The 57,671-nt window shown below is 56.1% G+C and carries 39 protein-coding genes (1 of these 39 running past the window's edge); 18 read left to right on the top strand and 21 right to left on the bottom strand.

The genetic code is table 11. The annotated features are described in order from the left end of the window. The 7 genes from Q1Q75_RS06770 to Q1Q75_RS06800 form a co-directional block, all read right to left on the bottom strand. A partial coding sequence (locus Q1Q75_RS06770) for a S1 RNA-binding domain-containing protein (RefSeq protein ID WP_300668554.1) occupies positions 1-944 on the bottom strand: 944 nt, incomplete at its 3' end. Positions 945-1,289: 345 nt separating this feature from the next. Continuing rightward, on the bottom strand, positions 1,290-3,434 hold the full coding sequence (locus tag Q1Q75_RS06775) for an SUMF1/EgtB/PvdO family nonheme iron enzyme (RefSeq protein WP_300668555.1): 2,145 nt from the start codon (positions 3,432-3,434) through the stop codon (positions 1,290-1,292). 14 nt (positions 3,435-3,448) lie between these two features. Further along, entirely contained in the window at positions 3,449-4,633 is a 1,185-nt protein-coding gene (locus tag Q1Q75_RS06780) for a hypothetical protein (protein WP_300668556.1), read from the bottom strand. Positions 4,634-4,764: 131 nt separating this feature from the next. Further along, the gene (locus Q1Q75_RS06785) at positions 4,765-6,042 is read right to left on the bottom strand and encodes a hypothetical protein (protein ID WP_300668557.1); all 1,278 of its coding nucleotides are present in this window, start codon (positions 6,040-6,042) and stop codon (positions 4,765-4,767) included. Between the two features lie 52 nt (positions 6,043-6,094). Further along, entirely contained in the window at positions 6,095-6,529 is a 435-nt protein-coding gene (locus Q1Q75_RS06790) for a substrate-binding domain-containing protein (RefSeq protein ID WP_300668559.1), read from the bottom strand. A 149-nt stretch (positions 6,530-6,678) separates the two neighbouring features. Further along, the gene (locus tag Q1Q75_RS06795; protein WP_300668560.1) at positions 6,679-7,194 is read right to left on the bottom strand and encodes a hypothetical protein; all 516 of its coding nucleotides are present in this window, start codon (positions 7,192-7,194) and stop codon (positions 6,679-6,681) included. Next, entirely contained in the window at positions 7,172-8,860 is a 1,689-nt protein-coding gene (locus Q1Q75_RS06800) for a PAS domain-containing sensor histidine kinase (protein ID WP_300668561.1), read from the bottom strand. Before Q1Q75_RS06800 ends, Q1Q75_RS06795 begins: the two co-directional genes overlap by 23 nt. A 783-nt stretch (positions 8,861-9,643) precedes the next feature. Here Q1Q75_RS06800 and Q1Q75_RS06805 point away from each other — a divergent pair. The 4 genes from Q1Q75_RS06805 to ahbD all read left to right on the top strand — a co-directional run bounded on the left by Q1Q75_RS06805 (position 9,644) and on the right by ahbD (position 14,999). Then, the gene (locus Q1Q75_RS06805; protein WP_300668563.1) at positions 9,644-11,431 is read left to right on the top strand and encodes an AAA family ATPase; all 1,788 of its coding nucleotides are present in this window, start codon (positions 9,644-9,646) and stop codon (positions 11,429-11,431) included. A 111-nt stretch (positions 11,432-11,542) separates the two neighbouring features. Further along, on the top strand, positions 11,543-12,730 hold the full coding sequence (gene ahbC / locus Q1Q75_RS06810; protein WP_300668564.1) for a 12,18-didecarboxysiroheme deacetylase: 1,188 nt from the start codon (positions 11,543-11,545) through the stop codon (positions 12,728-12,730). A 116-nt stretch (positions 12,731-12,846) separates the two neighbouring features. Next, positions 12,847-13,824: a porphobilinogen synthase gene (gene hemB, locus Q1Q75_RS06815; protein WP_300668566.1), complete on the top strand. Its 978-nt coding sequence runs from the start codon at positions 12,847-12,849 to the stop codon at positions 13,822-13,824. An 80-nt stretch (positions 13,825-13,904) separates the two neighbouring features. After that, positions 13,905-14,999: a heme b synthase gene (gene ahbD, locus Q1Q75_RS06820; protein ID WP_300668644.1), complete on the top strand. Its 1,095-nt coding sequence runs from the start codon at positions 13,905-13,907 to the stop codon at positions 14,997-14,999. A 607-nt stretch (positions 15,000-15,606) separates the two neighbouring features. On the opposite strand, the gene Q1Q75_RS06825 is transcribed toward ahbD, so the two are convergent. After that, entirely contained in the window at positions 15,607-17,688 is a 2,082-nt protein-coding gene (locus Q1Q75_RS06825) for a 6-phosphofructokinase (RefSeq protein ID WP_300668567.1), read from the bottom strand. A 590-nt stretch (positions 17,689-18,278) separates the two neighbouring features. Here Q1Q75_RS06825 and smc point away from each other — a divergent pair. Beyond that, on the top strand, positions 18,279-21,881 hold the full coding sequence (smc, locus tag Q1Q75_RS06830) for a chromosome segregation protein SMC (protein WP_300668569.1): 3,603 nt from the start codon (positions 18,279-18,281) through the stop codon (positions 21,879-21,881). 152 nt (positions 21,882-22,033) lie between these two features. Further along, positions 22,034-23,278 (top strand): signal recognition particle-docking protein FtsY, encoded by a 1,245-nt coding sequence (ftsY, locus tag Q1Q75_RS06835; protein WP_300668570.1) that lies wholly within the window; start codon positions 22,034-22,036, stop codon positions 23,276-23,278. A 558-nt stretch (positions 23,279-23,836) separates the two neighbouring features. Here the strand turns inward: ftsY and lipA are convergent. The 7 genes from lipA to Q1Q75_RS06870 all read right to left on the bottom strand — a co-directional run bounded on the left by lipA (position 23,837) and on the right by Q1Q75_RS06870 (position 31,505). Beyond that, positions 23,837-24,736 (bottom strand): lipoyl synthase, encoded by a 900-nt coding sequence (lipA, locus tag Q1Q75_RS06840; RefSeq protein ID WP_300668571.1) that lies wholly within the window; start codon positions 24,734-24,736, stop codon positions 23,837-23,839. Between the two features lie 222 nt (positions 24,737-24,958). Next, on the bottom strand, positions 24,959-25,642 hold the full coding sequence (gene lipB, locus Q1Q75_RS06845) for a lipoyl(octanoyl) transferase LipB (RefSeq protein WP_300668572.1): 684 nt from the start codon (positions 25,640-25,642) through the stop codon (positions 24,959-24,961). A 195-nt stretch (positions 25,643-25,837) separates the two neighbouring features. Then, a complete protein-coding gene (gcvPB, locus tag Q1Q75_RS06850; RefSeq protein WP_300668574.1) occupies positions 25,838-27,298 on the bottom strand; it encodes an aminomethyl-transferring glycine dehydrogenase subunit GcvPB in 1,461 nt (486 codons plus the stop codon). Further along, on the bottom strand, positions 27,295-28,626 hold the full coding sequence (gene gcvPA, locus Q1Q75_RS06855) for an aminomethyl-transferring glycine dehydrogenase subunit GcvPA (RefSeq protein WP_300668575.1): 1,332 nt from the start codon (positions 28,624-28,626) through the stop codon (positions 27,295-27,297). Before gcvPA ends, gcvPB begins: the two co-directional genes overlap by 4 nt. A gap of 154 nt (positions 28,627-28,780) precedes the next feature. Continuing rightward, positions 28,781-29,179: a glycine cleavage system protein GcvH gene (gene gcvH, locus Q1Q75_RS06860; protein WP_300668577.1), complete on the bottom strand. Its 399-nt coding sequence runs from the start codon at positions 29,177-29,179 to the stop codon at positions 28,781-28,783. A 444-nt stretch (positions 29,180-29,623) separates the two neighbouring features. Further along, positions 29,624-30,898, bottom strand: a complete 1,275-nt coding sequence (locus tag Q1Q75_RS06865; RefSeq protein WP_300668578.1) for an aminomethyltransferase family protein — start codon at positions 30,896-30,898, stop codon at positions 29,624-29,626. A gap of 163 nt (positions 30,899-31,061) precedes the next feature. After that, positions 31,062-31,505, bottom strand: coding sequence for an Lrp/AsnC family transcriptional regulator (locus Q1Q75_RS06870; RefSeq protein WP_300668580.1), 444 nt, complete (start codon positions 31,503-31,505; stop codon positions 31,062-31,064). A gap of 251 nt (positions 31,506-31,756) precedes the next feature. Between Q1Q75_RS06870 and lpdA the strand changes: the two genes are divergently transcribed. Together lpdA and ald are read left to right on the top strand one after the other, a co-directional pair. Next, complete coding sequence (gene lpdA / locus Q1Q75_RS06875; protein WP_300668582.1) at positions 31,757-33,199, top strand: dihydrolipoyl dehydrogenase; 1,443 nt, start codon at positions 31,757-31,759, stop codon at positions 33,197-33,199. A 146-nt stretch (positions 33,200-33,345) separates the two neighbouring features. Continuing rightward, positions 33,346-34,464, top strand: a complete 1,119-nt coding sequence (ald, locus tag Q1Q75_RS06880; RefSeq protein ID WP_300668584.1) for an alanine dehydrogenase — start codon at positions 33,346-33,348, stop codon at positions 34,462-34,464. Between the two features lie 254 nt (positions 34,465-34,718). Here the strand turns inward: ald and Q1Q75_RS06885 are convergent, their stop codons facing one another. From Q1Q75_RS06885 to Q1Q75_RS06905, 5 genes are all read right to left on the bottom strand, one after another. Continuing rightward, positions 34,719-35,951: a DUF4857 domain-containing protein gene (locus tag Q1Q75_RS06885; RefSeq protein WP_300668585.1), complete on the bottom strand. Its 1,233-nt coding sequence runs from the start codon at positions 35,949-35,951 to the stop codon at positions 34,719-34,721. Next, on the bottom strand, positions 35,951-36,616 hold the full coding sequence (locus Q1Q75_RS06890; protein WP_300668587.1) for a hypothetical protein: 666 nt from the start codon (positions 36,614-36,616) through the stop codon (positions 35,951-35,953). The genes Q1Q75_RS06885 and Q1Q75_RS06890 overlap by 1 nt, the downstream gene beginning before the upstream one ends. Positions 36,617-36,832: 216 nt before the next feature. Beyond that, positions 36,833-37,720 (bottom strand): ABC transporter ATP-binding protein, encoded by an 888-nt coding sequence (locus Q1Q75_RS06895; protein ID WP_300668588.1) that lies wholly within the window; start codon positions 37,718-37,720, stop codon positions 36,833-36,835. 20 nt (positions 37,721-37,740) lie between these two features. After that, positions 37,741-40,365, bottom strand: a complete 2,625-nt coding sequence (locus Q1Q75_RS06900) for a hypothetical protein (protein ID WP_300668589.1) — start codon at positions 40,363-40,365, stop codon at positions 37,741-37,743. A gap of 123 nt (positions 40,366-40,488) precedes the next feature. Then, positions 40,489-43,689, bottom strand: a complete 3,201-nt coding sequence (locus Q1Q75_RS06905) for a hypothetical protein (RefSeq protein ID WP_300668590.1) — start codon at positions 43,687-43,689, stop codon at positions 40,489-40,491. Positions 43,690-44,318: 629 nt separating this feature from the next. Between Q1Q75_RS06905 and Q1Q75_RS06910 the strand changes: the two genes are divergently transcribed. The 10 genes from Q1Q75_RS06910 (at position 44,319) to Q1Q75_RS06955 (ending at position 57,423) form a co-directional block, all read left to right on the top strand. Beyond that, complete coding sequence (locus Q1Q75_RS06910; protein WP_300668591.1) at positions 44,319-47,219, top strand: pitrilysin family protein; 2,901 nt, start codon at positions 44,319-44,321, stop codon at positions 47,217-47,219. Beyond that, a complete protein-coding gene (locus tag Q1Q75_RS06915; RefSeq protein WP_300668592.1) occupies positions 47,216-49,066 on the top strand; it encodes an extracellular solute-binding protein in 1,851 nt (616 codons plus the stop codon). The genes Q1Q75_RS06910 and Q1Q75_RS06915 overlap by 4 nt, the downstream gene beginning before the upstream one ends. A gap of 367 nt (positions 49,067-49,433) precedes the next feature. Then, the gene (locus Q1Q75_RS06920) at positions 49,434-50,543 is read left to right on the top strand and encodes a microcin C ABC transporter permease YejB (RefSeq protein WP_300668593.1); all 1,110 of its coding nucleotides are present in this window, start codon (positions 49,434-49,436) and stop codon (positions 50,541-50,543) included. A 259-nt stretch (positions 50,544-50,802) separates the two neighbouring features. Further along, entirely contained in the window at positions 50,803-51,837 is a 1,035-nt protein-coding gene (locus tag Q1Q75_RS06925) for an ABC transporter permease (protein WP_300668594.1), read from the top strand. Between the two features lie 494 nt (positions 51,838-52,331). Continuing rightward, positions 52,332-53,912 (top strand): dipeptide ABC transporter ATP-binding protein, encoded by a 1,581-nt coding sequence (locus Q1Q75_RS06930; RefSeq protein ID WP_300668596.1) that lies wholly within the window; start codon positions 52,332-52,334, stop codon positions 53,910-53,912. Positions 53,913-54,158: 246 nt separating this feature from the next. Further along, on the top strand, positions 54,159-54,566 hold the full coding sequence (locus tag Q1Q75_RS06935; protein ID WP_300668598.1) for a hypothetical protein: 408 nt from the start codon (positions 54,159-54,161) through the stop codon (positions 54,564-54,566). Positions 54,567-55,295: 729 nt separating this feature from the next. Beyond that, complete coding sequence (locus Q1Q75_RS06940; protein ID WP_300668599.1) at positions 55,296-56,135, top strand: ATP-binding cassette domain-containing protein; 840 nt, start codon at positions 55,296-55,298, stop codon at positions 56,133-56,135. After that, a complete protein-coding gene (locus Q1Q75_RS06945) occupies positions 56,132-56,890 on the top strand; it encodes a hypothetical protein (RefSeq protein ID WP_300668601.1) in 759 nt (252 codons plus the stop codon). The genes Q1Q75_RS06940 and Q1Q75_RS06945 overlap by 4 nt, the downstream gene beginning before the upstream one ends. Beyond that, on the top strand, positions 56,891-57,265 hold the full coding sequence (locus Q1Q75_RS06950) for a GntR family transcriptional regulator (RefSeq protein ID WP_300668602.1): 375 nt from the start codon (positions 56,891-56,893) through the stop codon (positions 57,263-57,265). It begins immediately after the preceding gene. Beyond that, positions 57,262-57,423: a hypothetical protein gene (locus tag Q1Q75_RS06955; RefSeq protein ID WP_300668604.1), complete on the top strand. Its 162-nt coding sequence runs from the start codon at positions 57,262-57,264 to the stop codon at positions 57,421-57,423. The genes Q1Q75_RS06950 and Q1Q75_RS06955 overlap by 4 nt, the downstream gene beginning before the upstream one ends. Here the strand turns inward: Q1Q75_RS06955 and Q1Q75_RS06960 are convergent. Further along, positions 57,420-57,671, bottom strand: the 3' portion of a protein-coding gene (locus Q1Q75_RS06960; RefSeq protein ID WP_300668606.1) for a hypothetical protein. Its footprint extends 132 nt past the window's final position; the window shows 252 of its 384 coding nt (coding positions 133-384); its start codon lies beyond the right edge, outside the window; its stop codon occupies positions 57,420-57,422. The genes Q1Q75_RS06955 and Q1Q75_RS06960 overlap by 4 nt on opposite strands.

Genomic DNA, 57,671 nt, shown 5'->3' on the forward strand with positions numbered 1-57,671 from the left:
GTGCCAGGTGCCACTTCCACAAAAGCGCCAAAGGGAGCCAGGCGAACGACCTTGCCGCTGAACTGTTCCCCCTCACGAATGGTCTCGCCCACAAGTTCCCAGGGATCCTGAGAGGCCTGCTTGACGGAGAGAGCAATACGGGGAGCGTTTTTCCCTTCCACGGTATCGATCTTCAACACTTTTACGGGGAGAGTGTCCCCCACCTTCACCGCTTCTTCACACGTCTTCACACGGCTCCAGGAGAGCTCGGAGATGTGCACCATCCCCTCCACGCCAGCGTGTAGTTCCATGAAGGCACCGTAAGGCATCAGCTTGATGACCTTCGCCTCCAGGGTATCCCCCAGGGAAAGACCCTCAAGGAATGCGGCACGAACTTCTTGAAGTTCCGCCTCCAGAAGCTTGCGCCTGGAGATGACAATGTTCTTTCCATTGCCCTCAATCCGAGTCACAAGAAACGAAAAGCTCTTGCCTATAAATTCGTCTCCCTTTTCCACAAACGCGGTGTCGATCTGACTTACCGGACAAAAAGCCCGCATGCCCATCAGGGCAACGGAAAAACCGCCCTTGACCTGTTCATTGACCTTCCCTTCCACCGGTGTTCCGCTGGAAAAGACGTCAAAGAGCAAATCCAGATTCCCAGCCCCAGACATCTTTCTGGAGAGGACCACTTCGCTTTCGGTAGCGCTGACCACATAAAGGGTCAGGCTGTCGCCCACGTCAACGGTCAGTTCGCCTTCCTCATTGGTGAGTTCCATGCGGTCTACAACACCGTCACTTTTTGTTCCGGTGCTGACGTAAACACTGCTCTCTCCAATGGAGATCACTTGTGCGTCTACTTTGTCACCACTTTTCAACTCCTCACCCAACCCGTCGCCGTAAGCTTCCAGCAACTTCTCAAAGCTCTCCTCTTCAGGAATGCCCATGTCACCCTTGTCGTTCATCATACTCTCCGACATGCCCCCAAGGGGGGATCTGGTTCACCCGGTATCTGACTGTCGATTACCTGCTTCGCACCGACGCCGTCCTCATCCGCAAAACATCTCTGCTTAATTCAGAGATACAGAATCAGAAGCGCGGTACATGACAACACCGCAACACCCGGTAAAAAACATCTAACTGTGAGATCTTAACCCAGCGCCACCCACGGCGGGGAGGACGATGTCTTATAGTGAATCCGCAATGCCGTCAACAGCCCATCTATAAACTGTATTCATGAAATACGCCACCCTTTTCACGCCCTCTGAACACAGAAAACCCGCGGTATTCTGGCCCTATCCCATGCAAAATCTTTATTGAGGGACCTCAACCACAAGGCGCATTCCCACTTCGGCGCTGGCACGCGTCGGATCCGTCGCCTCACGATTCGCGCTGCGGGCGTTGTAGGCATACGTCGCCCAGCCCCCTCCGCGAACCACCCGGTTAGACCCAGAAGACGGCCCCAGGGGATCTCTTGTCGATACCCGCGGGTAACGTCCGTACCAGTCCCGACACCACTCGCCTACATTGCCATGCATATCATAAAGGCCCCAGGCATTGGGCTTGAAGGATCCCGACGCGACCGTCCCACTGGAGGCCTCCCCGGCCGGGCAATCTCCCCAGCTGGCGTTTGCGTCTACGTTGGCATCCCCACTTCCCAGGCAGGCCCCGGTCGAAAAGGCCGTAAGTTCACCGGCTCGAGCGGCATACTCCCACTCGGCTTCGGTGGGCAACCGATAGGTGATCGCCCCATGATCATTGAGCCACCGGATAAAAGCCAGGGCATCGGCGTAGGTGATTCCCGTGACAGGGTGTTCCCCTTTCTGGGCAAACCCCGGATTCTTCCAGGAATACTCGCGACTCCGGGTCCAGCTGTAGTCTTCCATCGCATAAGCACCCCCGGATGTTTCCGCTTCACTTTTGTATCCCGACGAAGCAACAAAGGCCTTCCACTGAGCCACCGTCACCTCCCTGTCCAGCATAAAAAACCCTCGGGACAAGGTCACGGCATGGGGGGTCTCGTTCTCCTTTCGACGTGTTTCAGAGACGGGGCTCCCCATCCTGAAAGAACCCGCCTTAATGTAAACGAAGCGGCCCCAATCCCCGCTAAACGCAGGAAGAGGCGTTAAGAACACCTCCACCCAGGCATCTTTGCCCGGAGAAACCACCACCTTTACCTCACCGGGCTCGAAAAGGGGCGCAACCACCTTGACCCTGTGGGTCCCGGCGTGAACAAAGGTCCCGCTTTTAAACGAGGACCCATCGAGTTTCACCGCGGCCGAGGCCGGCTTCACCGAGACAAAAAGCTTTCCTTTTTTCGGTGGTTCTTTTGTCAGCGTGGCGTTGACACGGCTCTCTTTTCCCCGTTCAATCTTAACGGTTTCGTTCCAGGCCAGATACCCCTGCTTGGTCAAGGTGATTTTATGCGTACCGGCCTTAAGAGTCATCCCGCTTACCGGTGTTTTCCCCAAGGCCCTGCCGTTAACCGTCAACTCAGCCCCCCGGATATTGGCCAGCACATCAAGCCGCCCGTTCACAGACTGAGGCTTGGGCTTCGGGGGCACCAGCTTCACCGCAGGGACCGGCGCGGCTTTAGCCGGGGGAGCCTTCACAGCCACCGGCTGGGAGGTGCCTGCAAGTAAAAAGACAAATTCACCGCCCTGGTCGCCGGTATTACGCAAAGAGCGACATCGAGGCGGCATGCCCCCCGCCTTCCTGAGCTCTTTTTTCATGGAGCTGAACATCTCCATGGTGGTGAGACATCGGGCTTTTCTATCCGAAAGGGCCTTTACGACACCTTCGGCGAAAACGCTCATCTTTGCCCCTTGAGACACAGGCAGGCTGTTCCCGGAGATCATGGCCCAGCGGCTTCGTTTGTTAAAAAGATCGACATAATAATCGCCGTCCCGACGCTTCGCAAGCCGGTGAGTCGCTCCGAACATATTGTCTCCCAGCGCCGCATCGGAAAGAATCAATACATCTCGAACCCTCATGGAGTTCACGGCCACCTGGATCTCGCTGTCGGCAATCCAGGTGGTCTCATCACCTGTGGCTGCATCACTGGGATACCACCACGCTTTGCGGGTTGCCTTGTCAACCCGTGATGAGCCGGAAAAGTAAATCACCACACTGTCATTGATGCCCATGCCCCGTGCCAACCCGCGAAGTTCGCGCAACACGGCGGCCCGGTTTGCCTTGGCATTGACCAGGAGCTTCACATCAAAACCGGCCCGAGTCCTCAGCACCTCGGCGACACGGGTCGCCCCTTTCACCGCAACGGACGATCTCTCAATACCCGGGTCGACATAGGTATCAATCCCAATCACCAGGGCTTTATAACTTCCCACCGCCCCCTGGTGCCGCTCCAACTCCTCGAAGGAGGTGACATCTGCCGAGGCGGCCACCGTCCAGGCGGCCATCAAAAGAAAAATGATAACGGATCTGATCTCTCTCGCCATGCTCTCTCTCCACCTTACTCGCTGGTCTTTTCACTTGTAAAATGAGGATTCTTACCGCCCTTGGTCCGTCCGCGCTGGCCGTTGATGCTCGTGTACTCGCCCTTAGCGGTATTTTCCGAACCACCCAAAATGGAGACATAACCCCCCGGTGCCTTGTTATCTTTTCCACCTGCAACCACGGAATAATCACCCGACACCTTGTTTTTCTCCCCCCCCAGAATGGCCCCACAATTTCCACTTAACGCGTTGCCACGCCCGGAGACCACGCCTCCGAAGCCCTCGTAGCGGTTCGCCGTCCCCACCACAAGGTTATGGGAGCCTTTCCCCAAGGATCCGTACCCGATGATCACGTTGCCTTTGCCGTTGACTTTATCGGCCTGGCCGGTGCCATTGGTCACGTAGAGATTCACCCCGTTAAAATAAATATTGCCCCCTTTACGGGTAATATTCGTCAGAAGATTCTCCAGCTCCTTCACCCGGGTCTCTAAGGCCGCCACACGCATCTGAAGCTCCGGAGAACCGGCGCTGGCTTTCATAGCGGGCAAGGCTTTGGGAATATCCGACTTTTTCGCATACCCGGAGAGCATCTGCTGCAGCTCGCTGTCCCGGGTAATGGAGGCATCAATATAATGCTCGCCGACCACGCCATCCTTAATATCACTGCCTGACACCCTGAACGCCTGAACAGGCTGGGTGGCTTTGGGTTTCGCGACAGCGGTCACCTTCACGTTCACCCCGGCGTTATGAAAGAGGCTGGCGAGCTTCGCATCGGTCATGGCCCCGTAGGAGGCCACCGAAGCCGGGTCGCTCAAGATCATCAATGCCTGCATCTCATGGTCCAACCCGCCTTCCGTCTTCTTGGAAAAAAGCAAAACATAGATGGCCGACTGCCCCTTGGCGCGGGCACTCCCCGCTTTTTTCACAGTGGCAGCAAAGGCGACGGTGGCATAACGCGCACTCAGCACACGAAAATCAATGGGTTTTTCAAAGGACACCACCCGCTTGTAGCGGCTGAGCTGGTGTTTGGTCACACTGCGAAGGGAATGATCGAGCAACCCCGACTGCTCTTTTTCACCAAAAGCCTGGACAAGGCGGTTGGCGGAAGCCATACCACTGACTTTCTGCGCCGCGGCAAAACACGGCATCAAAAAAATCACGGCAAAAACACACGCGATACATTGAAATCTTCGTCTGGTCATCACATCCCCTCCGAAAAGACCCTTCACGCTAAAATGCTTTGTTTAAAATCCACCCATGAAAAATGCCGGCATCGCCATGGGACATGACCGATGCCGGCATCGCTTTTATGCTGAAAGATTTCCCACCAAGATTAGAAGCTGTAGGAGACCTTAGCTGTATAGAGTTCCCAGTTTTTGGTGTAGTCAGGCCCGATATTTGGGGCAAGCGAAGTTCCATAATTTTTGGTATTGCCATCGGAATTGAGCATGATGGCGCCCCCCTTCATCTTGTGGCCCTCCACCTTGAGAATCCAGTTTTCCGTGATGTCAAAGCGCAGGGAAAGAGCCAAATCCTTGAGGTAACCGCGGTGTTCTTGGCCATCTGGATACCTGCCATCATCACCATCCTTATTCGTTCGGTCAGCATAATACTCAGAGTAATAGGTTCCCAGCTCAAACCAATCGCAGAAACGATAGGTCCCCATGCCGTAATACCCTTCACTGTCGAAATCCGATTCAAAGTTTTGATTCATAGGAAGGAATTTAGGCGCCGAAAGCTCATAGTTGATGCGGTTGTATTCTGTGGACAGCACCAAGTCACCGATGGCGTACTCTAAGGAGGTGGTCCACCCTGTCTGGGTCACATCGATAAGACAGCTAACAGGATTCTCCTCACTCAAAGCCTTGACAGGATTCCTTGTGATATCCCCATCAAAACTCATCTGCCATCCACTCGCCCCGATACGAAACCCTTCCAGGGGGGTCTCCCAGACCAGGCTGCCGACATAGGTCGCATCCACCTGGTTGTTTGTCACATCGACCCCCAAAGCAACGGGGAACTGATCTTCCAGAAGCCGCATCTCCGCGCCATCGTCTTTAAACTGGTTCACCCCGCCCTGGGCGTGGTACTCAAAACTCCCCACAGCCCCTGCGGGCACGTACCCGTAGAGTTCAAACCCGTTCATGGCGTTGATAGAATCTCGCCAGCCTTCGTTATAGACACTCTGGGGAAGAAGGATCGAGGTCCGGAGCATGTCCACGTCACGACTGGTGTTGTAAAGACCCTGAGGTAACTTGATTTTGCCGGCCTTGAAGTTGGCCCACTCGGTAAAGGTATAATCGGCATAGGCCCAGTCGATGGTCACCTCGTTGTCGCCCAAGGTGCCAAAGTCCCGGGAAAAGACCTGAAGGCCGATGCGAAGCCGATCGCTTACGTCGGACGAGAAGTTAAGCCCGCGTTCGTTGAACTGATAAGAACCTCCATCATCCGTGTCTCCGAAAAATTTGTTATCGGTGGTCATGATATATCCCTGGGAGATAAACCCATGGATATTGACGTTTCCGAGCGCTCCCAATTCATAGGCGCCCACATTTTGTGCCAACAGGAAAACCAAAAGCCCTGCGAACAGACTGGCCGTTCTTTTCATCATCGTCTCAAACCTCCGCATCAAGATAGGAATTTGGATATATTCAAAAAACCGTTTAGATGGACATTTCGCTTAGGATCTTTACCTGATCCGTGGCGGCGCCGGAGGTCACAAACCCGATGGCCCCTTTGGTTTTTTCTACGAACTCAACGAGATCGCGCTCTTTTTCAAAACTCAAGGGCATCTGCCCTTCTCCCGTGAACACCTTCTTCTTCCAATGCCGGTTAAAGGTGCTGCGATTTTTTTTGACGTATTTCTTCAAAAATGCGTCCTGGGTGTCCCCCTTGGTCAGGGTCACAAACACAACCTTCATGCCGTTATTCCACATCGTCACCTTGCCAAGGTAAATGTCCTTGATTGCCTTCTGCTCAAGAGATGCGACGGGGACACTCCGATTGCCGATAACTCTCAGCTGCTCTGCAAATGCACTGCTCGAAAACAGGCAAAGGATCGCAGCAACCCACATGCCCCTTAAAACCATTTTCATCATTCCTTGCACTCCTTAACATTTGGTGGTGAAAATCAGCTGCCAACTATACCAAACAAAACGTATACATATTAAATAATAGAGCCTTTAAATTAACTTTGTTACCTTATGTGAACTACTAATTCCTTTACGAGGTGTCAACACCATTCGCGCTACAAATTTCTCATGGCTTCTCTCAACGCATCCCGACGCCGCCGAGCCTGCACTTTTAACGGGATCTCATCTGCCCCTTCAGAGACGACATCAATCACTGCCTGACCTTTCTTTGGAAGGAAAAGGCGAACGGTCCGATCGGGAGATTCCCACACCCTGACCATCCCCTCTGATGCCGCCACTTGCCTTAGGGCCCCATATCGAAGAGAGACAAGAGCCTCAAGCCTTTCAAGGGTGTCCGACCTCTTGAGGGGCAAAACATAACGTGCCCCCACAAGACGGTCCTCAGCCAATCGATACATAAGGTACGCAGGCCGCTTAAACAGAGGAACCCGGTAAAGTATGTCACCGTTTCTCATTCGTTTCGGCGCCCGGTCTTCCGAAGCCATCACCTCAAACCGATTCATCCCCCAACGCACATTCCGAAAGTCAAACCCTTCGGCAAACGCACGGCCAGAGGCCATAAAAAGGCAGAAAAGACAGACGGTGCTCCTAATGCGGCGACATCTCTTCATCGATTCCCCTGCCGTCCAGAGCATTGCGTATGGATAGGGAGAGCTCCCTGATCTCCAGGGGCTTCATCAGCAAATAGTTAATCCCTGCCGCCGAGACCTCTCCCGCTGAGACACTGTCGCTGTAGCCGGTGCAGATAATCACCGGCACGTTGGCGCGCAGGGCTTTCACCTTGCGCGCCAGAGCCAGACCGGTCATCTTCGGCATGGTCAGATCGGTCACAAGGAGGTCGTAAGCCTCAGGCGACGATGAAAAGAGATCCAGCGCCTCCTGACTGCTCGTCACGGCCGTAACGGTGTAGCCCAGACGTTCCAGCATGGTCCCCACCATTTCAGCCAAATCGGATTCATCATCGACAAAAAGAATTCGCTCACGGCCTTGAACAAGACCCGCCACAGCCACCGGTTCCTCTCCGGCGCGTGCGTTGGAGATAGGGAAATAGAGATGAAACACACTGCCCTGTCCCTCCTCGCTTTCCACACGAATCGCCCCCCCATGCACCTTAAGGATGCCATGAACCACTGAAAGCCCCATGCCTGTCCCCTGGCCTTTGCCCTTGGTGGTAAAATAGGGGTCAAAAATCCGTTTCTTGACGTCGAGATTCATGCCGCAGCCGGTATCGGTGACTGAAAGCTTCATGTAGGGGCCCGGCTCCAACTCAATGAACCCATGGACATCCAGCTCGTTGACCGTGACCACGTCGAGCAAAAGCGAGAGCGTTCCGCCCTCCGGCATGGCATGGGCCGCGTTGGTACATAAATTCATAATGATCTGATGAATCTGCGTGGAATCGGCTTCAATCGGGAAAATCTTGGAGGTCATAGACCGCTTGATCTCAATGGTACTGGGCAGGCTGGCTCTTAGCAGCTCCAGGGATTCATCGATAATCTGCTGCATAAAGACCGGTTTTTTTTCATGCACGGACTGCCGGCTGAAGGAGAGAATATGGCCCACCAGGTTGCGGGCGCGCTGAGACGCTTTGTAGATCTGGTCTATACTTTTTCGGGCGGGGCTTGCCTCATCCACGTCAAAACGAGCCAGCTCAATGTACCCGAGAATGGCGGCAAGGACATTGTTAAAATCGTGGGCGATGCCCCCGGCAAGGGTCCCCAACGCCTCCATCTTCTGAGCCTGACGAAGTTGTTCTTCAAGGGACTTCTGCGCGGAGTTATCCCGAATAAGAGTCAGCTTTCGGAAAGGCTCTCCCCGGCTGTTACGCAAAAGCCAGCTTCTCACCTGGGCGGGAACCCGGCTGCCGCCTTTTCGGATAAACTCTTTTTCGTACTCCCCGGTCTCGCCGTTGGCCAAGAGGGCAGGAGTTACGACACGGGATTCAAGCAGGCGCCATTTTTCAGGGGTCATCTGCTGCTCAAATTTGTCACACACCTCCCCGTGAGGATATCCGACCATCTCAAGAAAGGCAGGGTTGGCATCCTCAATACGCCCATTGAGATCTGAAAATAAAATCCCGTCGCGACTTGTCTTGAAAAGCTCTTTGTATCGTTCAGAGTCCACTAAGGGTTCGTGACCGTCACGGTCCAACGCTTCCGCTGGGCACACTCGCGCTTGCGTGGTTATCCCGGCTGATTCCAGGAGTTGCCGGGCACGGGCCAGGGTCTTATCATCACCATCTACCACGAGAACCACTCGATTACTGTCCTGGTTCAATGCTATCCCCTTCCCTCTTTTATGAAAAAGCTCATTAAGCACAGCACGCGCATACATCTATAAGTATATCGGCAACTGACTCAATTATCTTTAACTCACAGCGGTAGAATCATCAGCAAACGGACCGTTCCACCGAAGCATTATAGCCAGCAAAAGCCTACCTATCCCGGATATTTCATGAGAAAACAATCAGGACTAAAGAATAATTTGTAATGACAGTTCTTTGCAGTCATATTTTCAGTCGTTTCAAAAATGCAAAATGTAATCCACGGTATTCTGTTTGATTTTCTCACCCTTCGGGCGAGCCGAGTGCACTCATCTGCTGCGTTATCAGAGTCTTGAGGTAAACCACTACATCTTCAGCTCTGATGCCTTGCATATGAGCGCACCCAACTCGTGAAATATCCGGGCTATATTCAAATCAGGTATTTATGATGAAGGTCGGCCCGCACTCTGAGACAACAACGCAAAATGACACAAACGATTATCCCTCACAAAATGTCACCTGATCATCACTCAATTTTCATGAGTTCATAAACACCTGTCTCTAACATACCTGTTTCATGGGTGCCACCTTTCCCTCTCCATGGCCCTCTCGCTTTCTTAATTTAGGAAGTCCCCCTCCCACCGGTGGTGACCCTCCGCGGGCGATATGCCGTCAAAAAAATAAACAGGAGGCCTATCCCCTGACTGTTCCTTGAAAAAGCAAAAGAAGAGCCCGGAGGCCCGGAGGCCAGGAAAACCCCTTGCAATTGGCCAACCCATGTTTATCTTTGTGACACCATGAGCCCATATAATGAAAATATACCCGACCCCAAGGAGCTCGAAAAGGAGATCGGTCATTTCCTCAATCAAAAGTTTGGTGGAAACGTAAAGATCGTCTCTCCCTTCTCGACACCCGAGCGGGACAAAAATGAAGACAAGAGCGTCAGAGCAGAGAAGAAGAGCTTCAGCCTCGACTTCCACATGAAGCCCGAAGAACTGGTTGCGTATCTGGACCGGTTCATCATCCGTCAGGAGAGGGCCAAAGCCGTTCTGGCAACCAAAATCTGCACTCACTTCAACCGCATCCGTCACCTCGAACAAGAGGGCCGAAAAGCCTCTGGAATTGTGGGGGGGATCAAAAATAACGTCCTGATGATCGGTCCCACCGGGGTCGGCAAGACGTACATGATCAAGCTCATTGCCGACAAAATAGGGGTCCCCTTTGTGAAAGGGGACGCCACCAAATTCACGGAAGCCGGCTATGTGGGCGGCAACGTCGAAGACCTGATCCGTGACCTGGTACACGAAGCCGATGACCACATAGAACGGGCCGAATACGGCATTGTCTATATTGATGAAGTCGACAAAATTGCCGCGTCCCCCCATGCCATGGGATCCGATATTTCCCGAACTGGCGTCCAGCGAGCCCTTCTCAAGCCCATGGAAGAGACCGACATCGAGTTGAAGGTCCCCCATGACCCCGTCTCCATGCTCAAAGAGATGGAGCGCTACCAGAAGACCGGGGCCCTTGAAAAGCAGGTGGTCAACACAAGAAACATCCTCTTCATCATGAGTGGCGCCTTCAGTGGCCTCTCAGAGATCGTCGAAAAGCGAAACCGAAAAAAAAGCATCGGTTTCGGCGCCTCGCTCCACGACGGCAACAACACCGACTCCATTTTAAAAGAACTGCGCACCGAAGACCTCGTAGAATACGGCTTTGAAACGGAATTTATCGGCCGCCTCCCCGTTCGCACCACCCTGGAGACCCTTTCCGAAGACGACCTGTACGAGATCCTCAAAAATCCTAACAATCCGGTCATCCTGAGCAAGAAGCTGGACTTTTCCGCCTACGGAATCGCCATCCGCTTCTCAGATGAAATCCTCCGGGAGATTGCACGGCGAGCACACCTGGAAAACACGGGTGCGCGCGGACTGGTCAGTGCCGTAGAAGAGGTGCTGCTCCCCTTCGAGACCCGCCTCCCGTCTCTGAGCATCCGAGAATTCCCCGTCACCCTTGAGGCCGCAACCGACGCCAGCGAAACGCTGAACTCCCTGATCGACCCGAACCGAAAAGAGATCTGGCAACAGCATTTCAAACGCCTCGAGGAAGAAGAAACAGCCTACCTCTCCTCGTACATTGAAAACCACTGGGAACAGCTCACTATAGAGCACCTCCTGCCCCATACCCCTTGGCGTTCCGGGCTTACCGCAACGCTCTGTATCAGCAGGGGAATTGCCACAGACGCTGCCATAGAGACGATTCATTCACACTATGAAGAGATTAAAAAACTTGAGGTGAATTTTTTCTCGAAATTTGGTATGCATATTCTGTTTGATGAAGAGGCAGTGGATTTTCTCATGGAGCAGATCCTGACAGCCGGTGCCACCGGAGATGAGATGTTCACCAAACTGACCGGTGACTTTGAGCTGGGGCTGGCCCTTGTGCGAGAAAAAACCGAAAAAACACATTTCTTCATCACCCGAGAGGCCCTTTTATCGCCCGAACGTTTTTTAGAAGACCTTATTAAAGAGGCTCTCATTAAAAAAGACGGCGCCATAAGGCTCCCTGACAACACGAACACATAACGACCCATGCGGCGCACTTTTTGCGCCTGTGGATTCGACACCATCAAACGAGATAACAACAAAGGCCCCTGTTTGTGGGCCTTCGCTGTCACAACCGGAGAGTATACGTAGATGATCGGAATATCCAAACTCTACTGCGGAACCGTGGAACCCTCGGACGCCCTGCGTTACGGACGCCATTCCGGGAGCCTCCCTTCTCACCTGCTTCAGTTTTCCAAGGACAAGAAGCCGGTGGTGGTCTGGAACTGCACCCGTGCCTGTAACCTTAAGTGCATTCATTGTTACGCCCAGGCCAAAGCCACGTGTGAAAACAACGAGATGAACACCGAAGAGGGCAAGGCCCTCATCGACGACCTGGCCGCCTTTGGTGCCCCCGTCATCCTCTTCTCCGGTGGTGAGCCCCTCATGCGCAAAGACATGCCTGAGCTGGCGGAATATGCCGTATCCAAAGGGATGCGAGCTGTTATCTCCACCAATGGCACCCTGATCACCCCGGAGGTCGCCCAGAACCTGAAGCGCATCGGCCTCTCCTATGTGGGCATCAGCATGGACGGCATGGAAGAGACCCATGACCATTTCCGTGGAGAAAAAGGAGCCTTTAAAGCCAGCATCGAAGGAATCAAAAACTGCCAGGCCGCAGGGATCAAGGTGGGCCTTCGCTTCACCATGAACCGCCTGAACGTTAAAGATATCCCAGCCGTTTTCAAGCTTCTCGAAGAGATGGACATCCCCCGTATCTGTTTTTACCACCTCGTCTACGCAGGACGCGGCGTCAAGATCGGAGATGAGGTGCTCTCCCACGAAGAGACACGAAAGGCCGTGGATCTCATCGCCGATGAGGCCAAGCGCCTCCACGACGCGGGCAAGCCCAAAGAGGTGCTCACCGTAGACAACCACGCCGACGGGCCCCACATCTACCTGCGCATGCTCAAAGAAGACCCGAAACGCGCCGAAGAGATTCTTGAACTGCTCCAGATGAACGAAGGCAACAGCTCCGGCCACGGCATCGGCTGCGTCAGCTGGGACGGCGAGGTGTACGCGGACCAGTTCTGGCGTCACCACAGCTTCGGCAACGTGCGTCAGCGGCCCTTCTCAAAAATCTGGACCCAGCCTGAGGACGACCTCCTTCTCAAACTCAAAGAGAAGAAGAATCACGTCACAGGCCGGTGCGCCAAGTGCAAATGGCTCAGTATCTGTGCCGGCAACTTCCGCGTGCGTGCAGAAGCTGCCACCGGCGATGTCTGGGCCCCCGACCCCGAATGCTATCTCACCGACGAAGAGATCGGTTTAACTGAATAACCCGCAAGTCGAAGGTGACTGAACGTATACCCGGGTGCGACGGATTAATCCCCAAAAGCCGTCGCACCCTGTTCAGCCTCACACCCCACCGACCCTCACCTTCAAAGGAGTTCCTGATGCTGTTTCCCCAATACCGAGGCCGACGCATGAGAGCGTCTTCCGCCCTGCGCCGCATGGTCCGCGAGACCTCCCTCTCCGTTAACGACCTGATCCTTCCACTCTTTGCCATTGGCGGGAAGGGAGTCAAAAATCCTATTGAGTCCATGCCAGGCCATTTTCAGTACTCCGTGGACAACATCGTCAGAGCAGCCAAGGAAGCCTATGACTTAGGTATTCCGTCCATCATGCTCTTCGGCATCCCCGACAGAAAAGACCCCTTGGGGACCTCCGCCTACGACAAAAACGGCATCGTCCAAAAGGCGGTACGCGAAGTCAAAAACAAGGTGCCCGAGTTGGCCGTCATCACCGATGTCTGCCTCTGCCAGTACACCGACCACGGCCATTGTGGTGTGGTGGAAAAGGGAAAAATTGACAACGACATGAGCCTCGATCTTCTTGCCCGTATCGCGGTGTCCCATGCCAAGGCGGGTGCCGACATGGTGGCACCTTCCGACATGATGGATGGCCGGGTGGGCGAAATCCGCGAAGCCCTTGACGAAGAAGATTTAGGCGAAATTCCCATCATGAGTTACGCCGTGAAGTACTGCTCGGCGTATTACGGCCCCTTCCGAGCCGCCGCGAACTCTGCCCCCACCTTCGGGGACCGACGCACCTACCAGATGGATCCGGCCAACGTCCTGGAAGCCATCCGGGAAGCCACCATGGATGTACAGGAAGGTGCCGATATCATCATGGTCAAGCCCGCCCTCTCTTACCTGGATATCATCTCCAAGGTACGGGATGAAGTGGATCTGCCCATGGCCGCCTACAACGTCAGCGGGGAATACGCCATGATCAAGGCGGCGGATCAACTCGGCTGGATCGACGGCACCAAGGTGATGATGGAAACCCTCACCTCCATCAAACGGGCCGGGGCCGACATCATCCTCACTTACCACGCCCTGGAAGCCGCCCGGGAGCTTGGCGGAAAATAAACGACGCATGAGACGGGGCTGCCTCCGGCTGACCGGCCGGGGGCAACCAAAAAATAAAGGACACGACGATGCACGACCCTATGAAGCACGGTGCCCCCCACGGCCACGGCGGCGGGCACGAAAAAAAAGAGGCAGACCTGAGGCTGGTGGCCTGGGAGACAACCCGGAGCTGCAACTTGAGCTGCGCTCACTGCCGTGCCGCAGCCGAAAAAGGCCCCTATCCCGGCGAACTGGACACCCAGGCCGCGTTCAAGCTTCTGGATCAGATTGCCGAAGTCAGCAAGCCCATCATCATCCTCACCGGGGGTGAACCACTCCTGCGAGAAGACATCTTCGAGATTGCGGCCTACGGACACAAACTCGGGATGCGCATGACCATGGCCCCCAACGGCACCCTCATGACCGAGGAAAACACCCGAAAAATGGTGGAATCGGGCATCGTCCGCATCAGCCTGAGCCTGGATGGGGCCAGCAAAGAGTTTCACGACGGTTTCAGGGGAGTCCCAGGAGCCTACGAGGGTGTCATGCGTGCGGTGGAATTGGCCAAAGCCGCGGGCCTTCCCTTCCAGATCAACACCACCATCACCAAAAACAATTTAAGCCAGATTCCCGATATCCTCGCCACGGCTGAGAAGATCGGGGCCGTGGCCCACCACCTTTTTCTTCTCGTCCCCACGGGAAGGGGAAAGTACATCGCCGACAGCGAGATCAACGCCAAAGAGTACGAAGAGACCCTCAACTGGTTCTACGATCAGCGGGATAAGACAACGCTTCAGCTCAAAGCCACCTGCGCCCCCCACTACTACCGGATTCTTCGCCAACGGGCCAAAGAGGAAGGCAAAAAAGTCACCTTTGAGACCCATGGCCTGGACGCAGTCACCCGCGGATGCCTGGGCGGCATTGGCTTTTGCTTTGTCTCCCATACCGGCAGAGTCCAGCCCTGCGGGTTCCTCGACGCCGACTGCGGAGACGTCACCAAAGATTCCTTCGCCGACATCTGGAGGGATTCCAAAACCTTCAATGAGCTGAGAGACTACGATCTTCTGGAAGGGAAATGCGGCCCCTGCGAATACAAACGCGTCTGCGGTGGTTGTCGTGCCCGTGCCTTTGAATCCACGGGCAACTACCTCGCCGAAGAGCCCCTCTGCAGCTACCAACCGCCGCGGATGAAATAAGAGAAAACAGACAAAAAGCGATGGCTCCGGCGGCAAAGTAAGCCACCTTGAAAGCCGGATTATGCATCTACTTTTTGCGTGAGCCATAAACACCTCGCCCCAAAAAAAGCCCTGCACCTTACATGGATGCAGGGCTTTTTTTATGGGGGGGGCTTTTTCAGCTTACGCCTCCGGCGGCCCTGCCGGGGCTAAACCTTTGCCAATTTGTATGAGCTGGGTTTGATAAACAGGTCTTGGTACAGAGCTCAGATTTACGTCGAACCAAATACGGATGCGCTTCGCCAGCCTTGGTCATCGTTTCGCCACCTTCCGCGTTTACCTCACCCACCGACGCAATAAAGCCTGACTGTATCCCATAGCCACCATGGATTCCCGCCTGCGCGGGAAAGACGAGGATGAGACGGGAAAGGCGAGGATGGGACGGGAAAGGCGAGGATGAGACGGGAAAGACGAGGATGAGACGGGAAAGACGAGGATGGGACGGGAAAGGCGAGGATGGGACGGGAAAGGCGAGGATGGGACGAGAAAGGCGGCTTCGTTCCCCAGACAAAAAAACCCCTTAAAAAACCAAACGGTTCTTCAAGGGGTCCTGTAACAGGGCAAAAACTTATGACAGGGCGTTCAAACAAAGGGTCATAGGTTTGTCTTCTTCCAGATCCCCCTTAAAACGGATCGCTCCGGGCTTGCGATAACGGTCTGGGCCAGGGCTTGCAGCCATCCAGTTATCCCGCATGGCCTTGACGAGACGAAAGGCATTGGAGTCGAGCTCGACGACACTCTTCTCCAGAACCAGTTTCATTTTCCCCCCCCGCTCTTCCAGGTGCATGAGAGGCGCAATGGGGATCCCAAGGGGCTCCCACTCTTCGAAGGGTTTTTCGAGATTTCGGATGCCCACCATCTGGCCGGTACTCCCCCCCGCGATGAGGCTAAACGCGGTCATACCCAAATTGTAGGTATAGGTGCAGTCAAACTTGGTGGGATCGGCACCGCGCCCGTCATACCCATAAAAATGGGTCTGCACTTTCAGCTTTGGAACGGACTTCTCATAAATTTTCATGATGGCGACAGGAATCGGGGCCTCGTCCTCCAGGAGTTCGGCTTTCATCAGTACCTGCTTCAATGTTTTCTGGGAGATAAGCTCCTCTTTCGTCAGGAGGTAGCGCCCTACCCCGTAATTCCGAAAGAGCACCGGCCCGTAGACATCGGCATCGAGGCCGGCCTGGCTGAGAGTGTTGGTAAAACAGGTGTGTTCAACCCCCACCTTGTAGCGCCCCTTCTCCTTGAGAATGCCCAGATAGTCCTTCACCAGCTCCAGGATGACCCGATCGGTTTCCACTTGGGAAAACTGAAAGTTACCATGGCTGTCCCGCTCCGTCAGAAGACCGGCTTTAAAGAACTCAGGGATATCGTTAAAGAGTTCGTCATCCCGAGCATTCCAGATGGTTTCCGGTCCTATTTTACGAATGCCCCGCACCAGGCGCCTCAGGTACTCCAGCTTATCTTCCAGGCTCCTGAAATCGGAATGAAAGGAGGTGTCGTGGACGTCGTTGTATTCTGAAATGATGGTGTTGAGTTTGATAATAAAAACCTGCACTTCATTGATAAATTCCAGAACGCCTTCCGGAATCACCACCACCCCGTAATTCTTACCGACGGCGGCACGCCGGACGATGGCATCACACACCACCCGGGAGAGATGACGCAGGGTCATGCCGTAAGCCGTGTAGTCCAAGGTGCCTTCCTCTTTGGCCTTCTCAACACGCTCTTCGTCTACGTACTCTGCCAGGTCTTCCCCGATAAGGGTCAAGTTGACATGGGTTTGAAGCGCCACCTCAAGGGCAAGATGACTGGCCACACGGCCCATCACTTTACAAAAATGCCAGTACTTCACATCCGAGCCACCGTCGGTGCAAAGATCACCAATGTTCCGTGAAAAAGAACGAGCCGCGCTGTGAAAACCGAAAGAGATGGCACAAAGGCTCTTTCCATCGGAATCCTTAACCTGAATATCGCCATCAATGGTCTTGGGCACCCCAATGACTTGAATGCCCTCGTCCTTCATGGCCTCGGCCATAAACGCCGCGTTGGTGTTGGAGTCATCGCCCCCCACCACCACCACCGCGTCCAGACCCAGTTTTTTACAGGTCGCGATGGAAAGCCGCATCTTGGTACGGGTATCAATTTTGGTCCGGCCTGTCTTGATCATGCAAAAGCCGCCCAGATTTCGATACTGAGTCACTCTCTCGTCGGTGAGTTCGCAGACATTGCCTTCAATGATCCCGTCCTGACCAAGAATAAAGCCATACACTCGATTCTCAGGGTTCGCTTTTTTGGCGGCATCATAGAGCCCGGCAATCACATTATGCCCCCCCGGTGCCGGCCCACCGGAAAAAACGATGCCAATGGTTCGGGGGCGGGCATAGCCGTTAATGGCATCCCCCGCAGCCGTCACCACTTTTTCGACCCGATTCTCGACCAGGTGAGGAAGCTGCTCCTGTGCTGCTTTATCGATGTCAAACCGGTATTGATCCTGGGGCTCGAGGGCGGTCGGACCATCTTGAAAAACCCCACACAAAGGGGGGATATACAATCTTCTTGCCATGACATCCAGACTGTCATCACCCATGGTCTGCTGAACACAATCGTATGAAAAGAGTTCATCCAGGCTCACCAGGCATTTTTCCGACATGATTGTCTCCGTAGTATCACTCAATTCGGCAGGCAGACAGAATGCCGATCCGTATGAGATAAGAGTAGTCGTCCACAAAAGAATATCAACGTAACCACTGGGACATCTCACCCGACAAGGCCACAAGCCTTTCACAAGCAACGGCAATCCAAAGAGAAGAAAGAGGACTGGCAGCGGTAAGTCGTCCAGACAGAGATTACAAAGAGATCGCTCGGGACTTTGCAAAAAAGGGGCGACTCACACCTCATCACCCCTGTCGACATTACATAAAAGAACCACACACAACCAAAGCTGAGGGGCTCATCTGAGGCCGGCCAAAAAGCACATGAATCCAACCTTAGTAATCATTGCTATAGCAGACAGTTAAAAGAGGATGCAAGAAGCAATCCATATAAATAGAGTTTACCGCTCCGGCCACCTGTGGCCACAGCCAAAAATCATCTTACGGATTCAGGCGTTTCCGTCATCTTTACATCCCCACGATGGAATGGTATGTGATAGCTGATGTTACGACGACAGGCCTCCCGGCTCGTCATGTCCCCGCGGCCTGAACCGCTCAATCCACCACCCTTTCGGACACACCGACACCCATGAAACTTAAAAAACTCGAGATTGCCGGGTTCAAATCATTTATGGGAAAAACACGCATTGTGTTCCCCCCGGGTACCACGGGCGTGGTGGGCCCCAACGGATGCGGTAAAAGCAACGTGGTGGACGCCCTGAGGTGGGTCATGGGCGAACAGAACGTAAGAAAACTTCGCGGTAAAACCTCCGAAGACATCATCTTTGCAGGCTCCACCGGCAACGCGCCCATGAATATGGCCGAGGTCTCCCTCACCATTGACAACGAAGACGCCTCCATCGTCGGTCCCTTCAACGAGTACAGTGAGATCACCGTCACCCGCCGGATTTATCGTTCCGGGGAGAGCAACTACCTCATCAACCGGCAACCCGCCCGCTTGAAAGACATCCAGACCCTGTTTCTGGGAAGTGGCACAGGCAAAAATGCTTTTGCCGTGATCCAACAGGGCAACATCGGTGCCCTCACGGATGCCAGCCCGGAGGAACGGCGTGTCTTCATTGAAGAAGCGGCAGATGTCACCAAATACAAAGCGCGCAAACGGGAAACCGAATCAAAGATCAAATCATCCCGTGAAAATCTTGAGCGTGTCGGAGATATCCTCTCTGAGCTCCAGCGCCAGCTGGCTTCCCTGAAACGCCAGGCAAAAAAAGCCCTGCTCTTCAAGGAACTCCAGGGGCGAATCCGAAATCTGGATCTAACCCTCTCCGGGGTGGAGTACCTCACCCTGAGCCGGAAGGTCGCCGAACTTACCCGCTCGACGGAGCGCATCAAAGAGCAGTCGAAGGGGGCCGTGACCCGACGCGAGGCCCTGGCCAGCGCCATGGCACGCCTGAAAATCTACACCCAGGAGACCACAGACGCCATTGAGGCCCACAACCGCAAAATTTTCGAGCTGAAACGCCTGGCAGACCGTGATGAAAATGAGGTCACCCACCTCAAAGAGAAATCCATGGCCCTCACCGCCGAGGGTGCTGAAGACAACCGTCACCTGACGGAAGCCCGGGCTCGAAACCATGAGTTAACGGAAGAAATTCGTACCCTGCAGCTGTCCCACGGAAAACGGAGTGAAGCAGTCGCGCAACTGGAACAGAAGATACAGACCGCCGAAAGCCTCCGCAGCACCCACCAGACCCGTGTCACCGCCCTTGAAAAAAAGAGCCTTAAAGAGTCCTCCCTCCGTATGGAGAGCGTGGCAAAAGAGGCCTCCTTGCGCCATGCCTTTTCCAACGCTAAAAAACTGCAGGAAAGCGCCACTCGAAAATTAAAGCGTCGGGATGAAGACCTGATCACGGCCAAAGCGGCCCTCACGGCGTCCACAGAGACAGGGCGCTTGCTTGAAGAAGAAAAAGAGAACCTGAAAAAGGAAACGGCAAGCCTGAGTGACCATTTGGTGACCCTCCGAAACGGCATTCAGGCCCAAGAATCCGAGGCCCTTCGTCTGGATGAGGTCATCAAACAAAAAGAGATTGAAGAGAGCCGCATTCGTTCCTTTTTCGACACCATGCAGCACATGATTCAGAACCTCGAAGGCTATGGAAATGGGGTCAAGGAGGGGATGACCCAGCTGGACCACTTAGGCTCCACGCATCACGAGGTGCTGGCGGATCTGATCCAGGTGGAGAAGGGGTACGAAGGAGCGGTGGAAACTGCTCTCGGAGCACTCCTTACCCATATCGTCGTCGCCTCAAGGGAGATGGCCCTGAAAGGAGCCCGGGCCATGCAGGGGGAAGAGACCGGCCGCTGTGGTTTTCTTGCTCTGGAACCAAGTCGAATGTCCCCCTTTGCCGAGCCCCCCCTGACCGGATGCCGTCCCCTGACAGACCTGGTCACCTTAGATGATCGATTCAACGCGCCCTTCCCTGCCCTTCTCTCTCGACTCTTTGTGGCAGACGATCTGGCCTCCGCCCTGAATGCCAGAGGCGAGACCGACCAGCCGGTGGCCATCGCGACCCACGACGGGGGCCTCGTGGATTTTTCCGGGGCCGTGGTGGCGGGCACCCAGGGCGCCTCCGCCTCCCCCCTCAAACGACGGCGTGAAATGGCCGATGCGAAAGAGAAACTCGCCACCCTTGACGCCGACCTCTTGAAACGCAAAGGCGTCAGAGAAACCCTTGGCCTTGAGATAAAAACTCGCAAAGAGACCTTGACCGCGGCTGAATCTGAGCTCCGCGAGCGACTCCGTTTACTCTCCGATAAAGAGCGGGTCTGCCTTCTGGCCAACGAAGAGATCAAGCAGAAGCAAAAACACCTCACCCTGATGGATCTCGAAACGGAGCAACTGGAAGGGGACCTCACCGATCTTGAGGATGAGATCTCAACGACCCAGGAAAAACTTGAATCCGTTCAGGGGGAGCTCGCCCAGCTGATCCAGAAAGCGGAAACCGCAAGGCATGAACTCAGCGAAACCCGCCAGAGCCTTTCCGCGGCTGACCAGGCCCTTGTAGAGCTCAAATTGAGCCTTGCCCGGGAAGAAGCCAAGCATGAAAACCATCGAGGCTCTTTGGTGCGACTCACCGGTTTTCTCAAAGAGGGTGAAGACCGTGTTCAAAGGCTTCACGACGGAATCGCAAAGAAAGAGCAGGACTCAAAAGCCGGCCTGGCCCAGGCGCACAAACTCGAAGAAGGGCTGTTAAAAGCCTTTGCTGCGATCACCGCCGAGGAAGAGGCCCTTGCCGCCACACGCCTTCGCCTTGCCCGTCTCGAAGCGGACATGGGCGAAAAAGACAAAGAGCTGAAAGAGCTTGCATCCCATCATGACGAACGTTCCGAGACGCTGAGAAAAGAAGAGGTGGAACTGGCCCGTGTTCGCACGCGGGGCGAGGAACTCAAAACACGAACCCTGGAACAATACCGCGCCCCCATCGATGAGCTGATCCCCGCCTTCGAAGAGGAGATCCACGCGGTCCTCCGGGGCGAAACCACCCAGGAAGCGCTGAAACAAAAAATCGACGGATTAAAACGAAAAATCGGCCGAATAGGCGATGTAAACCCTGCCGCCGTGACGGAGTACGAAGAGGTGAATGAGCGCCATGGGTTCCTTCATGGACAGCAGACAGATCTCATCGCCTCCCTTGATGACCTTGAAGCCATCATTCGAAAGATCAACCAGATCACCCAGGAACGGTTCATCGATACCTTTCACCGCATCAACGAAAAACTTGAAGAAATCTTCCCCAAACTCTTTGAAGGAGGATCCGCACGCCTGGTGCTCACCGATCCCAAAAACCCTTTAGAAACAGGCGTGGAGCTCATGATCCAGCCACCGGGAAAAAAACAGGCGCGACTCTCCCTCCTCTCCGGCGGAGAAAAGGCCCTGTCCGCCATCGCCTTTGTTTTCTCGATCTTTCTGCTCAAGCCGTCGTCCTTTTGCGTGATGGATGAAATCGATGCCCCCTTAGACGACGCCAACGTCATACGATTCAACAACCTCGTCACCCTGATCGCAGAAAAATCTCAAATTCTTGTCATCACCCACAACAAAATCACCATGGAACACGCCGACATCCTCATCGGAGTCACCATGGAAAAAAAAGGCGTCTCCAAGGTCGTCTCCGTCAACTTAAGCGGAAAAGAACTGGCCTTCAGCGCCCCGGAAATCGAGTCTGCTTAACCCCCATCGCGCCCCGGAGAATCCCTGAACGAGCCGTTTCCCGTCCTGCCTCCCGTCGAACGCAAGCACCTGTTTACAACCGCGCCGCCCCCTGCTACATTACGCTGATTTATAGGTATTAACGCTCCGACTCTGACCACAGGACAATCAATATGGATTTCACGACTCTTCTGGAAAATATGTCTGTTTACTTTGCCCCCGTTAAAACAGCCCTTGAGGGCATTGGCGACAAGGCTGCCGTTGCCTTCCCCGCCCTTGCCCCTTACCAGGAATCGATCTGGTGGATGATCCCGGCGACTGCGGTGATTCTGGTTCTCTTTCTTTTTGTCGTGTCAGCGGCGCTGAAAGCGCCCAAAGCACCCGCCAAAGTAACGGCCAAAATCCCGGCACAAGAAAAACCCCGCATGGCTGAAAAGCCGGCGGCAGATGCCGTTGCGACAAAAGAAGCGCCCCCTGCAGCGCCCCGGCCAGCGGCCATAGAACCCACTCCGGCAGAGACCGGTGTCTTCAAGAGCCTCAAGAGCGGTCTTTCCAAGACCAGAGACGCCCTGTCCAATGGCGTTGACGCTCTTTTTAAGGGGGGACGCACCCTGGACGACGAGCTGCTGGAAGAGCTCGAAGAGCTCCTCATCACCTCGGACGTCGGGGTTCGGACCACCATGGAGATTATTGAATCTCTCTCTGAAAAAGCCGCTGGCATCTCCAATTCCGCCGAACTCAAGGCTGAGCTGAAAACCCTCCTCCTGGAAAGGATCTCCTTTGATACCCCGCCTGAAACCACCCTCAACAAACCCCATGTGATCATGGTGGTGGGGGTCAACGGTGTGGGCAAGACCACCACCATCGGAAAAATGGCCACTCAGTTTGTCCGTGAGGGAAAAAAAGTGATCATCGTAGCCGGGGACACCTTCCGCGCAGCGGCGTCCGAACAGCTTACGATCTGGGCCGAGCGTTCCGGTGCGGAGATTGTCCGCCACAAGGACAACTCCGACCCCGCCGCCGTGGCTTTTGACGGCGTCCAGGCCGCCGTGGCACGAGACGTGGATATCGTCATCATCGACACCGCAGGCCGCATGCACACCAAAAAGAACCTCATGGAAGAACTGAAAAAAATCCGCCGCAGCGTCTCCAAAACCATCCCCGATGCCCCCCATGAGACCCTCATGGTCGTGGACGCCACCACGGGCCAGAACGCCCTCACCCAGGCCCAGCTCTTTCACGAGACCGTGGGCATCGACGCCGTGGCCTTGACAAAACTTGACGGCACCGCCAAAGGCGGCATCGTCATCGGCATCACAAGCACCCTGGGGGTCCCCTTAAAATACATCGGCATCGGCGAGCAGGCAGACGATCTGCGCCCCTTTAACGCCGAAGAGTTTGCGGACGCTCTCCTATAGCAGAGCACAAGAAACAAGCCTCCGGCGGCAAGGTGTGCCACCTTGAAAGCGGGTTTGCGAATGCACTGTGGGTGTCGTCATTCAGGGCTGAAAGGCATTCGCGTGAAGGGTGAGGCCGTGCACGTGTTGCGGTGAAGCCAAAGGCGTAGACTGATTACTTGTCCATCGACGCGGGTTGAGTGATGACATACAGAATCATCATTAACCGCAGTGCGAAGCGTGCCCATCTGGCAGTCGGGAAACCCACAACGATGAAAATTACATAAATTTCGATGATGCAGCATCTTTCCCCGGCGTGATCGGTTGCACCCGTGCCAGATGGGCACGGCACGACCTTTGCCCATCCTACAGGGTTTTAAGCGTATCCATCGGATAAGGTTTATGCGGGTATAATCCCTCTGTTTTTATCTCCCCCTCACTATCCCGGATATTTTATGAGAAAACAATCAGGATCAAGGAATAATGTTTAATTACAGTTCTTTGCAGTAATATTTTTCGTTGTTTCAAAAATGCAAAATGTAATCCACGGTATTCTGTTTGATTTTCTCACCCTTCGGGCTATGCGTGCCCCCTATTAAACAGCTCTTTGGCCTTATACGAGCTGCGGACAAAGGGGCCGCTGGCCACATCGGCAAAGCCCAGGGCAAGGGCGCGCTTTTTCCAATCTTCAAAAACTTCCGGGGTGATATAGCTTTCAACGGGAAGATGATCCTTTGAGGGTTGCAGGTACTGGCCCAGGGTCAGCAGTGAGCAGCCGGCGGCGAGCAGATCGACCAGGGTCGCCTCCACCTCGGCATCGGTTTCACCCAATCCCAACATCAAACCCGACTTGCCCGGCATCCTGGGAGCCGCCTCTTTCAAGTGCCGAAACACAGCAAGGGACCGCTGGTAGATGGCCTGGGGCCGTACGGTGGGGTAAAGCCGGGGCACGGTCTCAATATTGTGATTCAAAACATCCGGTCCAGCATCAATCACGCACTGAAGATCTTTGGCGCGACCCTTGAAATCCGAGATCAACACCTCCACATAAACCCCGTCGATGCGCTCTCGCAACGCATGAATGGTCCGAGCAAAATGTGCGGCCCCACCGTCTTCCAGATCATCCCGGGTCACGGAGGTCACCACCACGTACGAGAGGTTCAGGGTTTTCGCCGCCTCGGCCACACGCCCCGGCTCTCCCGGGTCGACAGGCAAAGGGCTTCCCTTCTGAACGGCGCAGAACCGGCACCCCCGTGTGCACCGCTCCCCCAGAATCATGAAGGTAGCGGTTCGATTGGAAAAGCATTCCCACTGATTGGGGCACTTGGCCTCCTGACACACGGTATGAAGACCCGAGGCCCCCATAAGCCGCCTCACCGTCTCATACTCAGGCGAGGTGGGCAGGCTGCGCCGAAGCCAGATCGGCTTTCTCCTGCGCTGATATGTTTTCGCCTTATCCCGACACAAATCCTGTTTCATGCGCCCTCCAAAAAACAAAAATCTCAGGAAGTGACTATCCCTGTCAAAAAAACCTCCGGCGGCAAGGTGGCGCCACCTTGAAAGCGGGTTTGCGAATGCGCACTGGGTGTCGCCACTTCGGGCTGAAATGCGTCCACATTCGCGTGAAGTGTGCAAGGAAACGCACAGTACGTCGCAAGTGCAGGCGTTGTCGATGGTCAGAATTCAACTCAGCCGTTGACTTTAACCGGAGTGTGACAGACGGTTCAACGCGTCCAGGGAAATCTCAGAAAAGCCACCTGAAAAAAGCGCCCCAAAAGCCCCTTTCATCTCCGCCCGTGCCTCACTCATGGAGACCTCATGGCCCAGGACCTTTGCCGCCGTGGTCATGGGCACGGACAGCCCGCAGGGGTTGATCCAGGAAAAGCCGGTAAGATCTGGTGCCACGTTCAAGGCCAGCCCATGATACGAGACCCCTTGGGTCACCCGAATCCCCACGCTTCCGATCTTCGCGTCTCCCACCCAGACGCCTCGGTTCGAAGGATCCCCGCAGGCCACAACCCCCATCGATGCCAGGGTCTTTACCATCACCTCTTCTAACGCAGCCACAAACCCGGCCACCCCCATCCCGGCTTTTTCCAGATGCACAAGGGGATACGCCACCAGCTGACCCGGACCGTGCCAGGTGATATTGCCTCCCCGCTCCGTCTGAACCACAGCAATCCCCTTCTCTTCCAGAAAGGCTTCAGAGACCCTCAGGTTCTCTCGCCCCCCCCGCTTGCCCAGGGTATACACCGGTGGATGCTCAACCAGAATCACCAGATCCCGGTCCAAGCGTCCTGAAACCCGTTGCCCCACCCACCGCTTCTGAAGAGCGTGCACCTCTTCATAAGCCGTCAACGGCAACTCAAGCAGCAAGCCCTTCATTTCTTTCCCTTCTATGGTTAAACTTAACCCGTGAATTGACGCGGAAGCACCGGCAGCTCATGCACTTGCGACATCCGTTGTCACTCCTCTCCCGTCGCGCGAATGCGGACGCGAGGTGCCCAAGGTGCCGCCAGCCGCAGAGCATTCGCAAACCCGCTTTCGAGGTGGCTCACCTCGCCGCCGGAGGCACAGCCCTTACCCGCTCAGGCACGGCTTTCGTGCGGCAGCGGTTTCATCGAGGCGCCTTACTTTGCTGCGTATAGGGGCATTTTTCAAGAGCTCGGGTGACTCTTTGGCCTCCCTGGCGATGACTTTCAGGGTATTGATGAAGTGGTCAATATCCTCTTTGGTTTCGGTCTCTGTGGGTTCGATCATGAGGGCGCCGTGCACCACCAGGGGAAAGTAAATGGTGGGGGGATGAAAGCCGTAATCAATGAGCCGCTTGGCGATATCCAGGGTGGTGACGCCGAATTCCTCCTGATTCGCATCGGAGAAGACGCACTCGTGCATGCACGTCTGATCGTAGGCGAGGTGAAAGGTATCTTTCAGGCGTTCCTTGATATAATTTGCGTTAAGCACCGCGTGGGCGCTGGCCTCCTTAAGGCCTTCGCCTCCCATGGAGAGAATGTAGCTGTAAGCCCGCACCAGGATGCCGAAATGGCCGTAAAAGGTCATCATGCGCCCGATGGAATCCGGATACGTCGTCACCAGGCGATAGCGATCTCTCTCCTTCTCCACCCGGGGCACCGGCAGGAAGGGGGCCAGGATATCGTTTACGGCCACCGGCCCGGAGCCTGGGCCGCCTCCACCGTGGGGCGTAGAAAAGGTCTTGTGAAGATTAAAATGCATCACATCCACCCCGATCTCTCCCATCTTCACGTATCCCATCACGGCGTTCAGGTTGGCGCCATCGCCGTAGACCAGCCCGCCCTTTTCATGAACAATCGCACAAATGTCACGGATGTTTTTTTCAAAGAGCCCGAGGGTATTGGGATTGGTCACCATGATCCCTGCGGTCTCTTCATCCATTCGCTCCCGCACATCCTCCACCCGCATGATCCCCTCTTCGCTGACGGGAACAGGCACGGGAGTGTAGCCACACAAGGCCCCGCTGGCGGGGTTGGTCCCGTGGGCCGTATCGGGGACCAGCATCTTCGTGCGGATCTCCCCCCGTTTCTTATGGTAGGCATACATCATCAGAATCCCTGTCAACTCGCCGTGGGCCCCGGCGGCGGGCTGAAGGGTCACGGCGGCCATCCCGGTGAGCTCCTTGAGAAACTGCTCCAGATCGTACATCAACTTGAGGGCTCCCTGGGTGCGAGCCTCCGGAAGAAGGGGGTGGGCATCGGCAAAACCCGTCAGGCCCGCCTGGCGCTCATTGACCTTGGGGTTGTATTTCATGGTGCAGGACCCCAAGGGGTACATGCCGGTATCCACGCCAAAGTTCCAGGTGGAGAGGCGGGTGTAGTGACGCACCACCTCCACCTCGGAAAGATCCGGGAAATCCGGGCCGTCTCCGGCCAGCGCCTCGTCAAAACACACCTCGTCCACATCGCACGCCGGCAATGAAAACCCGCAACGCCCTTTTTTTCCTTTTTCCCAGAGCAGGGGTTCATTCAAAATGAGGCCGGACTCTCCCTGGCTGTATCCGCTCATTCCGTCACCTCCTTGACCAGCTGGTCCATATCGGTTTTCGACAGGGTCTCCGTCACGCAAAGCAGGTAATACCCCTCAAGCTCGGGATAAAACCGTCCCAGGGGAAGCCCGGCCACCACCATGCTGGAGAGAAGGCGATCGTAGGTGCTCTCAAAGCCCTGTGGAAATTTCGCCACAAACTCGTTGAAGGTGGGGGACGCAAAAGGAATCTCCACCCCCGCAGCCATCAATTGCCGTTTCAGGTACTCGGCCTTGTTGTGGTTGATCTGCGCCAGGCGCTTAAACCCCGAACCCCCGAGGGAGGCCATGTACATGGCGGCGTTCATGGCGCACAGGCCGTTGTTGGAGCAGATATTGGAGGTGGCCTTCTCACGCCGGATGTGCTGCTCCCGAGCCGCCAGGGTCAACACAAAGCCCCGCTTACCATCCAGGTCTGTGGTGGTCCCCACAAGGCGTCCCGGAAGCTGCCGCATCAGCGCTTTGGTGCTGGCCAGAAGCCCCAGACCCGGACCACCGAAGGCCTTGGGGATACCCAGGCTCTGGCCGTCACCTGCGACGATGTCCACCCCCTGGCTGCCCGGAGTTTTCAAAAGGCCCCAGGCGATGGCTTCGGTAAAGGAAGCGATCATCAGCCCCTTTTTGGCGTGAATCGCATCGGAAAACTCGTTCAGGTGTTCCACCACACCGAAAAAATTGGGAGACTGCACGGCCACGGCTGCCACATCATCCAGGGCCTCAAGGGCCGCAAGATCTGTACGGCCGTCTTGGCCATAAGGGAGCTCAACGATCTCGACCCCGGCTGGTCCCAGATAGGTCCGAAGCACCTCCCGGTGAAAAGGATGACAGAGGGCTGAGACGGCGACTTTCTTCTTTTTGGTTTTTCGCACCGCCATCAACAGGGCTTCGGAAAGACCGGTGGCCCCATCGTAATGGGAGGCCGTGGCCACCTCCATCCCGAGCAGACGGGTCACGAGGGTTTGAAATTCATAGATTCCCTGGAGGGTGCCCTGGCTGATTTCTGGTTGGTAAGGGGTATACGCCGTGGCAAATTCAGAACGGGAGAGGAGGTAAGGAACCGATGAGGGGATGTAGTGATTGTAACTGCCGGCCCCAATAAATACGCGATACTCACGGGAAGACGCCATGGTGGCGGCCAGCGCGTCCATATGTGCGTTGAGGTCCCACTCACTCATGGCCGCAGGCAGGTTCATGGGCTTCGTGGTCCGACACGATGCGGGGATGGCGTCAAAAAGAGCCTCCACCGTGTCGACGCCGATGACAGACAGCATCTCCTTGATATCTTCCTGGGTATGAGGCAAATAACGCATTTTCTCTTGTCCTCCTGAGAGGTGAGCCCCAAAAGGCTGCGAAAAAATTCGCACGTGCAAAACGCTTTTCGCGCCATGGGGCAGACCGATCCCCAGGCAGGCTTCCACCCGCCTGAGCAACCGCGAGACACCCGAGCCAAATAAAAAAACCGGGTCAGCCGTTGAGCAGATCCTGGTAGGCGGACTTATCCAGCAAACCCTCCAGCTCAGACAGATTCGCCGGTTTGATGCGGATCAACCACCCCTGGCCATACGGGTCGCTGTTAACCAGCCCCGGGTCATCCTCAAGGACTTCGTTGACCGCCACCACCTCTCCGCCCAGGGGCATATAGAGCTCCGACACCGCCTTCACGGACTCCACGGTGCCGAACTCTTCCCCTTTGTCAAAGGAGTCACCCACCTGGGGGAGTTCCACAAACACAATGTCCCCCAGCTGATCCTGGGCGTAATCCGCAAGGCCAATCAAGACCTCGTCTCCGTCCTCCCTGGCCCATTCATGGCCCGTGGCGTACTTGACATCTTCAGGCAAAACAAGCTGGCTGATCTCTTTCATGACTCCTCCTTTGCAGCGCGTTTTTAAAATGACATCACGTAACGATTCAGCTTATGCCTCCGGAGGCCCTGCCGGGGGCTAAACTTTTAAAAAGTTTAATAAATAGTTCTTAAAAATTCATTTTTGATGAGATCTCGTTTAAAGGCGAATGTGATTTGACCCGAGGAATCCGCCTACGCAAAAGCCTCCGGCGTGACAAGTCCGCCTACGTAAAAGCCTCCGGCGTAACAAGTCCGCCTACGCCCATATCTCCGCGCCACCATTCGACCAAGGCCAATGGGCTACGGCGCGACAAGCGATCCGTCTTCGCCTGCGGCTACGCCGTGACAAGGGGGTAAAGCGCATTCGCTACCTGCTTTCAAGGTGGCACACCTTGCCGCCGGAGGCTTTTTTTTAAGCTGAATAGTTACGAAGACTGTTGTTCATGAGCTGAATTTCATACGGCTACAGCATCGTCTGCATGGGGCAACGCGCCGTCCGTCCCGGACGGATATCCGAGACAATTTCCACCGGAATTTTTCGTTTGCCGTCGGTGAGGATAACCCGCTCGCCAGGGGAGAGAGGAACCGTCAATCGGACAAAGCCACAGGACAGTCCCCGCACCTTGGCCCCTTCGGGCAAGGTCCCCGACACGGCCGAGACAATCTGGCCCTCATGCCTTCCCAGGGACACATCCGTGGTACAGGTCAGGATGATGCCCAGGGGCTTTCCGGCCTCACTCAACACCGCAGAGGTCTCTCCCACAGGAACTTTTCGAGGATCAAATCCGGCAAAAGGAGAGGTAAAATATATCTCGGAGGGATTCTCCAGGGCAGATCTACCCCAAAACTGTTTGGTGAAGCCTTTTCTCTCCGCATCCCACGGCAAGGCAAAATCCCAGGGGTGATTCAGATAAGGCCAGGGCCCGATGTCCTGGTGGGAGAGGGGCAATACAGCACCGGCACGAAGGGAATCACGGGCAGCCAGGCCGCAGGCGCAAAGCCCTGAGGCCTTTCCCGCGTCAAGGAGAGAGGTCCAGAGTTCCTCGGTTCTTTCAAGGGGCAAGAACATTTCGAAGCCAAACTCCCCGGTATAACCGGTACGAGAAAGCAGGATGGGGCTTCCGTCTTTGAGGTGCACCTGGCCACTCTCGGGAGCACGGGCATCAAAGTGCCCTTTAAAGGAGAAGTAAGGCATCGTCGCAAAGACGGCGTCGGGGTCCGCCAGGAGGGTGCCCAGAATTTTTGCCGCACCGGGTCCCTGGATATCCATTTTCCCCAGGCTGCCGGTGAGGTCGGTGACACGGCTCAACCGACCGTCTGAATGCCGCTCCAGCTCCGAGGCGATCGCACTCCCCATGCCAGCATTCACACAGACCATATACCGATCCGCGCCCACCATATAAACCAGCGCATCATCAATAACATGGCCCTTATCGTTCAAAAAAACGCCATAAACGGCACGACCGGTGACCAGGGGACCCGGCGCTTTTCCGACGCAGCGGGAGAGGTCTTTGGTAAAACACGCCTGAAGCAGACCCCGCGAACCTCCCCCGTCCACAAGGACCACGGCCATATGGCTGGTATCGAAGAGACCCGCCGACCTGAGCACCGCCATATGCTCTTCACGAATCCCACCGCCATACCAGAGCGGCATCTCATAACCTGCAAACTCAGCCATATGGGCACCCTGTTCACAGTGCCAGGCGTGCAGGGGCGTTTTTTTCATCAAAGAATCCATACGCACTTCCTTTTCACCTGTTGTCATGTTCATAGCGGGGTTAAAATCCGGACAAAGGCAACGCAACGCAGGGTTTTCAATTAAGAGACAGGCGAGATCAAGACACCTCCGGATGGCTTCACTCAGACACCAATCAATGCCTGAGGCCCCCTTCCGGATTCACTTACAGCAAATAGGGCACTTTCAAATTATACCCTTTGTAAACAACAAAGGTCTCTACGGACTGTATATCCTTTACCTTTGAAAGCTCTTCGGTGTAAAATTCAAGCAAGCCGTAGCCCTCTTTGAACAGCACCTGGACAATCAGATCGTACCGGCCCGTGACCACGCTCACCGATACCACCCCTTTCAGGCGACTGATCTCCTCGCCCTTGTCCACCAGATTCACGTGACAGATTTTCATGCCCACGATCACCACCCGATGCCCCCGCAGGGATTCAGGGTTCACAAGCCCCGTCACATCCAGAACCCCCTCATCCTGAAGACGACGGACCCGGGCACGCACCGTATTTTCTGTAATGGAGAGCTCTTCAGCGATCTTTTTAAACGAACGACGTCCGTCCCGAAGCAGCTTCATGATGGCGATATGGGTTTCATCAATGTTCATAGACTCTCTTTTGTCCCCGGAAATCATTTGTTCATCAGTAAACATAATTTTTTCACTTTCTGTCAATAATTATTTAAAGAGTTGATGTTTACATCAATGAAATTGACAATAGTTGATGTTTTGCCTAACATTCTTAAAACGGTTAAAATTCCTTTTCAACCGACGAATCCTGAAATAAACGCCTGAATCACCCAAAACACCTGCCCCCAGGCAGACACCCCGCAAGCAAATCCGTTCACAGGAGACGACGCATGGCTTTGAAACTCATCATCATTGGCGCCGGACCCGGCGGCTATGACGCTGCCCTTAAGGCCGCGTCCCTGGGCGCCGAGGTCACGGTTATCGAAAAAGAGGGCGCAGGCGGTACCTGCCTGAACTGGGGATGCATTCCCTCAAAAATCATGAAACACAGCGCGGATCTGATGGAAAAGATCGCCCATGGGGACGCCTTCGGACTCTCGGGGGGGGGCGGCGTCACCGTAAATATGAAGTCCCTGATGGCACGTAAACAGTCCGTTATCGCCAGCCAACAGAAGGGAATTGAAACCCTTTTGGCGCGTGCTGGTGTCACCTGCCTTCGTGGAACGGGGCAAATCACCGGGAAAGGTCATCTCACCGTCTCTGGAGAAAAGGAGGGGACCACCGAGTTGCCTTGGGATAATCTTATCATTGCCACAGGCACCGTGCCAATGCCCTTGTCTTCCTTTCCCTTTGACGGCCACCGAATCATCTCCAGCAATGAGGTACTCAGCCTCACCGAGATTCCCGAAAGCATCGCCATTGTTGGCGGCGGCGTTATTGGCTGCGAATTCGCCTGCATCTTAAACGCCTTAGGGGCTCGGGTCACCCTGATCGAGGCGATGCATCGGATCCTTCCCCTCGACGCCCTTGAGGACGCATGTTCCAAAATACTCACCCGAGAGATGAAAAAAAAGAAAATAACGGTCCTGACCCACCAGACGGTCACCGCGATAAAGACCACAGCCACGGGTGCCCACATCACCCTCGGCCCCTCGCCTTTTGCCGAAAACCTCAAAGCCAGCGAAAAAGCGATGACCACAAAGGAGGTCTCCCAGGTGGCCGTCTGCATCGGGCGCAGCCCCAACGCATCGGCCCTCGGCCTCGAACACACCGGGGTCACCTCAGATCACCGGGGGTGGATCCAGGTAAACGAGCGGATGCAGACCCGGGACCCTGCCATTTACGCCATCGGTGACATCACCGGGCCAGAGCGGATCATGCTGGCCCATGTCGCCTCGGCCGAAGGCATCGTGGCCGCGGAAAACATCATGGGCGGCAGCCGCGACATGGACTACCGCGCCATCCCCAATGGCATCTTCACCATGCCCGAAGTGGCCTGCACCGGCTTGACAGAAAAACAGGCCAGGGCCCAGGGGATGAATATCCGCACGGACAGTGCCCTCTTCCGTACCCTGGGTAAAGCCCAGGTGATGGGCGAAATTGCCGGTCAAGCCACCCTGGTCTCAGAGGTCCCCTCCGGGCGTGTTGTAGGCGTTCATATGGTGGGCCCCCATGCCACCGACCTCATCGCCGAAGGGACCCTTGCCGTCGCCAAGGGACTCACCGTCACCGACCTGGTCGAAACCATCCACGCCCACCCCACCCTGTCCGAAATCATGATGGAGGCTGCCATGGTGGCCTCGGATCACGCCATCCATGGATCCGTCACCTGAGAACCCTAACCCGGGCATTTCATGAGAAACCGCAAGGTAAAAATCCATAGAGTTGTCTGTTCGACTTTCTCACCCTTCGGGCTGAGGAGGCGCTTCTATATCCACGCCATACATCCGGCCGAATTCCCGGCCCCATGGAGGTTTCTATGATCGTAGGCATCCTGAAAGAGATAAAATCCGAGGAGAATCGTGTGTCCATGACCCCGTCCGGCGTCGAGGTGATGATCGCCAACGGACATACCCTGCTCGTGGAAAAAAACGCCGGAGTCGGCAGCGGCTTTTCCGATGCCATGTATATCGAGGCCGGTGCCAGCATAATCGACACCCCGGCGGCTGTGTTTGAAGCCTCCGATATGGTCATGCACGTCAAAGAGCCCCAACCTTCCGAATACGCCCTGGTCAAAAAGGACCAGATCGTCTTCACCTACATGCACTTTGCCGCCGACGAGAGCCTCACCCGTGATTTTTTAAAAACCCACGCCGTGGCCATCGCCTACGAAACCATAGAAGACAAAAAGGGAGGTCTCCCCCTTCTGACCCCCATGAGCGAGGTGGCCGGTCGCATGTCAATCCAGGAAGCCGCCAAGTACCTTGAAAGGGTCCATGGGGGACGCGGTATCCTCCTCGGCGGGGTCACCGGCGTGCCCCCCGCCACGGTGGTGATCATCGGCGGCGGCATCGTGGGCACCAACGCGGCGCAAATGGCCTGCGGGCTCGGGGCAAAAGTCTATCTGCTGGACATGAACCTCAACCGTCTTCGCTACCTCTCCGAGGTCATGCCCAAAAACTGCTTCCCCATCATGAGCTCTCCTGCCACGGTCCGGAAACTCATCCAGGAAGCGGATGTGGTGGTAGGTGCCGTCCTCATCCACGGAACCAGGGCCCCGAAACTTATCACCCGGAGCATGCTCGGCTCCATGAAGCCCGGTGCCGTTATCGTGGATGTGGCCATCGACCAGGGCGGCTGCTTCGAAACCTCGAAACCCACCACCCACGGCGACCCCATCTTTGAGGTGGACGGCATCATCCACTACTGCGTGGCCAACATGCCCGGGGCCGTCCCCATCACCAGTACCATCGCCCTCACCAACGCCACCTTGCCCTATGCCGTTGAGATTGCAAATAAAGGATGGAAACAGGCGTGCAGGGAGAACCAAGGCATCACGTGGGGCCTCAATATGGCGCAGGGCCACATCACCTACAAAGGAGTCGCCGACGCCTTCGGCCTTGACTACACCGACCCCGACACCCTGATACAGGCATAAACAAAAAAAGGCCGCAGCAGATGCTGTGGTCTTTTTTTGTTTGACGGGCTCCGATGCGCATCCGGAGGCTTTTTAAGAGCTAAATCAATACGATAAGCGGATGTAAATTAATAATCATACATTGGATCACCAGAATTCCGTTGGGATTTGACCCGAGGAACGAGGCGCAAAGCCCAGCGGAAACCTGCTTTCAAGGTGGCTCACCTTGCCGCCGGAGGCATTGATTTTTGTACTTTTATATTTTTCTTACAGCCCTAACTTTTTGACATCTCACAAGAGCCCGCAAGCACCACGGCCAGAAGACCGCAGGCACCCGTGAGAAGCACCAGCACGAGGTCTTCAGGGTGACGCATCACCTCTCTTTTCTTCAGACGCCAGCCCAGAAGCACGGCAAGGCTGAAAAGAGACGCCATCCACCCTTGAGGGCTCCAGGAGAAATCCAGAAGGGCAAAGTGTGTCTCGGCCTTTGCACGAATCACACGCAAAGGGAAGAGGCGCTTCAGGATCTTCCCGCCCTTTTTCCCTTCAAGGGCGTGAACATGTTTCGCCACAAGGTGGTAGTCGCGATCCGTCACCCAGACCCGGATGGTTTTCTTGTCCTTCATCACAAAGGTGCGCTTCAGAAGATCGCAGTTAATCGTCAGGCTCATGGAGTCTGGGTCGTAGCCCTTGATCGGCAGGTCAATGGGCGTGTAGGTATCACAAGACAGAAGGCTTGCCCTGCCATCGCCCTCGACCATCAGGCCGTAGAACTCACGCCTGGAGTCTTCCTCCACCCCGATATAGCGAATACCGCTCGCCGGGGCCAGGCCGGTGTTTTTTACCAAGGGGGTGCCCTTGACCAACTTCAGGTGAAAGAGCGCCCCCTTGGCGTCGGTGATAAAATACCCTTCGTCAAAGGGCTTCATCGGGGTGGGGTTGCCAAAAATCCGCCGGGCGGGAAAGGTAAATCCCTGGTCTTGAAGAGCCCGGGTAAATCGCTCTGACTTGTCCGTCACCACCTTATTGGACTCCGTATCGATAAATTCCAAGGACTCGGTAATACGAAACATATCGGCGGGATTCTTGAGCCTCGTAAATCCGGACGCCGACTCATACAAAGGATAAAGGGGAACCACCGGGCTGTTCAGGTCCTTGGGGCTGAGCCTGACGAACTGCCGGTTGCGGGCTACTTTTTTCAAGGTCACCTCCACCCCGTCAATGGATTCCGGCAGACAGCCCCAGGTGGCCAGGTCCCGGAAAAAAAACATGGGCAGGGCCTTCTCATAGGTCGTCTGGGAGTACTCGTTTCCGGCGAGATCGGTGATCCGGCGTCTCTGGTCGACCGGGTCCCAGGCACTGATAAAAAAAGTCTTCAGGGGGGAACTGTACTGGATAAAAGGGGAGACATGCCGCTCCACGAGCAGGCGCCGCGCCTGCTCCGGGGCGTAGATGGCAAACACCAGGGTCATCAAAAGGAGTATGGCGATTCGTGAGACCTTAAGCATCAGACAATCCCCCTTTTAAAACGATGGGCGGGCAGAAGAACGGTGGGCAGAAAGAGGGCAAAGACCAGGGCATACCGGCCAAGGCTCTGCTCGAAAATATTCAGGGTGCCATCCATCATCAGAAGCACCAGTCCAAACGCCACCAGCCCGAAGGCTCCTTTTCTCCACCAGGCCGTCTCCACCAGGGCCAGAACCGTCCCGAAGTAAGCCGGTACCGCAGCCAGAAACCAGGGAGAGGCCGTTACCACGGCGCTCGTCACCAGCTGAGAGGGAAAATAAGTGCCCATGGTCAGGGCGAGACACAGGGTGCTGAGGCCGCAGAGAAGCACCACGCAAAGTCCCCCCACCGCCAGCATGCAGGCAAGGGAGCGGTTGTGGGGAAGGGGCAGATGAAAAAGGATGCGCAGCCGCCTTTTCCCCGTCTCCGGCACAAACTGGGCCAGGGCGGCAACCAGCCCCATAAAGGGCCCCAGCCACATGATGTCCCCGTAAAATACGCTTTGACGAACGGCCGCCATGTACCAGAGCTGGTACGCCCCGTTGGCCACCACGGCCGATCGGAGCATGATAAAAATCTTCAAATGAACCGCCAGGGTAATCCCCAGCATGATCAGGAGAAACCAGCGCAGCTTGATCCACTCCTTATAAATAATGGCCTTGTACATATATTTTTATTCCTTGATTCGATGATGCCTCCGGCAGCAAGGTGGGGGCACCTTGAAACCCGATGGCGAATGCGTGGAGGAAATCACTATGCGTTTGTTTTCGTGGCATTCGCGTGGAGGATAAAATCCAGCAACCTTCCCTGGGGGCGAGCCCGATGCCGTTGTTCCGAAAACCATACTCCGTGTCTTTCCCGGCTGTGTGGTATCCCGAGGCCCTTAATATTTCCCGGTAAGCCCGATAAACGCATCTTCCAGGCTCATGGGCACCGGCGCCAGGGTGAAGCCCGTCAGACCCCGGGTCGCCAGATGCTCTAACACCTCTTCTTCAGAGCCAAAGCTGTACAGCGCCTGCCGGTCTCCCAAGCCCTCCACGCGGGCGATAATACCGTCGGCTTGAAGGGCCGGCCCGCCCCCGGCTGAGAGCCCATAGCAGCGAAACCCCTCGGTAAAATCCTCCAGGCTGCTGCTGATCAGGGTCCGCCCTTCATCCAGGATCACGATATCGTCCACAAAACGCTCCAGATCCTGAACAATATGGGAGGTAATGAGGATGGTGGTGCCGTACCGCGAAGCATACTCCACGAGGTATTCGAGAAACAGCCGGCGGTACCCGGCGTCCAGGCCCAGGGAGTAGTCGTCTAAAATCATCAGCTCAGGCATCTGGGCCAGAATCAGGGCCAGAGTCACCTGGGAACGCTGTCCGCATGACATGCGGTGGATCTTCCGGTTGTCCGGCAGCCCCAGTTTGTCCATGAGCTCCCGGAACACCGCAGGGTTCCATTTGGGATAAAAAGACGCGTAAAACCGTTCAGCCTGGGCGATGGTAAAAAACTCATACTGAAGAAAGGTCTCGTGCAGCAGCCCGATGCGGGCCCTTGTCTGCGGGCTTAAACTGTGGGACGGCTCGCCGAAGATCCGGCACACACCCCCCTTGGGAGAGAGAAACCCCATCATAATATTGATGGAAGTGCTCTTCCCCGCCCCGTTTTTTCCCAGAAGGCCGAAGATGCGTCCCTTTTTCACCTCAAAGCTGAGGTTTTTAAGCACATCTTTCCCCCCGTAACTGTGGCACAGGTTTTCCACCTGGATCACCGTATCCGACATAGTTTCCTTGCTCCTTTCCATTAGAAACTCACCTCACCGCCCAGCCAGAATTGGCGACCCAATTCATAGTTTTTTCCCTCGGCAAGAACTCTTTTGTTAAAGAGGTTATTCACCTCCAGGGTGGTGGTAAACACGCTCTGCCGCCACAGGGGAAGTTTCCATCGGAGCTTGCAATCCACGACGATGCTTGAAGAGCGGTCCCGTTCGGCATAGATGGGGAGCTCTTCGGAGACCGGCTTGCCGGTGAGGGGGTTGGTCCGAGCCTGGTCGTCGGGCACCTGCCTTGTTTTTCCCATGCTTTCTACTTTGGTGTAAGGACCCCGGTATCGGGCGATGGTGGTCAGGGTCATGCGGACGGGAAGAGAGACAATGGCCGTGGCGTTGGCCATCCAGGGCTTGTTGAAAGTGCTTCTGGGCAGCTCGGCCTTGTAGATCACCTCGTCGCCATACCAGACGCGATCATCGTCCACCTCGCTGTCATAGGACCCGTTGGAGGAATCGGTGTCCTGCCAGGTCACATTCAGGTTGAGGCTGTGGGCACCGAGACGACGCCCCCAGGCCACACGGTGGCTCTCATGGTCGTAAAACCCATCGTTGGTCATGGTGTAATACTTCAAGCCGTTGGGCTGCACGGCCCCGTAGGTTCGGGCGAACTGATCCTGCCCCTTGCGCCGGACATACTTGTACCCCAGGGTTCCGCCCCCGAGTTGCTGGTCCACCCCGGCCTGAAATTCATCAGCATAGGGGGTTTTAAGGGTGGAATACGTTTCCACGTTGTTCCCGGCATCCGACACCGGCCACCAGAACCCACCCTGGGTCCCCGATGGATCGCTACCCGAAAAAACCATGTCCTGATAAGGTTTTCGCACCTCGGTGCGGTAGGGTTTTTTTGCTTCCCGAAGCTTGTAAGTCATAAAGGTGGCGCTGTGGTAACGGTTGATCCCCGAGGTAAAGACGGTCTGCCCGTTGCCGAAGCTGTCCCAGGAAGCCGCCATCCTCGGAGCCACATCAAGGTTGTCCATGAAATCATTGGCGGCGATTCGCAGCCCCGGCCGCAGGGTCACGCGGCCGTAAACCATCTCGTCATCGCCATAAAGGCTCAGGGCGTTGACCACCACCGAAGAGTCATCGGCGTCATAGGCTCTTCGCATGCTGAAGTACTGCTGGTTGTCCTCGCAGTCGTAGCTGTTGCCGGGGGAAACCACCGTATCGGAGGTCACCGGATCCGTGTAGATCATGGTGGTCTCCTTTCGGTCAAACTGCCCCTTGGTCAGGTCATAGGCAATACCCGTGCTCAGGGTATGGAGCCCCCCCCACCCGTTAAAAGAGATCTCCGACAGATCGGCGCGGGTGGTGAAGCTCTCCTGGGTCTTGGTGATGTCCCCATGGCCCCCTTCCTTAGAGTATGCCGAGTTCGCATCGCCCCCCCACGGCTTGGAGGCTGTGGCAAGCCATTGCCGCAAATCCTTTGGAGCCTCGCGCTCGTTAACGCTCTTCCTCAAGGCCCCCTTCATCTCCAGCTCACCAAAACTCAGCCCCCGGTTCCAGGTGCCCTGGATCCGGCTCCCGCCACCCACGACGGTATAATCGCTCCCTTTGACATCCTCAAGGAACCGCTCCTCCTCATAGGGGGAGTGAAAAAGGCTCAGCTCAAAGGAGTTTAAATAATCTGGATCCCAGGTGAGCTTGGTCATAAAATTCTGGAGCAGCCGCTCTTCATCCTTCCAGCCCTTAAAGTGTCGCTTGGAGATGGTGGAGCGGACCTCGTTCACCGATCCGATGGCGCCGAAGGTCTCTCCTATGGGCATGCTGAGGCTGCCGCCGTAGATGTGCTTTTCGAACCGGGGGTCTCCGTCGGCGTCGTCGGACAACGAAGGGGCAGACGTGTCGTCATCGTCCTCTTCCTCCTCCCACTGGAAAAAATGGGCCCACTGACTCCGGGTGGTCCGGTAGTAGACCTTTCCCTTGGGCTTGATGCCCGCCTTGACGGTTTTGGCGTCCACCACACCCCCTGAAAAATCACCGAACCGGGCAGGGACGTTGCTGTCGTAAACGGCCACCTCCTCCACCAGGTCCGAATCCAGGAAGATTTCCTGGGGGTGGCCGGGCACGTCATTGACCACCTGATGCCGTTCGGATCCCGGGTCCAACAGGCTGTTGTTGGAGATCCCGTCCACGGAAAAATTGTTCTGGTACGCCTTGCCCCCGGAAATGGAGATATTCACGGGCAGGATCTCGCCGGCTGTCTTGGCCGAGCGCCAGGAGTCGTCCGGCTGGATATCCGGCAGCACCAGGAGCAGCTCGTTTAAATCCCCGTTGCCGCCGGAGAGGTGCCGAAGCATCCGATAATCGAGGATAGAGACACCGGAGGCCTTGCTCTCCATGGTCCCTGTAACGGTAAGGGTCTCCCCTTCCACCGCCACCTCTGTGGTTTTTTTTTGAGCTGTTTTTTCAGCCGTTCGTTCCAGCGGCTCAGAGACCGACGACTCGCCGAAAGCCTCCGGGGAGCCTTCCCCGGCCCAACCAGTTGCCGTTGCCCCCGCCACCACCAGGGCCATCACAATCGCCAGCCACACAGGGCGCCCGCTGTCCTGGCGACGCCCTCGCCCAAGGCCACCGCATCGCCTTACATATTCTCGCATCATAAATCACACTTCCATCTGAAAGGGGCCTTCCATGGGAAGGGCCCCTTGGGGTATATCCGGTCAGCCGCCCCGTCTCACTGACAACAGCGCAGCCAAATCCAACCACATATTCGGCACGGCTTCTCAGTCGGCAAACAGAGGACGGGTGTCCGTCGTATCCGGGATGCCGTCTCCGTCGCTGTCCGGGTCCAAGGTCAGGCCCGATGCAGCAATGTCCGCAGGAGTTGCCAAGGGACTGAAAAAGTTCGGTAGGCCGTCGCCGTCAGTGTCGACCTGTGCGATCCAATAGTCAGGTTTGGGACTGTATGAGGATTTTTGAGGAAAATGATCCCGCCCCGTCAAGCTGGCGGCCACCATTTTGATTCCCTGGTTAATTTCCGAGGTGTTCCCAAGAGCCCTGGCCACATCAAGGGCCTTGGCAGTGGCATCAGCATGGGCATAAGCATATACTAAGGTTTTTTCGCTCACTGTTTTGGAGGATTCCCCGACACAAAGCGTGACACACACGTCGTCGTCATAAAATACGTCCTTGGTGGCAATCACGTTGTCCAAAGCAGCCACGGCGTCATCCGTCTGCCCGAATGCAACCAACAGCTTTGATAACTGAATGAGGTTTCCACCCCGATCTTTCAGGAGACTATCGTGCTTTCCATAATTTCCCGTGGCCCACTGGTCGTCTGTGAGGGACTCATCAAAAATAAGGACGCTCTTGGCCGCATACATGTTTGCCGCCTCCGTGACCTTTCCTCGATCCCCGAGTATCTGATAGGCACGCATGAGCCAATGGTACATTTCTGCCATTTTTTCTGCGTCGAGCTCTCCCCCACGCACGGCATCTGCTGCAAGCCGGGCATCGTCCAGACACCGGGTCATTCGGGAGTCATGACCAAGCCCGTGCCACCCCAGAGCCGTATCGCATAGGGCCTGGACCTTCCATAGGGCACCGGAGATGCTGTAAGCCTGCGCCTCCGCTTTTTCAAGGTTCGCCTCCTGCCCGGCGACATGGCCCATCAGCCCATAGAGATATGCCAGCTTAACGTACCCTCGCTGCACCTTGACCTTGTAATTGAGTTCCCCATCATCCGTGGCAAAGGCGTCCAGGAGCCCCCTGGCTTTTTCAAGGGCCTGAACCGCGTGGGGGTACCGATGGGGGCCTTTGGCGATAAGGCTGGCCGCGATGTATTTCACCTTCGTATTGGCAGCAAAATACGTCAGGGCATCAACCTTGTAAGCCACCTCGTCTTCGGGGTCCTTGTCGGTAATCAGGTCCACCGTCGCAAAGGCGCCCACCATATCCTCGCCAGCCACAGCCTTGCTGGTGGCCAGCGAGGCGTAGATATATTTCCGGTAGCGTGAGGAAAACCCATCGGTGAGGGCCTGGGCAATCCCGTCCTCGCCAATGGCAAACAAGGAAGGGATACCCCATTTCGCCAGAAATAATTCGGTTCTTTCGGCTGTGTAGGCATAGGTATCCCGCAGCTCTTTGATCAAATTGTAGGCCTCCAGGGCACCGGCCTTGTATGAAGCACCCCCAAAGTTCTCGTACAAAGAACCGTAGAGTTCCAACGTCTTGGTAAGGTTGTAAACCCTGGCCAGATAGTAATCGACGATAGCGGGATCATCCGGTTTCTTCGGGTAATCGGGATTGGCCGCATCGTTGGCTGGAACCTCTTTGGCCAACGCCAACATCACGCCGGGATACACAGCGGCCTGAGCTTCATTGCCCTCTTCTATATAGACATCAGCCGTCTTGTTCATGGAAACAATGATACGTGGGAGGGCCGACTTATTTAACTCAGACATGGCGATGGTGCACTCTTCCATATATTCAGTCAGGGCATCCGCCCTGTCCATCGCGCCCGCAGCCCTGTAACCCCTAATGAGGCACTGCACTCCAGCCGCGTCTTTGCCATTGAAAAAGGCCTTGCCCACGGACTCTATCTTTTTTTTATACAAGGGTTCCGCTTTCTTAAAGGCCCCCACCACTTTCTCTTGGGAAATGCTCCCGGTACGCTCTTTGAAATCATGCAGAGAGGCTCCCAGCCGCCGTAGCCCCTCGGCGCGGCACCAGGTAGAAAAAATCTTCGTATCGAGAATGGTTTCCGCCTCTGTAAAAAAGCCTGCCTCGGCCAGTCCGTGGGCGATGCGCTCCAGAATGTAGTCGTTGACCGTATCATCCCGCACCGTCTCGATAAGCTTTTCAGCCTTGTACAGATGGGAGGCATCGGAATTGAAATAGTAGGCCAGACGCTTGGCGTTGTCGTTGCCCAGCAGTTCGCTTGCAAACAGGGATTCCCTGATATCGTATTTTGCCGCCACCGGAGTGATGATAGCAGCAATCTCCGTGTTCTCCCGGACCCAGCTGGTGAGGACCGGAAAGGTGTCCCCCAAAAAGATGTCGTAGGTTTCGATGCCGGAGGTCCTGAGCACCCAGCGGATGACACGTTCAGGGGCCATGCTCTCAAGGTGAATGGAACGGCCGCCTGTGGCCGCTAAGATATCCCCGATGAGATGGCTCGCGCGGGCCTTAAAATCCGGGTCCTCCTTTGAGGAGGCAGGGCTGTTGGCGTCCAGGACGTCGGCCAGGCAGGTAAAAAGACGTTGTCTCACAAACACCTCACCGGGAGCGTCCCCCCTTTCGAGGGCGCCCTTGATGACGGCAACCACCTCGTCAAGTTCGGGGTGCTCTGAAGTATCGGGGAGCCCGTCCGCTGAAAACGCAACCCCGTCAAAGGCGCTGCCCTTGCATCCCTGGGTCCTTCTGGCCGTCGCCACCAAAGAGAGCATCATGGTCTTGGCGTGAAAACTGCCCCCTTCCACCGTAGGCCGGGCAGTCAGCTTGGCCTCTGCAACCTTCAGCATATCGGCCACGGCAGTGCGGGCTGCGCTCAGGGACGAGCCGCTTGCCACATCAAGGCCCACCAGGGTGGTCACCGGGCTCACCACAACGGCCCCTGTGTTGCCTTCAAACATCTCCAGAGGGGCCATCATGACCATCCCCCTGAAGCTAATTCCCTCGGGCCCGGTGGTGCCGTCTTTGCCGCCCCGGGCAAAAAGCATCAGGTCTTTAAGGGCCACCCCCGCATCCACGGCCACAGTAAACCGGCCCTGCTCATCGGTGACGCAGGGCCCGTAAAGGCCACCACTGCCGTCCCTTCGCAACGCATAGACCGTGGCTTTTGACACGGGGCCGTCTTCCACAACCCCGGACAGGGTCGTTGGCTGACCCGGGTCCGTTCCGCCTCCCCCAGACCCGCCACACGCCGACAGGTTCAGGGCCAAGATGGCCGCCAGGAGCAACCGGGTCCATACGTAATTTTTCATCAATTCATCCTTAAATATTTCTGGTTCACATCACATCAATCAGCAACGGCCCTCATACAAAGGTATTGAGGTTCGGGCTGAAAATGGACCGGCCTTCCGGCAGGGCTCGCTTGTCCTCATTGTCTATCAGCGAAAAAAACGGTTATCGCCCAGCGAAACAATCTTCGAACGCTCATTTTTATGTTACCTGTCCCTTTTTACGGTGCTCGCACTGCCCTCGCTTTGAGTTGGACACAAAAACAGATTTCGGCTCAACTAACTTTTTGTCGTTTGGCACAGACATCTATCGATTAGCCCTTTGGCTGTCAAGGTATTTTTGGCATTCAACTATTTTCTTGGATCGCCTAAAAAAAGAAAAAAGCTTTGTAATTAAGCAGTTACAGCCTGGCATGAACGATCAACACAAATTCAACCCATTGACAAATGGTATAAGGCCCAGTACTTAACTGCCTTGTTTGGACTGCCGAAACTATATTGGCAGTCAAAACGAAAACCGCCGACCGCACTTAAAATTATCGGGTTCACGCTGTCCTGCCTTTCACACCGACGTGAGGCGATGGACACGGCGCACCGTTTTCCGAGCTGGCCTTTAGCAGCTCCCGACCCCATTTTTACGGAGTAAACCGTCCATGAAACCAAGCCCAAACCCAAACCCAAACACAAGCCTCGCCTCCGTTTCCGTGTCCCCGACCGGAACCCGCAGCAAAGGCTCTCTGTTTCTTTTTTTTACAGCCCTCCTGCTTCTGGGCAGCGCCTGCGCGGTTCTCAAATCCCCCTCCCAGACAACCGAGCCCCTCCCTGTCAGCAAAAAAATACTCACCGGCACTCTGGACAACGGGCTCCGGTACTACATTCGCCAAAACCCCTACCCGGAGGACCGCGTGGAACTCCGGCTCAACGTCCGCACCGGGTCCCTCAATGAGACAGGCAAAGAGTTGGGCCTCGCCCACTTCGTAGAACACATGGCCTTTAACGGAATCCGCCATTTTGAACACAACGAGCTCATCGCATTCATTGAGGAGGCGGGCCTCACCTTCGGAGCCCACACCAACGCCTACACCTCCACCGAGGTCACAAACTACCAGCTCAGCATGCCCCTGAACCGTCCCGAGCTGCTGGATAAAGCTTTTTTGGTGTTGGGAGATTGGGCCGACGGCCTGCTCTTTGATCCGAGCGAAATCGAAAAGGAAAAAGGGGTGATTGTCGAAGAATGGCGCATGCGTGATGGCGTGCGAAAGCGAATCAGCAATCAAAGCCGGGCCGTGCTGCTGGCCGGGTCCCTCTACCCCGAACGGGACCCCATCGGTGAAATGCCCATTGTGCGGGGAGCGGATCGCGCTGTCCTGAAAGGGTATTACGACGCCAACTACACCCCGGATCGCATGAGCGTTGTGGTGGTGGGTAATATTGATGTAAACGACATGAAAACACGCATCGAAACCGCCCTGGGCGATGTCGCCCCCCGAAAGCCCCGCGCAGCCGCCTCAAAAGAGGTGCCCCTCACCCCGGGCCTGCGTGTCACCACCCTCACCGACCCCGAGCTCACCTCCGGGGTCGTGGCCACCGACCACCTCTTCTCCCGAACCCCCACCACCACCTTCGAGGACTTTAAACGGGACCTCACGGAACAGCTGGCCTTCTCCGCCTTTAACCGACGCGTTCAGAAAAAGATCACCGACCAAGAGCTTCCCCTGCTCCGCGCCTTTGCCCGGGTCACGAATATTGAAAGCAACCTGTGCACGGCCCGCTTCATGGCCCGCCCCGTTAAAGGGAAGGTCTCCGAAGGGATCTTTGCTCTCTACGCCGAGATGGAGCGGGTTCGCCGCTTCGGTTTTCTGCCCGAAGAGCTTGCCGAACAAAAAGCCGCCTTCAAAAAGGCCCTGACCGAAGCGGCCCGCCCCGGTCGCCGCGTGGAGTCGTCCGACCACGCCAACGCCATCTGCGAATTTGACACCAGCGGTGGGTCCCTGACGGATCCCGACCAGAATCTGGCCCTGTTCCTCCAGGCCGAAGCGAACATCTCCGAAGGGGACCTGAACCGGGCCTTTGGTCGATGCCTCTCCCCTGCGAGCCGCTCCGTCCTCTTCACCTTCCCAGAAAAAAGAAAAGACGAAACCCTCTCAAAACCGGAGATCACCGCCCTGATGACCAAGGCCCACCAAACGGCCCTGACGCCCTACACCCTGGCCCCGGCCATCACCTCACTGCTCCCCACACCGCCCCAGGGCGGTGCCGTGGCGGACAGACAAAAAATGTCCACCATCGACGGCCTCTCCTACACCCTCTCCAACGGAACCCGCCTTATCATCAAGCCCACCTCCTACACCCCCGGCGAGTTCCTCATCCGAGGAACCGCCAAGGGGGGCCTCTCAAGCGTCCCAGATGCCGATTACAAACGAGTGTCCATGGCCGCCACCTTAGTCAATCAAAGCGGTTTTAAAGGGATCGCACTCGCTGAGCTGAACCGATTCCTGGCGGGCCGGAGCGTCAATATCTCCCCCTCCCTGAATGCCAACACCACCTCCTTGACCGGTGGCGCTGCGACCGTTGAGGCCGAGACACTCTTTCAGATGCTGCGTCTTTACTTTATCGCCCCTGACGTCTCCCCCAAGGCTCTGTCCATACACAAAGCGCGGATGACACAAAGCATCAATGCCCGGGCCCAGGATAAGAAATTCCTCTTCTCTGCAAAGGCTGCCGAGGCACGCCACAACGATAAATTCCGAGACCAGCCCCTGGCCACAGGCGACCTGGAAACGCTTACCCCTGAGGCCCTCCTCGCTGATTATCAAGGTTTTTTTGCCTCACCCTCCACATTTACATTTACCGTTGTGGGGGACGTAAAGCCCAATGAGATCGCCGACCTGGCCGCCCGCTACCTGGGCGACATTCCAGCCATAACCAATGAAAGAAAAGGGGTGGACCGCGGCCTCCGACAAAATCCTGTCGCAGGCCCTTCAAGTATCCGCCTCACCGGCAAAGGCGACCTGGCCGAGCGCGCCTCGATCTCCGCCTTCTACGAAAAAGAGAGCCATTTCACCCTCAAACGAAACGTTCAGCTCTCCATCTTGAGGAGAATCCTCTCCCGCAGGTTCAGGCTCTCCGTCCGAGAGGAGATCGGAGGGGTCTACGCCATCTCCGCCGGGCTCCGCATCCTGCCCGAACCCACTCCCCTGTTCAAAGGATCCCTCTCATTTACCTGCGACCCGCAGCGCGTGGATGAGCTGATTCCCCTTGCCGAAGGCATCCTGCGGGACATAGGCGAAAACGGCGTGACAAAGCAGGAGATGGAGATGGCAGTGAAACAAAGCCTCACCTCCCTGGTCCAGGTCCAGAAAAAGGACCGCTATTGGTTAGGCACCCTCTCTACGACCTTTGCCTACGACTGGCCCCTTGATGAGGTGGTAAACCGCGAAGACACCCTGCGCAGCACCACCCTTGAGGAGCTCAACACCCTGGCCGCTGAAACACTCACCGGTATCAAAGGATTTATCACCGTCTACACCCCCGAAATAAAGGAGGCTTCATGAAGCGCCGCCTGATGCACATGGGCGCGGCGGCCCTTTTCCTTCTGGCCGGCAGCCTGCCGGCCACGGCCGAAGAGCATACCACCCATGCCGTCACCCTCATCGGTTCACCGAAATACGGGGAAGACTTCACCCACTTTGCCTACACCCGCCCCGATGCCCCCAAGGGAGGAACCTTTCGCCGGGGCATGGTGGGCACCTTCGACAGTTTAAACGACGTGGCCGTCAAGGGTCGCTGCGCCGCAGGCGTGAGCTTCATCTACGACACCCTCATGGAGTCCTCCGCGGATGAAGCCTCCGCCGCCTACGGGCTGCTCGCCGAAAAGCTGACCACCTCAGACGATAACGCCTGGGCCATCTTCCACCTGAGAAAAGAGGCAAGATTCCACGACGGCCACCCCGTCACCGCCGAGGACGTCTGCTTCAGCTTTGCGGCCATCACCGGCGAGAGCCCCTTTTATAAAAACTACTTCAAGGCGGTGGACCGCGTGGAGGCCTTGGGCCCCCACACGGTGAAATTTCACTTTAAAAAAGAGGGACGAAACCGCGAGCTGCCCTACATCGCCGGCCAGCTCAAGGTGCTTCCCAAGCACTACTGGAAAGGCAGGGACCTGTCGAAAAGCACCCTTGAAATCCCCCTGGGCAGCGGCCCCTACCTCATCGCCTCCGCGGACCCGGGCAAACGCATCACCTTTACGCGCGTGCCCGATTACTGGGGACGCGGCCTGCCGGTCAACAAGGGCCGCTACAATTTTGATCGCATGGTGTTTGAGTACTTCAAGGACCGCACCGTCGCCTTTGAGGCCTTTAAGGCGGGCCACTACGACCTTCAGGGAGAAAGCGCCGGGAAAAACTGGTACCGAGGATACACCGGAAAAAACGTGGAGAATGGCTGGATTAAAAAGGAGGAAATCCCCCACAGCAGGCCCACCGGCATGAAGGGGATTGTCATGAACACCCTGGCACCTCCTTTAAACGACCGAAACGTCAGATGCGCCCTCACCCGCGCCTTCGACTTCGAGTGGATCAACAGCAAAATCTACTTCGGTCAGCTCAAACGGCACACCAGCTTTTTCTCGAACTCCGAGTTCGCCAGCAGCGGGATCCCCCAAGGAGAGGAGCTCAACATACTGGACACTCTCCGGGACCTGGTCCCCGCGGAGATCTTCACTACCCCTTTTAAGCTGAAAACAGGCGATGGCTCCGGCATGGACCGCCAGCGCCTGGGCGACGCCGCAGCCATCCTCGCCGAGTCGGGATACGGGTTTAAAGACGGAGCCATGCGGGACAAGAGAGGAAACGCGTTGAAACTCGAGGTTCTCATGGGCTCCAAGGCCATGCAGAAAGAGCTCCTCCCCTTCAAGCAGAGCCTGGCCCGCCTGGGCATCGAACTCACCCTGCACCTGGTGGACTCCACCCACTACATCCAAAAAGTCCGCAACAAGGAATACATGATGGTCTTCTCCGGCTTCCGCCAGTCCCTCTCCCCGGGCAACGAGCAACGCGGCATGTGGCACAGCGAAACCGCCGGGGTCAAAGGGAGCCGCAACCTCTGCGGCATCCATGACGCCGCCGTGGACGCCCTGGTGGAAAAAGTCATCGCCGCCCCGGACCACGACGCCCTGGTGGCAAGGACTAAAGCCCTGGATCGCCTCCTGCTCTACGGACATTACATCATCCCGGACGGCTACAGCGACCGCTTCCGCCTCGCCTGCTGGGACCGCTTCGGCAAACCCGAGACCCGCCCCACCCACGGCCTGAGCATCGACACCTGGTGGGTCGACCCGGCAAAAGACGCCAAAATGCCGGACTGCCTGGTGTCAAAATCGATGGAGATGAGCAAAAAATAGCCTCCGGCGGCAAGGTGACGCCACCTTGAAAGTGGGTTTGCGAATGCGTGGGGCCTTCGTTATGCCTGCGTTTTCGAGGCATTCGCGCCAAGGGTGAGATTCTTCAAGCGTCTTTGCAGGAGATGCCGGTTTTATAAATGTAGAATGCTGTGGGCCGGTTCTGTTCAGTGAGACTGAAAAACCAGGGAAGACGAGGCCCCATGGTTGCTAAGCAGTTTAGTGAATTTTTTTAATTGAGCTGATGGTGTGAAAACGCAGATGGCCGAAACGATGGGCAAGGCCACAAAATCATCCATCACGGGCGCAACCCGCTTTCGAGGTGGCACACCTCGCCGCCGGAGGCTTTTTTCTTATTTTCGGAGACCATATGACACACTACATCGCCAAACGGGTTTTACTGATCTTCCCGACCCTTTTGGGCATCATCACCATCAACTTTTTTCTGGTCCAGGCCGCCCCCGGAGGTCCGGTAGAGACCATGATCGCCCGATTATCCGGCATCGAGGTCTCGGCCGTGGACCGGGCCACGGGCTCCCAGGAGACCAGCGGGCCCTCGGACACCGAAGAGGCCTTGGATGAGTCGGTCTCCCCGTACAAAGGTGCCGACGGCATCCCGCCGGAGGTGATCGCAGAGATCGAGCGCCTCTACAACTTCGACAAACCCCTGCTCACCCGGTATGTGCTGATGCTGAAGGATTTTGCCAGCTTTGACTTCGGCGAGAGCTTTTTCCGGGACAAGCGGGTCATCGACCTGATCAAAGAAAAACTGCCCGTCTCCATCTCCCTGGGGGTCTGGAGCACCCTTCTCATCTATCTCATCTCCATCCCCCTGGGGATCGCCAAAGCCGTGCGCCATGGCAGCCGGTTCGACCTCTGGAGCTCCCTGGTCATCATCGTGGGGGATGCCGTGCCCATGTTCCTCTTTGCCATCGTGCTCATCATCCTTTTTGCCGGTGGCAATTATCTGACCCTTTTCCCCTTACGGGGCCTGGTCTCCGATCACGTCGCCCAGCTCAGCACCTGGGGAAAAATCCTGGATTATCTCTGGCACATGGTGCTGCCCATCGCGACCCTGGTCATTGGCGGGTTTGCCTCCCTGACCCTGCTCACCAAAAACGCGTTTTTAGATGAGATCAGCGCCCAGTACGTCAACACGGCCCGGTCCAAGGGCCTCACCGAGAAGCGAATTCTCTACGGCCACATCTTTCGAAACGCCATGCTCATCGTCATCGCAGGGTTCCCAGCGGCCTTTATCTCCATGTTCTTTACGGGCTCGCTCATGACCGAGGTGATCTTCTCCTTAGACGGCATGGGGCTCATGGGCTTTGAAGCGGCCATGAGCCGGGACTACCCCGTTATGTTCGCCACCCTCTATATCTTTACCCTCATGGGCCTGGCCTTGAGCATCGTCAGCGACCTGACCTACACCCTGGTGGACCCCCGCATCTCCTTTGGGTCGTCGGGGAGTAGCCTTTGATGGCTGAAAACCGGGAAAGAAAAAGCCTCCGGCGGCAAGGTGTGCCACCTTGAAAGCAGGTTGCGAATGCGTTTTGCCCCTCGTTCCTCGGGTCAAATCACATTCGCATTTGGGTTGATGTAAATTTGAAATATGTATTTAAGACCTGTTTGTTAAACCCGACTTTATAAAATCAGGCAAACGTTTAGCCCCCGGCAGGGCCGCCGGAGGCAATCGTTTTGCCCAACCCTAAACCGTGCCCATGGATACACGCGCCATCATGAAATTATCTTCCCTCACCCGCAAGCGCCTCACCGTCTTTAAAAGGGACCGGCGCGCCTTTTTTTCCCTTGTGGTTTTCGGCCTTCTCTTTGCCATGAGCCTGGGGGCCGAGCTCATCGCCAACGACAAACCCTTTTACGTCCATTACCAGGGGAAGCACTACTTTCCCCTCTTTGCCGCCTACAGCGAGCAGGTGTTCGGCGGATTTCTCCCCACCGAGGCCTGCTATAGCGATCCCTACCTTAAAGAGAAGATCGAAAAACAGGGGTGGATCCTCTGGCCCCCAATCCGGTACAGCTACGACACCATCCGCTACGACCTGCCCTCCCCGCCCCCCACAGCGCCCACTCTGACCAACCCCCTGGGCACCGACGACCTGGGCCGGGATGTCTTTGCCCGGAGCCTCTACGGATTTCGCCTCTCGGTCCTCTTCGGCTTCGCCTTCACCTTGATTACCTCCGTCCTCGGCATCACCGCGGGTGCCATTCAGGGGTATTACGGCGGGAAGGTGGACCTCTGGGGCCAGCGTCTCATGGAGATCTGGTCGGGCATCCCCATGCTTTATCTTCTCATCATCATGAACAGCTTTATGACCCCGGGGTTCTGGTGGCTCCTGGCCCTGATGGTCCTCTTCGGCTGGATGCGCCTCGTGGGCGTGGTCCGCGCCGAATTTCTCAGGGGTCGCCAGCTCGACTACGTCCAGGCTGCCCGGGCCTTAGGGGTCAAAGACAGGGAGATCATCACCCGCCACATCCTGCCCAACGCCATGGTGGCAGCCATGACCTTCCTCCCCTTTATCCTCTCAGGCTCCATCGGCATCCTGACCTCCCTGGATTTTCTCGGCTTCGGCATGCCCCCGGGCTCCCCCTCCCTGGGCGAACTCCTCGCCGCAGGCAAATCCAACCTCCACGCCCCCTGGCTCGGCCTCTCTGCCTTTGCCATCGTGGCCAGCATGCTCACCCTGCTGGTTCTCATCGGGGAAGGCGTCAGAAACGCCATGGACCCGAAGCATATTCAGGGAGGGGGCGCGTAAATCTTAAAAAAAAGCCTCCGGCGGCCCTGCCGGGGGCCAACCTTTTGAAAAGGTTGCCAAACAGCTTCTTTTTACAACGCTGAATGCGGATGTGATTTGCCCCGAGGAATCCGCCTACGCAAAAGCCTCCGGCGTGACAAGTCCGCCTAAGCCCAAGTCTATGCGTCGCCATTCGACCCACGTCAATGGGCTACGCCGTGACATAGGGACAAAGCGCGTTCACCACCTAAGGTCCAGGGGATTATCCCCTGGCCGCCGGAGTTATGCCGGTTAATATCACCCCATGAGTTGCCAGTGAAAAACCGCCTGCTCACGCACATGCGGCTCACATTGCCGACCTTCACTCTTCGGGTGAATGCGGACGCATTGCAGCCTCAAGAGACGCCTCCCGATGCGCATTCGCAAACCCGCTTTCGAGGTGGCACACCTCGCCGCCGGAGGCAGCATTTTAAAAGCTAAATAGTTACCCTTTATTTTTCAATTAAGGAGGCGTCATGACACCACTTCTTTCCATCCGGAATTTGGCCGTGGATTTTCAGACCAGTCAGGGCCTGTGCCCTGCCGTACATGATATGAGTTTTGAGGTTAAAACGGGAGAAATCCTGGCCCTGGTGGGCGAGAGCGGTTCCGGAAAATCGGTCTGCTCCCACGCCGTGGTCCAGCTCCAGAGACATCTGGGGGCAAGGGTGCGCGGCTCCATCACCTTCGAGGGCACCGAGCTCACCGCCCTTTCGGAAAAAGAGCTCCGCGGCTTTCGGGGCTCGGAGATCGCCTACATCTTTCAAGAGCCGGGCACCTCGCTAAACCCCTTGCACCCCGTGGGCAAACAGATGACGGAGAGGGCCCGCATGGTGGAAGGCATGGACAAAAGATCGGCCATGGAAAAAGCGATCGTTCTTTTGGGCGATGCGGGGATCAAAGAGCCGGAAGAGCGCATCCACCATCTGCCCCACACCTTCTCCGGCGGTGAGAAGCAGCGCATCATGATCGCCATGACCCTGATGGGAAACCCCAAGTTGATTGTGGCGGACGAGCCCACCACGGCCTTAGACGCCACCCTCCAAGACCAGATCCTCACCCTCCTCACCCGGGTTCGGGACCGCTTCGGCACCGCCATCCTCCTGATCACCCACGACCTTGCCATCGTCCGGACCCATGCCGATCGCGTGGTGGTGGCAAGGTGCGGACGCATCGTGGAGAGCGCCCCAACCTGCGAACTCTTTGCCTCCCCCAAGGACCCTTATACCCGCACCCTCCTCAACAAAAACCACGGTGGGCCCGTCCCCGCCCCGAAAAAAAAGAAAAACCTCCTCGAACTCGAAGGGGTCGGGGTCACCTACACCCAGCACGCCCGGTTCAAAAAGGGGCACCCCATCCAGGCCGTCGACGGCCTCTCCCTGATTTTAGAGGAAGGCACCACCCTCGGCGTCGTGGGAGAGAGCGGCTCCGGCAAAAGCTCCCTGGCCAAGGCCATCCTGCGCCTCATCCCCTCGACCGGCACCATGCGCTTTGACGACGAGCCCCTCTCCGAGCTCACCGGTGAGCCCTTAAGACAGCTCCGCCGCAGCATCCAGGTGGTGTTCCAGGACCCCCACAGCAGCTTCAACCCCAAGATGACCGTGGGAGACATCGTGGGCGAGGGCCTGCGCGCCTTTGCCCTCCCGGGGCCCTACATCGAAAAGGCCGTGGACCGATGCCTCACCGACGTGGGCCTCTCCCCTGAAGATAAGGAAAAATACCCCCACCAGTTCTCCGGCGGCCAGAAACAGCGCATCGCCATCGCCCGAGCCCTGGCCCTGGCCCCAAAGCTGGTGATTTTGGACGAACCCACCTCGTCTCTGGACCGCAACATCCAGTTCCAGATCATCTCCCTGCTCAAAGAGCTCCAGACAAAACACGGATTAAGCTACCTATTTATCAGCCACGATTTAGACGTGATCCGCGCCATCAGCCACCACATCGCCGTGATGAAAGAGGGTAAACTCGTGGAGTCCGGCCCCGCGGCCACCGTCTTTGCCGCCCCCGACCACCCCTACACCCGGATGCTGCTCAAAGGCCAAAGGGAGGCGGCGTGAACTATTTATTTCGACCTTGCTGATTCCCCTCAGGGCGAAAGACCTGGAAACCCGAAGAGTTGACGGGGTCATGCACGATTTTGAGGCCATGTCGCCGTTTATCGCCAAACGGTCCAGCAAACATCCCGATGTCAAGGGCTATGGCACCCCCTTCAAGTGGAGCATAGCCTATTCAAATAAACCCTTTTAGAATATAGATCGTTGACGTAACAATCCCAAAAATCGAAGCATTCTATGGAGCCCGCCATGCGCACTTTATCCCTGACCGCCCTCGCCGTTTTGACCATTCTGGCCTCAACTGCCGCCGCGTTTTACACCACTGAGTTTAAAATTCGTGTGGACATTACCCCGAATGCCATCACACTGATTCCGGTGGAGGGCTGCACATGGAGCGCCACCACTTTCAAGAAAACTGATCGCTGGCCCCGTCTCATCGTCACCTCCGATGAAGCCTACAAGGCAATTTCCCGAAGCACCCAGCCCACAGGGTCCTTCAGCTTTGTTCTCTTGCCGGAAGATCGGGGAGCAAAACTCACATCCATCTGCGGCATCACCTGGGGCGGCGCCTCCTTCCACGGCGGCCTCCACCCCGATTCTCCTGTCTCCTGGCATGTGGACAACATGGGGGTTAACGTGGCCACCCCTCCGGAATAAGGGGTCACGTCTTAAGGTTGCAGGAAAAAAAAACAATGCCTCCGGCGGCCCTGCCGGAGGCTAAACTTTTGAAAATTTAACAAACAGGTTTTAAAAATCGTTTTTGATCAAATTTCATCTTAAAGGCGAATCTGATTAACATCCTTTCCCATCCATATTTGAGTGATCAATGGCCAGGTTTTGGTGCCGCATAACCTCTGTACGCTGGTTATTGTTGGAAACCTGTAGGATGGGCAAAGGGTGTGCCGTGCCCATCTGGCGCGGGTGCAACCGATCACGCCAGGGAGAGATGCTGCGTCGTCGAAATTTATGTAATTTTAATCGTTGTGGGTTTCCCGACTGCCAGATGGGCACGCTTCGCGCTTTGATATTAAATGGGTGCCCATCATAGGACGCCACCGTAATCTCACCGGTATGGGTAACATTGGAGCCTGAAATGGACAGGGAAACCATGGCTGTGAATAAGAGATAATCAGAAAGGCGGATGTGATTTGACCCGAGGGACGAGGGGCAAAACGCATTCGCAACCTGCTTTCAAGGTGGCACACCTTGCCGCCGGAGGCTTTTTTTGGAGTTGAATAGTTACAGAGACGAAACGTCGAACCGGAGGATGAGCCTGTCGTCCCCCTGCCAAATGCAAAGACGCGCCCCCCTTCTCCTTGACATCACTTGTCGTCCCGTTGTATCCAAAGTGTATTAGTGACATAGTACACCAAAACAGGAGACACCATGATCCAACTGAATCACGTGCGCTTTGCATACCAACGCAAGCGCCCCCACTTTTCTGACGTCTCCCTCAGCGTTGAGGCGGGCACGATTTCCGGCCTGCTTGGAAAAAACGGCGCAGGAAAGACGACCCTGTTAAAATTGATGGCCGGCCTCCTCCATCCGGCAAGCGGAACCTGCGTTACCTTTGACTCCCCCGCTCATAAAAGGCGGCCTGGGATGCTCGCAAAGCTCTTTTTCATTCCCGAAGAATTTCAGCTCCCGCCGGTATCCATCTCCCGATTCGTCACACTCCACGCACCATTTTATCCCCACTTCGACGCAGGATGGTTCCATGAACAAATCGGCCGCTTCGGCCTGAGCCCTTCGGACAGACTGCCTGCCCTCTCTTTCGGGCAACGGAAAAAGGTCCTCATCGCCTTCGGTCTTGCCGCAAACACCCGGCTCCTCCTCCTGGATGAGCCCACCAACGGGCTGGACATCCCATCCAAGGGCATGTTCCGAAAAATGGTGGCAGCCTCCATGCGGGAGGACCGGGCCATCCTCATCTCCACCCATCAGGTCAAAGACGTGGAGAACTTAATCGACCGGGTCGTGGTGCTGGATGAAGGCCGCATTGTCTTCGAGCAGTCCATGCAGGAGGTCTCCAGATGCCTTGAAATGACCCACCTTGCCGATCTGCCCGACACCGCCGTCTATCACGAAAGGGGAATCGCCGGTTACACCGTGGTCCAAAAAAACGAGACCGGCGTCGACTCAGCCATTGACCTTGAGCTGCTCTTCAACACCATTCTTACCAGCCCCGATGCGATGCACACCTGCTTTCAGGGAGACTTGCCATGACAACCCAGGAGACTTTTGAATTCAGACGTTTTATGCTTTTACTTCGACACGAACTGCTGCTTGATTTTAAGGAAAAAATCATCGCCGCCGCAGTCATTGTGGGCCTGCTCTCGTTTCTTCTTTTCTTCAGCAAGGTCATCGGCATCTTACCTGGCCTCCATGTCAACTCATTTGGGTTCTACCTGCTCCTGGCAGGATATCTCTCCACCGCAACCGCGTTTAAAAGGCTCCATGATAAAACCCAGGGCTGGCTCTACCTGACACTCCCGGCATCCACCCTTGAAAAATTTCTCTGCCGCCTGGGGCTGACGTCCATCGGTTTTGTCGCAGGAGTTGCCCTGATTTTTGCGCTCTTCTCACAGGTGGCGTCGGCGGTCTCATTTTGGATGCACGGGCAAGCACTGCCGGTCTTTCACCCGCTTGATCCCATGAACCTTAAAATCATCCTGTTTTATCTCATCACCCACGCCCTTTTCTTTCTGGGGTCCCTTGTCTTCAAGAGCCATCAATTTTTGAAAACCACACTCTGCATCTGGCTGTGCCTTGGTTTTATTGCGCTCTTTACAGGGATTCTTGGCTGGAGCGCCTTCAACGCCCCCCATGCCAGCGGATACCATCTCTCCTTTTTCCTTACCCCCGGGCAAACAAGTCATGGACACCTCATCCTCAAACTCGTCAAAGGAGCCATAACCTACGGGCTGGCACCGTTTTTCTGGTTTATCAGCTACCTGAAGCTCAAAGAGTATGAGGTGTAGATGAACTTTTCCAACCATCAGGCCATCTATCTTCAGATCGCCGATCAAATCTGCCATGCCATCCTCACGGGCACCCGAAAGGCCCAGGAGAGGCTCCCGTCTGTCCGGGATCTGGCCGTGGAGATTGAGGTGAACCCCAACACCGCAGCCAGAGCATATACCCACCTCCAGGACCGACAGATCGTCTTCAACAAACGAGGCATCGGGTACTTCATCACAGAGGAGGCCCGGGAGATCATCCTTTGCGAAAAAAGGGAGCACTTTCGTTCCACAGAGCTGCCCCGGCTCTTCAGGATGATGGATCTCCTGGACATAGGCATGGACACCCTTCAAAAACTTTATGAGGATGACCCCAATACGGAGGATAAAGCATGAAGCCAAGCAATCTCTGGCTCCTCATCGGAGCGATCTTTCTGCTTATCGGCATCACCGTCCTGGTTTTGACATTCTGCCGGCAGGCTCAAAACATCAAAAAAAAGGCCCCGAATCCCCGGAGCCTTTTTTTCTCATACCCCGCCTGCTGGGCCTGTTAGCCTCCACGCTTGGAGGCTTTGATGGGGTTGAGTTTCTTCTCCGTGGACCCGCTGACCGCAAGGGCAGCCACAATATGATGGTTTTCGTTCCTGAGCTTTTGCGTGTCGTAGCCCATGGACTCCAGGGTGTCGATAACCCGGCTCCGGTCCACCCCGTAACGATTCACATCGGCCGTGGGCCGGGCCACCTTATCGGGGGTTGTCAGGTAAAGCCCCTTTTCATCGATGGCCATCACCTGTCTGATACC

The organism is Desulfoluna sp. (assembly GCF_030145185.1).
Classification (GTDB): Bacteria; Desulfobacterota; Desulfobacteria; order Desulfobacterales; family Desulfolunaceae; genus Desulfoluna.

What these genes read in the sequence shown, in the direction of transcription:
- Q1Q75_RS06775 (WP_300668555.1), bottom strand. Translation starts at nt 3,434, where the DNA reads ATGGCGAGAGAGATCAGATCCGTTATCATTTTTCTTTTGATGGCCGCC.
- Q1Q75_RS06780 (WP_300668556.1), bottom strand. Translation starts at nt 4,633, where the DNA reads ATGACCAGACGAAGATTTCAATGTATCGCGTGTGTTTTTGCCGTGATT.
- Q1Q75_RS06785 (WP_300668557.1), bottom strand. Translation starts at nt 6,042, where the DNA reads ATGATGAAAAGAACGGCCAGTCTGTTCGCAGGGCTTTTGGTTTTCCTG.
- Q1Q75_RS06790 (WP_300668559.1), bottom strand. Translation starts at nt 6,529, where the DNA reads ATGATGAAAATGGTTTTAAGGGGCATGTGGGTTGCTGCGATCCTTTGC.
- Q1Q75_RS06795 (WP_300668560.1), bottom strand. Translation starts at nt 7,194, where the DNA reads ATGAAGAGATGTCGCCGCATTAGGAGCACCGTCTGTCTTTTCTGCCTT.
- Q1Q75_RS06805 (WP_300668563.1), top strand. Translation starts at nt 9,644, where the DNA reads ATGAGCCCATATAATGAAAATATACCCGACCCCAAGGAGCTCGAAAAG.
- ahbC (WP_300668564.1), top strand. Translation starts at nt 11,543, where the DNA reads ATGATCGGAATATCCAAACTCTACTGCGGAACCGTGGAACCCTCGGAC.
- hemB (WP_300668566.1), top strand. Translation starts at nt 12,847, where the DNA reads ATGCTGTTTCCCCAATACCGAGGCCGACGCATGAGAGCGTCTTCCGCC.
- ahbD (WP_300668644.1), top strand. Translation starts at nt 13,905, where the DNA reads ATGAAGCACGGTGCCCCCCACGGCCACGGCGGCGGGCACGAAAAAAAA.
- Q1Q75_RS06825 (WP_300668567.1), bottom strand. Translation starts at nt 17,688, where the DNA reads ATGTCGGAAAAATGCCTGGTGAGCCTGGATGAACTCTTTTCATACGAT.
- smc (WP_300668569.1), top strand. Translation starts at nt 18,279, where the DNA reads ATGAAACTTAAAAAACTCGAGATTGCCGGGTTCAAATCATTTATGGGA.
- ftsY (WP_300668570.1), top strand. Translation starts at nt 22,034, where the DNA reads ATGGATTTCACGACTCTTCTGGAAAATATGTCTGTTTACTTTGCCCCC.
- lipA (WP_300668571.1), bottom strand. Translation starts at nt 24,736, where the DNA reads ATGAAACAGGATTTGTGTCGGGATAAGGCGAAAACATATCAGCGCAGG.
- lipB (WP_300668572.1), bottom strand. Translation starts at nt 25,642, where the DNA reads ATGAAGGGCTTGCTGCTTGAGTTGCCGTTGACGGCTTATGAAGAGGTG.
- gcvPB (WP_300668574.1), bottom strand. Translation starts at nt 27,298, where the DNA reads ATGAGCGGATACAGCCAGGGAGAGTCCGGCCTCATTTTGAATGAACCC.
- gcvPA (WP_300668575.1), bottom strand. Translation starts at nt 28,626, where the DNA reads ATGCGTTATTTGCCTCATACCCAGGAAGATATCAAGGAGATGCTGTCT.
- gcvH (WP_300668577.1), bottom strand. Translation starts at nt 29,179, where the DNA reads ATGAAAGAGATCAGCCAGCTTGTTTTGCCTGAAGATGTCAAGTACGCC.
- Q1Q75_RS06865 (WP_300668578.1), bottom strand. Translation starts at nt 30,898, where the DNA reads ATGGATTCTTTGATGAAAAAAACGCCCCTGCACGCCTGGCACTGTGAA.
- Q1Q75_RS06870 (WP_300668580.1), bottom strand. Translation starts at nt 31,505, where the DNA reads ATGAACATTGATGAAACCCATATCGCCATCATGAAGCTGCTTCGGGAC.
- lpdA (WP_300668582.1), top strand. Translation starts at nt 31,757, where the DNA reads ATGGCTTTGAAACTCATCATCATTGGCGCCGGACCCGGCGGCTATGAC.
- ald (WP_300668584.1), top strand. Translation starts at nt 33,346, where the DNA reads ATGATCGTAGGCATCCTGAAAGAGATAAAATCCGAGGAGAATCGTGTG.
- Q1Q75_RS06885 (WP_300668585.1), bottom strand. Translation starts at nt 35,951, where the DNA reads ATGCTTAAGGTCTCACGAATCGCCATACTCCTTTTGATGACCCTGGTG.
- Q1Q75_RS06890 (WP_300668587.1), bottom strand. Translation starts at nt 36,616, where the DNA reads ATGTACAAGGCCATTATTTATAAGGAGTGGATCAAGCTGCGCTGGTTT.
- Q1Q75_RS06895 (WP_300668588.1), bottom strand. Translation starts at nt 37,720, where the DNA reads ATGTCGGATACGGTGATCCAGGTGGAAAACCTGTGCCACAGTTACGGG.
- Q1Q75_RS06900 (WP_300668589.1), bottom strand. Translation starts at nt 40,365, where the DNA reads ATGATGCGAGAATATGTAAGGCGATGCGGTGGCCTTGGGCGAGGGCGT.
- Q1Q75_RS06905 (WP_300668590.1), bottom strand. Translation starts at nt 43,689, where the DNA reads ATGAAAAATTACGTATGGACCCGGTTGCTCCTGGCGGCCATCTTGGCC.
- Q1Q75_RS06910 (WP_300668591.1), top strand. Translation starts at nt 44,319, where the DNA reads ATGAAACCAAGCCCAAACCCAAACCCAAACACAAGCCTCGCCTCCGTT.
- Q1Q75_RS06915 (WP_300668592.1), top strand. Translation starts at nt 47,216, where the DNA reads ATGAAGCGCCGCCTGATGCACATGGGCGCGGCGGCCCTTTTCCTTCTG.
- Q1Q75_RS06920 (WP_300668593.1), top strand. Translation starts at nt 49,434, where the DNA reads ATGACACACTACATCGCCAAACGGGTTTTACTGATCTTCCCGACCCTT.
- Q1Q75_RS06925 (WP_300668594.1), top strand. Translation starts at nt 50,803, where the DNA reads ATGAAATTATCTTCCCTCACCCGCAAGCGCCTCACCGTCTTTAAAAGG.
- Q1Q75_RS06930 (WP_300668596.1), top strand. Translation starts at nt 52,332, where the DNA reads ATGACACCACTTCTTTCCATCCGGAATTTGGCCGTGGATTTTCAGACC.
- Q1Q75_RS06935 (WP_300668598.1), top strand. Translation starts at nt 54,159, where the DNA reads ATGCGCACTTTATCCCTGACCGCCCTCGCCGTTTTGACCATTCTGGCC.
- Q1Q75_RS06940 (WP_300668599.1), top strand. Translation starts at nt 55,296, where the DNA reads ATGATCCAACTGAATCACGTGCGCTTTGCATACCAACGCAAGCGCCCC.
- Q1Q75_RS06945 (WP_300668601.1), top strand. Translation starts at nt 56,132, where the DNA reads ATGACAACCCAGGAGACTTTTGAATTCAGACGTTTTATGCTTTTACTT.
- Q1Q75_RS06950 (WP_300668602.1), top strand. Translation starts at nt 56,891, where the DNA reads ATGAACTTTTCCAACCATCAGGCCATCTATCTTCAGATCGCCGATCAA.
- Q1Q75_RS06955 (WP_300668604.1), top strand. Translation starts at nt 57,262, where the DNA reads ATGAAGCCAAGCAATCTCTGGCTCCTCATCGGAGCGATCTTTCTGCTT.